Origin of the sequence: Chitinophaga filiformis (assembly GCF_021646545.1) — a bacterium.
In the GTDB taxonomy this organism is placed as follows: domain Bacteria; phylum Bacteroidota; class Bacteroidia; order Chitinophagales; family Chitinophagaceae; genus Chitinophaga; species Chitinophaga filiformis_A.
The window spans coordinates 115343-173013 of the sequence record NZ_JAKIRP010000008.1 but is presented as its reverse complement, the minus strand read 5'-3'; the positions used below and the strand labels follow the sequence as shown (position 1 = coordinate 173013).

Sequence of the window (57671 nt, the reverse complement as noted above, 5' to 3'; positions counted from 1 at the left end):
TAGTTATGACTCAAAAATGCAACAGCCAATTCCCATTCTCCCTTATCCGTTTCCCGTTCACGCGTTCCGGTTTCTGGATCTGACAGATAGGAGTCAATCAGGCCACGATTCGTTTTTGCCCAGGCATAGATGGGGACTTTTGTCAGCGGGGACCTGGAGTGCATTTTACGGCTGTCCCACCAGGAGGTCCAATCCTGATCAACTTCCGGGGCCACTGGTTTTTCGTTGAAGAATCGCTGGAGGTTTTCCCTTTTTGTTTTGATTTTTAGGTACAAAGAGCGAGGCTCAGACATATGGATTGTATTTAATTATCGCGTAATATATTAGGATATTTTTATATTTACAAGGTATTTTCTACCGTTCATCGTAATCTATCAACGTCGCTTCAAATGTCTCCACATTTCTTTGGGTCAAATTTACTTTTGAAATCAGATTGGCTTTGTGTCCCTGCTCAATGCGAATTATACCATTCAACAGTCCTGATACCGTTGGTATATCTTTGCGCACGAGGTCAACGTAAACAATTCTGTCTCCATTATCTCGCTGGTATCCGAAATACTGGCGGTAATACAAGGACAGGTCAACATCCGAATAGACTTTGCGAAGTTTCATGACCTGCTCAACGTGTACCTGCATGATCCGTTCTGCCAGTTCTATATCTTTACAACCAAGCTCAATATCGACAATGTCTCCATAGTCTACTGTATGGCCATAGGCTGCTTCCTTGTGGAATACAAATCCCTGATAATTTTTCCCCTCACAGAGAAATGAAGGAAGCTTTTCGTCCATGTGCTTATACATCCAAACAACATCCTGTGCTTTTGCCGTCAGATCACACATCAGCGCTTTATCGTTTGCTATCCTGAGCGGGATTAATGGATGGTCTAAAATATTCAGCTTGTGGTCAATATGTTGAGATTTCAGTACAATGCCGAGATTTTTATAGAATCCGTTTGCGGTCTGCGAAGGTACATACCCTTTTTGTTTGTCAAAGGCAAGCGGCGCAAACTCGACGTAGGTGTAAGTGAGGTATAGCCACCAGGATGCGGCAGCGATGCAAATGGCTAGTAATGAAGAAATGATAGAGATTTTAAGTGTTCTTTTTTTAGGCATAGGTAAGGGAATTGGGACTCAATATTAGGGAAAATTGTGGTACTTGTAGCCAGGCTGTATCTGACAGCCCCTGCAACTTAAGTGACCGGATCAAATTATCCATTAATTACGTTATCATCTAATCGCTGCGCCTCTATCGCTTTCATAAGTTGACCTACTGTTAATATCTTAATTTCGCTGGGCATAGATGATATAGATGGTTCTGGATGGAAATATTTCGTAAAATAGAAGTTGCTAATATCAATACTGTACCTATTGCTAAATTGAATTATAAAATCTTCGCCGTCATCTCCTGTTATACCAAGATCACCTTCTATGGAAGTTTCCATGGTAATCGGAATATCAAAAGCCCTTGATTGCTTGTATACAAAGGCTAGTAAATCAATAAATATTTCTTCTTTCATATTAAACCAGATAAACACCTGAAAAATTGGGGCTTTTACTTGCATACTAACAAACAGTTGTTTGTGCCTATACGATCTTACTCAAATCTAAACTATAAACCGCCCCAGCATCAAACTACAACTTCCAATAACAATCAGTAGTAGCATCAAAATATTGACAACAACCTGCCCAATTAAATCCTGAGTTTTGGTACAATTCGAGAATTGCCCTTGAATCTTAGTCACCCTTTTTATAAAATGTGGTTTAATCAGCTTCGGAATGTTAATAACAAAAAGTACCATAAAAGGAATCAGTGCAATATAATAGAGCCCCTTCAACAGTCTAACACAGCAGACCATTACTGTCGGAATTACCAGTATAAGGGCGACCGCCGTAAGCACTCTTACAGAACGACCAAATGGGTCGAAAGACTTTGTATAAGTCTTGTATAGATAATACGTTAAGTAATCTACCATTTTAATTGAATTTGATTCAACGCCTTACATTCCTTTAAAAATCAGGATTCTTAAAGTTGCCCCTATTGATATTTGCTCTAGTTAGCGCTTCCTTGAACGCTTCATGTGATTCGAATGATTGCTCTTACAAAGAGTCCGGAGTTATAACAAACCACGGTTCAAATGCTGATTAGCAGATTGGCTCAACCAGGGCGACATCCGGTGATCACGTCTTTTTGGATGGGAACAAGAATTCCTTCTTACATACCTTTTACCGCACACTTACGGCTTAGAGTTCCCAAAGAGAAAAATTCTGATGTTACTTTACCGGTATCACTCGCAGCAAAATGACTGATGATGACATCATCATAATTAACTCCCTCAGAAGATTTTACCAGATAGCTGCTTAAAGGAAGCGAAATATCAGCTTTCGGAATAGTCATTGTAAAATCTTCTTTAAGCCATTCATTTTCATTTGAGAAGAAATAATAGTCCACTTTGACCCCTCCATTATCCAGTCCCCAAACCACATAATTTCGAATAATGGCTGTTGCTCCCATACGGTTTGCCTCAACAATAAAGACCTCTCTATTCTTTTTCTTTGATAAAAACATTGCCAGGAACTTATATCTCACAGATGCAGTATCTATTAACTGCCTGGATTTACATTCATTATTGCTTTGAAATTCAGCCAAACGCTGGGCATACCTTGCTCTTTTCTTTTCATCACTGGCCGACTGATATTGATTGGTAAGTGATTTCAAAGTTGCCTTATTCCAGTCTATCAACATACGACGGACATCCTGCTGATATCCATGTTGATTCTGCCGATTTTCAGGCGTTATGCCCAACAAACATGTTAGTAAAAATATTCCAATCATTGTAAACGGATGTAAAACCTGGCAACGTTGGAAAATGCGGTTGCCTTCCCGCTTTTTATTTCAAATAATGCACGACAGGGGCTCTGAGTGCAATCACCTTGCGACAGCGCCCAGAGCCCTATTGTTAATTTAGCACGTTCAATGGAGCGCCTCCGACATCTGGCCTAATTTACTACTCCACGGGGCCGCTACTACATTCCCAATGACAAACCAAACTGGTGTCTTTTCTAAATACCTTGATATCTGCTGTCCCTAATTCTTTCCTTAATGTATCTCCAACTTCCACCATATCATATAAGTTCCAAAATCCCACCTCATCGAGAAGAGCCTTCTTTCCATCGAGGTCAAGCCCTTCAAAGGCCGTCTGCTTGTAATCGTGGATATATTTTTTTTGCACAATAATTATAAATTGCCTTTTCTTAAACTCTTTAGCATAATATCGACAATCGTTACAGCCAGCGGTTATCGCAAATATTGCAAAAATCAAAATAAATCTACTCATATCATTGAATTTGAAAATAGTACATATACGTATAGCCAATTTCCTGACCAAATCCAACCCCGGGCGTTGAAATCCCAATGCCAACAGTGTTATATCCATCTGAATAATCAAGACCTCCCGCAGTGTTTTTGACTCCACTCTGAGAGTAGAACAAACTTGTCCCTAAGGCATTAGCTGAAGATGTAAATGAATAAGCTCCAAAATCATACGGATTTGGTCGACCATTTCTGTGCTGTCCAGTATACTCAGAAGCAAAAACCGATGCATTCAAGCCCACATTAAAAGACCCACGCGTACGAGGACCACCTGCACCATATCCAAAAGACAAATAAGGCGCAAAACCATGATTATCTGCAAATAGACCTGCAGTAAGCGAGTAACTCATACCACCAATATTCACGCCTCCACCAACTTGAAAACCCATCGCACTCGGCACCCAGGGACCGTATTCTCCGGATGATTTTGGATTAGTAACAACTACAGTGCTTAGCCCTACTGCATTATACACGTTACCATCGGCCGCATAGTAGTATGTATTTCCATCACTACCCGCATGGATAGCCTGTTGTCCAACCCAGCCCACACCAGCGGCATCTGCCTCTGCCTTCGAATTTATCTTTGGATCCCAAACCGGAGCCTTACCTCCTTTTGGTGTTACCCAACCCTTCAAATCCTGAGGGCGGTTGAGGTCATTATCATAGCGCTGGTCCATTCTGCTTCCATTGTCATGTCTTCTATTCCAATACACAAGCTCTTGAGAAGTCTTCTCATCTTCCTCTTTTTCCACATACGCGGGATTATCTGGCCACATACCCAACGGGTCAATAAATTTCACAGGATTATTAAAACAGTAATGATATGGGCTAATTCCAGCCCCTACATCTGCCACAGGGTCCAGAGAATGCCACATTCCAAGTTGAGGATTATACATCCTCGCTCCATAGTTATACCACTCTAAACCGCTGCCATCTTTGAATTCACCACTTTGCAACTCCTTACCATTGTATTTCAATCTATTCTCAGGATAATTCGCACCCTTCAACGCATTTGTAGATATCCCCGCCATCGTCAACCCATACGGATAATAATGCGTCTCCTCCAGCAACGGCCCACTATTTACCGCCAATACTACGTTATCAAAGAACACATCCTGCTGACTCTCATTACTCGTATAAACATACAAAAATCCGCTTTCTTCTACCGCCATTTTCTCAACCCCTAACTCCTGCAGCTCATCCGGACTCTCCTTCACTTGCCTCACCCCACTATTATCCTCCACTAATTTAAAATCATCATCGAATAAAACAAAGTTCAAATAGGCTTTGGGGCGGTCTGATCGTCCATTATCATTATTCTTCTCCTTTAAACGTTGATAATTATTATTATAGAAATCCGCGTTAAAGGGTGTATTGTTGGAAGCCACTTGGGACGCATGTGATCCATTTTCGCCTGTAGAACCACCAAACGCCTGTACCAAGCCAGCAATCATATCCTCTACGGGAGCTTTGCCATTATTATCGGTTGGTCCCTGGGACTTATAAAATGCTTTTGCCTTGATTTGAACCGTATCCCCAGCCATCACCCGCAGCACAAGTGAGGGACCGATCTTCTTCCCTCCTGCCTTCGCATTCAACTTTGCAACAAACTTGTTCTTGTCAGTAGTTTGATCCTCAGGATATCCCGATGGCTTTTCCGTACGGGTTTCTTCCACATTACTGAATAACGCCACTTCCTGGGCTGCCACTTCGGTTTCCATCGTAGCTGCATACATCGTAAAATCAGTCTGATCAGTTAAAACTGTTCTCACATTGCCCAAATGGTCTTTTTCAAAGTAATCGTAGGCATAGGTAACAGGAACTCCCGTTTTATAAACCGGGCGAATACGCCCCTCTTCATGACTAATCAACTCAAGGCTGTCTTGCTTATATACAAATGGTCCTCCGTAGTCAGTCACAGTTGTTTTGGAAGGGTTGCCAGTATTATCGAGTACGGTCTTGCTCAGCTTATTCCCGGTAGCATCATACTGATAAGTAATGGTCCCTTTTCCCGCAATCGTAATTACAGACGGAAGGTTCAGATGATTATACACAATAGCACTTATGTGCTTATTAGAGTCTGCCACCATATTACCATTTCCATCATAGAAATAGTCATTACCTGCATTCGTGCCATCAATAAAATCTCCCAGTTTTGCAGATGCTGTCTTGGCTGGATTAGGATCAGCTACCGCTGCAAGCTTGTTGCTATTAGTCAAATAGGTATAACTTAATCGGTCGATGGTATCGATCTTTGTTCCTATCATGCCCTTCTGCCACATGGATTTGATATTTCCATTAGCGTCATAGGTCAAATTGCTAACTGTGAAGTCCTTTTTATCCTGTGCCCAGCTACCACCATTCTTCTGCGTAAAATATGCCCCGGTCAAACGATTAGCCTTATCGTAGTTATAACCATAAGCCCAGGCACTGTCCGCCCGTGTCTTCCACTTAACGCCAGAGATATTGCCATTATACTGACTGGAATCAAATCCATAGTCATAGCTCAATTCCTGACCAAACCAATTGGATGTGGCACTTCCGCTGTTTACAAAGTTCTTGTTAATGCCCTGCAACCAGCCGCGAATATTATAAGTATAGTTTAAACTATCAATCACACTTCCGGAGGTTGTCATACCCAGCCGTTTTAGTCTCAATTGCCCTAGTTCATCATAACTGTTAGCTGCAATCAACTTCTCCTGACTTACATCATCATTCAACCGCTTCCGCACAGTAAGTAACCTGCCACCATGATCATAAGTCATAGTTGTCAGTAACGTGCTTTGCGGCGTGACGCTCCTGGGATTCTGATGGCGAAGGTAAGTCGCCAGAACGGCTCCCTTGAAATTATACAAGGTGCTCAATACATCTTTACCGCCCAGGTTATTTTCACTTATCACCTGAACAACACGGCCTTTATCATTGTAATATGTAGTCGTTGTCAACCACTTGTTGGTTCCCAATACCCTCACTTTACCACCTGTCACCAGCCCTCCCGTCATATTGCTTACCGGCAGTTTCTCAGGATATAACGTATCAGCTGCCAACAATTTCCCTGTATCGGTACCAATAAAGGCTAACTTCCCGGAGTAATTATAATTATCGTAAAAAGTATATGTCAGCGGCGTTAAGGCAGATGCAGGTATACCAGGTAATGGATTCGTAGCAGTAATCACCGTCGTATCACCTGCGGTGGCTGGATCAACGATCGCTTCTGTTTCACCGCCAGTACCTGAATCAAATCCTTCCAGCATTGTAATGCTGTTGGTAGCGGTATATAGCGGACTTCCATCATGGCTGTACAACGCCAGGTCTGCCTTCGCCGGAGCCACGTAAGAAATAGATTGAGAAGCTACAGCCCTGTTCAACCTTGCCTGTAAAGTGTCCCGCGTCGCAGTTCCTTGATAAATAGCCGTCATGGTTGGGCGGTTCAACTCATCATAAAACGTCACCAGCCATTCCATAGTAGATTTAGTCCGCTGAATAGAGTCCTGCGTAAACACAAGCCTGTCGCGAACATCATATACCATAAAGACTCTACCGGCGCCGGGCACCTTTTTCACCACCATGCGTCGCCTTCCATCGTACTGGTATTGGAAACACAACTCATCGGCAATAGCTGTACTTATTGTCCATGAGCCCTTAATAGCATCCACAGCCAAAGGCGGTATAACAAACCGAAGATTTCCCAAATCGTCGTAGACGTAATAAGTACATAACCAGCCGATATGCCCTGTGCCAGGAGCCGCCGCTATCTGTACCTTTTTCAATACGACCTGTCCCTCTTTATCCTTAAATTCAACCACCTGGCTGCCTTGCTCGTCTACTGTCACGTTCTTTTGTAACTGCCCGGCGGCATAGTTACCCGTACTGGTCGGAATTCCGTTTCCTATATTCCATAATCTCACCGAGTCAGCAACCGAATTAACCAGGTAGCGCATTTCCACCGGACGGCTGGCCCAGCTATTACCTGCTGAGTAAGCCTTAAGGGGCCTGTTAAGTGGGGATGGCTCAAATTGCTGCTGACCATAGTAGATATTCTCGCCCACAACGCCCGGATTTAGCACCCCATTTTGATAAAATGCTTTCTGTGAGTTAAAAGGGTCTGTCTTAAACTTCCCATCGCTAAAGTTGCCGGATTGCTGTACATAGGGAAGATACTTGTACAGTTCTCTTCCAAATGCATCATATACAACCGGTGCCACCAGGTCTTTTCCGCCACTACTGGTTCCCTTAGAAACCGTTTGTACAGGGCGTCCAAGACCGTCGAAGTACTGCGTCGTCTGTTTCACCTCCCTCACTTTCCTGGTCGCAGATACAACAGCGTTTGTATCCGTCAATGGCATATCAGGTTCCCAGCTCCTGACATAGTTAACAGACGTATTAGTATATGCCGAGGGAACAGCCACTGCCGTAGCTGTACTGCGCGTTCCTCCCGGTTTGTTTTGGGCTGAAGAAATATTGGGGTACGTCATCCCAACGCAAAAAGCCACAGCAACTATTAAATGTCGCATAAATTTCATATAGGGATTTGATACTATTTTGTAATTGATGCCTGGAACTTGTAGTCAAACTGTTTTAATACCTTACCATCTATGTCCTTAACAACCTTTAGTCTGCCGAAATCATCATATTGATAATACATGATCTGGTTATTCTGATCGCACATTACGGTAATACCATATAAAGGTTGATAGGCGAAAGTGCTCATCAGCGCAGAAGATGGATACAAACGTAAATCATCGATAATCACACCTCCCTGCACAGTAACCGTTGTAGCACCTGCAGGTATGACGTGCTCAAAATAAGTCCACCCATTCCTGGTAGCACCTTTTAAGGCCGTGGTTCCGTTTACATTCGCTGCAGCTGTCTTACTCCAATAAGACACTTTATAGGATTTACCGGAAAACAGACCGCTCTTCGAAATCGCTCCTGCAGTAAGATTGTATACCTTCCCGCCAGACAGCGCAGCTGCATCTGTTAATGGGGCTCCGCTATAAGACCAGTTTCCTTTGCCATCTTCATCGAATCCGCTATATGCGATCTCGCTTGCAGCCGCGTTCTTTACTTCGGCAATAACATAATTACCGTTATAACCATATATATAAGCCTGTGGAAGATCATTTACCTTACTTTGTTCACTAAGCAGCCCTTTTGATGTATACTGGCTGAACGAAATAAGTTTCTTAAATAAAGTAGTGTCCCTGTTAAACAAAGCAGGATTGAAAGCGGCAACAGCTGTTGAAGGAACAATGTCAGCACTGTTAAATGCAGCTATTCCTGTGCTTCTCAAGCCTGAAGACAACTGCGCATACTGATTGACATATCCGCCGGCGAGATATTTTGTACTGCCTTTTGTTTTCCAATTTTCAACCGAAATCTCAGGGCTATACATATTCTGCAGCTTCATTGCTGTGCCAACTGTGTTACTGTACTCGTAGGGATAATAAGAAACCCTCTCTATTTTCTCACCCCTGCTATTCAAACTGGTAACTGTCTTGACATTGAATGCCGTATCATATGCGTAGCTCACATCAGACACCATGCCTTGACCATTGCTGTATTCCGTAGTCGTAGTCTTCACAAGGTCCTTTCTACCAGCACCGGGAGTGAACGTTTTTGAAGCATAGTATATTGGCTGAACTACCTGGTCCCAAGATTTGATCAATGCGGAGGGATTAGCTCTATATTCATAAACAACAGGAGTCAAGGCTATCGACGTAAAATTCAGCAATCTCTGAGTACTATTATAGTAGTTGTCTAAAGAAGTGTTGTACTCGTTCACCGTCACCTTTACAGAATCGTTATCTGCATTGTAAATCACCTCCTTTTCTAATTGTCCATAACTCCAGTCGAAATATGTAGGCGGCGTGAAGGGAAATGCATTATAGCCTACCAACCCGCCTGCCGTGTACGAAGTAAAATAGCACTCCTGTGCCGATAGTCTGACCGAGCCACATATGCAAATAGCAGCTATCAGGCCAAACAAATAAATCTTTCGTTCCATATCTTAAGTCTACAAATCCTAAATATTTTACTTAGTATCCTTCTTTTCGAGAATGGTTATTTTCTTCTCCAACTCTATCACATGCAAGGTCAGTTCCTCAATCTTCTTCAATAATATCTTATTCATCTCTGCTACATCTATCCCCTCTCTCTCCACCTCTTTCGCTGAAGGCACCTCCGGCAAGTGATTATTTTCCTTCACATACGCCTCCAGTTCCTGCAATGGCATCAGCTTGTAGCTCTCGCCAAAAACATAATCCGGCCAGTTAGCATACGCTTTTACCTGTATCCTTGTAAACATCGCATCTCCGTTAACTGCCAGCTTATACCCTTTGGTATCAGTAGTGCCAATCCCCACATTACCATTAGTAGCATTACGTGCACCAGCTAGTATCACATCTCCGTTTGCCTTGAAAAGCAGCGGAGCGTAATATCCTCCCACGACGCTTCTCAACGCATAAAACTCAAGCGTTGGCCCGGTCAGATCATTACTGAAGTAGCCATCCTTCCTCAAAGAAGTTACCCAGGACATTGGCTTACCGGATGCTATTCCTGTTGCTGTTTTTACATTGAACCTCAAGTCTGAATAAGCAGCAGCATCCCCATCGCTGAGTAAATTTATAATTCCCCTGGTTGCACCCATATCGATAGTTACTTTATCGGATGTGGGAGCGGTACCAATACCTACATTTCCGCCCGTCGTCAGCGTGCCTTTCATATTCAGGTTACCGTTAGCATCCAGGTACATGACCTGGTCGGTATCTGTAGTATAATCAATACTTCCATTGTCATGTGCTAACCAACGGAACTTAAACCCAACGGCCTTGGCACCAAACAATCCGTAGTTTATAGCGCCATTGGACTGGTAAATAAAGCCTGACCTGTTGTTTCCGGAATACAAGCCGGTAGTGATAGTATTTGTGTATACGTTATTGGGAAATTGTATAGTGGAAAAAGTGTCTGTTTGCGCGTTTACGTAAACAGATGATAATAACAATGCTGTCAAGCTTAAAAGAACCTTATTCATGGTATTGAGTTTATATTAGAATGTAAATTATGCCTGATGATAAGCCTCCATTAACTCGGAAGCGAATGAACGGCATTACCGGTATGTACTATTTCGCCTCCGGCGCTCCATGCTTCTTCAGTTGATCAATCTCCTTCTGCATTTCTATCACATGCAACGTCAACTCTTCAATCTTCTGCAACAAAATCTTATTCATCTCTCCCAGGTCCAATCCCTCTTTTGCTACCTCACTCGCAGAAGGCACATCTGGCAGATGTTTATTCTTCTTAATATAAGTTTCCAGATCCGTTAAAGAAGGCAACCGATAATCAGGCTCAAAAACAAAATCAGCCCAACCAGTCAAAGTAACCTTTACTCTGGTAGCTCCAATAGCGCCTTTTACTGCCAGCTTATAATCTGCTACTTCAGTAGTTCCAATAGCAACACTGCCATTTCCTTTGATTCTCATTGCCTCAGTCCACCCAAACCCTGATGTGCGCTGACCGAAAACCATATCCGGTGCCGGTGTGGCTCCTTTGTTAGCCATAATACCGATATAAGCTGCATTTCTATAGCCACTCGCATTCACCGCTGTCATTAAAAAGTGTGAGCCGGAGCTGTCCACAGGAGAATTATTATTAATCTGCACAATACCTCCGTATGGCAATGCTGCCGTACCGGTTGGACGGTAAATAATGGAAGATGTATCAGCAATATCCAATCGCTTTCCCGGAGCTTGTGCATTAATACCTATTAAACCGGTGGCCGTTATCCTCATTCGTTCAACCCAGCTGGTACCATCGTGTATCCACGTTGCAAGCCCTGGATTCGTTCCTCCGGTTAATTGTATATTTGCCCCCCGCGTTTCTGCTGTATTTAATAACTGGATGCCCAGAAGTGGTGCGTCGGTACCGTTTTTTGTCAAAATAAGACCATTGCCCAATTTGCCGGATCCGGTTATCCAGAAATTGGCTGTCTGTGCGCTTGTAATATCATTTTCAATATAACTCTGGGCAGTTGCAGAGAAAGATAAGCTTACTGCAAACCCTAACATGATGGCATTCTTCAAAACTGATTTCATTGGTATCGAGATTTACTTTTTAAAATATTGTTCCTAAGAGTTACATGTATCAACTCCTGCGACATACCTCGCAGGCAAAACAGCGGCTTTGCAAAACCGTCGTCCTGGTCTTACAATCTGACGTTTTACGACAATCATTAACATGACCTTGCAGGATTGTCATAAGCGACTTATAACAATTCTTCACTGGCTACACACTAAGATCTAAATTGACAATTATGAATATGCTCGAACAAAGTATAGGACACCTATGAAATGGGTACTGGGCAACATCTAATTTCAACTGGTTGCAAAGGTGATAAAATGATGCGATAAAATACATAACACATTAGTGGGATGCACGTTACATCACATCAATAACTCACTTTATTACAAAGAAAGGTTCCTGCTACGCACCGTATATGCGTTGTATCTTTTGCCCGATCATGCCCTTGTGTGAGTTATGCGCGCTGTTTCTCTGATAACAATATCGGAACAAACGGATGTAATCAAGCTGCCCTGTGTAAGGATGCTCTACTTGTCCCCCCGTTTGGGTATCATAAAAAGATGAGGTACCTGCTCTTATAAAAATTAATAAAAAGTATATTTGCACTTCAAAATTAGTTAGATATAGACGGAAATTGTAGGAATAATATCTGAAAACAATCTGTTTCAAGACTTTAATTCAAACGATCCTTCCCATAACTCATTAACAATAAACAATTTATAAAACAATACGCGGCACTCCAGTTCTTGTCAATCTGTTATTGGGTGCATCACATAATTTTCGGGAACTTATGCAGCAGTCAAAGGTTTATTTTAAGGGTCTTAATGGATTACGTTTTTTTGCGGCCTTTCTGGTGTTGATGCAACATGCTGAATCAAACCGGTCAGGGTTCTCCCTATTTAATCTGGCCAATTATACTCTTTTCTCATCCGGAGCTAGTGCCGTGGAATTTTTCTTTGTATTGAGCGGTTTTCTGATCACCTATTTGTTGCTGGAAGAAGAAGCTAACTCAGGTACGATTAATGTCAGAAACTTTTATATGAGGCGCGTGTTGAGGATATGGCCGCTTTACTATCTTGTACTAATCATCGGTCTGCTATTGATCCCTGCTGCGATTAAAATAGTGAATCACGGATATACACCTACATTTCCTTTAACTACGGCTGGCTTACTTTTTACTCTTTTTCTGCCTAATCTCGTTACGAGCATCTGGGAGGTCGGTTATCTTACCCCCTTGTGGTCAATTGGCGTTGAAGAACAATTTTACTTTTTTTGGGCGCCTCTGGTGAAATATTTCAAAAAATACGCCATTGCTATATTTGCTACGATTATTGTATTAAGAGGAATATTCTATGCGTATTCCGCGGTTAACCCTCCAACAGTACTGACTAAGTTTTTATTTACATTAAAGTTTGAAGCGATGAGTGTGGGTGGACTCGGAGCCTGGTTATTCTATCATTTCCGCGAACGGATGATGAACATGAAGATCTTCAATCGGGGATGTCAGATCCTGTTTTTATCGTTGATCGCTGTGAGACTTACCTGTCACAACTATTTGACCCAGGAAAATACGACCTGGATAGGTGTTGCCTATAGTGCAATATTCGGCCATTTTTACTCTTTTCTTGCTACAAACGCGCTTTTCCTTTGGCTGATCCTCAACACCTCGTCAAACCCGAAAACAATTCTCACTACAAATAATAAGATACTCAATTTCCTTGGAAATCTATCCTTTGGTATTTACATGTATCATAGCATTGTATTGCTATTTGTAGTCCTGATCCTGAAGAATATCTTGCGCACACTATCTCCATTAAGCGCAACAATTGCTTTATATGCAATTTCCAGCGTTCTTACTTTTATTACCGCTTATTTGTCATACCGTTTAGTTGAGTCAAGATTTTTATCGCTTAAGAAGGCGTTTGAACCTAAGAGTTCTACCGTAGCAGCAGAGAGAAATAAGGACCTGGAAAAGGCTGTAGGTGCGTAATAACCCGCGACCGTCTCTAACATATAAAAAAAACGGGGTCTTGACGATCCCGTTTTTTTTTATATGTTTTTGCATCCAGGGTATCTGCGCTTGGTCACTCCTTCCCCGAAGTGGTTTCCGACCCAAATAACATCCTCCCTCACCGTCATATCATCACAATTCGTGGAAAACAACAAATAATTCCCTACCTTCACGCCAGTTTTTGGTTTTCAACCGCTAATACCGGCTGAAATTAAAAGGGAATTTGGTGTGATTCCAAAACAGTTCCCGCTGCTGTAAGTTCCAAACCGGCTCTTAACCTATGCCACTGTCTAAGTCCAAACAAGGACGGGAAGGCGTTAAGAGTGGAACAAGTCAGAAGACCTGCCAACAACCATGTTTATCCAACGCTTCGGGAAGAAAGCACAGGAAAAGCAAGCGTCATGTCATGTGATACGCATTGCCCCACCTCGCTATTTCCCCCCTGAAGCTTTGTTTAATCATTAACGGGTAATTAATGTATTAAATTAAATGTAGGCAACAGTATGGCGATCAAAGACCTGACTAAAGTTCAGAAGATCCTTTTCATTTGCAATGGCGGCACCTGCAGCAAAAGCGGCGCCGACGAAAACACCAACCAGTTAAGAGCACATCTTACCGAGAACGACCTCAACGACGAAATTCACACCGTACGTACCAAATGCCTGGGGCAGTGCACCTGGGGACCAATGATCTTCATGCATCCCGAAGGACTCTGGTATAAAGGCGTTACGCCGGACACCACCCGCGACATCGTTACACAGCACCTCATGCAGAATGTTCTCCTGGAAGAACATGTACATTTTCCTGCAACTGAACTGATAGATTCCAAACCACTCATTCTTAGCGGACAACCGAACGAATAATGGACTTTCTACAACAGGACCTCACCGGGTTCATTGTCCTGTCGGTATTAGGCTTACGACATGGACTGGACCCTGATCATATTACTGTCATCGACGGTTATACGTACCGCCTGCACCTGAACAAAAGTATCTGGACCCGCTGGGTAGGTACCTTGTTCACCTTCGGACACGGTATCATGGTCACCGCTATAGCGCTGTTCCTTTGTATCCTGAAGAATAATTTTGAAATGCCGGCCATGCTGGATATCGTCGTGGAATGGCTCTCTTCTGTGATGCTGCTCTTTATGGGCATCTCGAACCTGATCTCCCTCACCCGTAAAGAGAGCGGACAACTGAGCGGGTTCAGGAAAAAGCTGTTGCCAAAATCGTTCAGCAATAGTCTAAATCCCTTCACAGTGATCCTGACAGGCATCATCTTCGGTTTCATCTTTGATACCTCTTCCCAGATCGCCGCCTTCGGGTATGCGGTTTCCGTCTCCAATCAATGGGTATATGCCATACTGGGCGGCGTGGTATTTTCATTAGGACTGATCGTCACAGGTACCTGTGACTCCCTCCTGCTGAGCAAGCTGCTGAAAACATTCGATCAGAAAAAGATCCGGCGTCATCGTTTTAAATTGAATGTGCTGATCACTATCATGTGTTTTGCCATTCCGCTCTATAAAATTGCAAGCGCCATGCAGCCGGCGCTGGAACTCGATGATTTCCAGAATAATATTGTCGGTCTGGTTTTTATCAGTATCATTATATCGTTATACGCAGAGCTGTACCTGCGACACAGGTACGCCAAAAGCGAAGCGGTATTTGAAAACACTGACCCTCGATAAGGACAATTGACTATGAAGAAACAAACACTGGAAAATACGATCAGCATTCTTGGTTGTGGCTGGCTGGGACTGCCCCTGGCAGCACACCTGGTACAGGAAGGATACACCGTTAAAGGTTCCGTTACCCAGCAGGACAGGTTTGAAGAGCTGACGAAAAAAGGGATCACGCCCTACCAGGTGGAGATCACTGATACAAGTATTACCAGTAATGACCTGGCAGGATTCCTGGAAAGTGAGATTCTCATTATCAACATTCCTCCTTCCCGCCGGGAAGATATCCTGTTCTATCATCAGGCGCAGATGAAACTGTTGCTCGAACAGGTGCTCAAAAGCCCTGCAAAGCATATCCTCTTTATCAGCTCCACTTCTGTGTACCCTGATCTCAACCAGGAAGTCACGGAACTGGAAAACACGCCGCCTTCAAAAGACAGCGGCAAGGCATTAGTGGCAGTGGAGAAGATGTTCCGGACAAACCCACACCTGATCACTACCGTTGTCAGATTTGCGGGACTGGTAGGCTATGACCGTCTGCCAGGACGATTCCTGGCCGGTAAAAAGAATGTAGAGAATGGCGATGCACCTATCAATGTCATCCACCAGGACGATTGTATTGCACTCATCACCGGGATCATACAGCAACAGGCATGGGGAGAGATCTTCAACGCCTGTGCAGATGAGCATCCGACACGGAGGGATTTCTATACACTGGCCGCAGCAAAAGCAGGTTTGGAACCGCCCACTTTTGCCCTGACGACAGATCCGCATTTTAAGATCATTAATTCTGAGAAGATCAAACAACGGCTGAACTATTCATTCAAATATCCGGATCCGCTCGGACTATTATAAAGTCATATCATGAAAGGGATATTAATATGTGGTCATGGTAGCCGCGACCCTGAAGGGGTTGAAGGCTTTAAGGCTTTGGTGGCAGCAATGCAAAGACGCTATCCAAACAGGATGGTGGATTATGGCTTCCTGGAATTCGCCCACCCGGTATACGCAGCCGCTGTAGAGCGTATGTACCTGGCGGGTGTAAGAGAGATCATTGCGGTACCTGCGATCCTCTTTGCCGGTGGCCATGCCAAGAATGATATGCCCTACGAAATGAATACACTGCAAAGCCAGTATAAAGACCTGAAAATCCGGCTGGGCAGACATATCGGTATCACGCCGCCCATGCTGCAGCTGGCAAAGCAACTCATACAACAAGCGGAAGCCACAGCGCCAGCACTCGACAGGAAAGACGCCTGTCTGCTGCTGGTAGGCCGGGGCACTTCGGATCCCGATGCTAATTCTGATGTAGCGAAGCTTACCCGCATGCTGGGAGAAGGACTAAGCTTTGGTTTCGCTACCACCGCCTTCATCGGCGTAACGCAACCACTGTTGAAAGACCTGTTACCTGTCATCGACCATCTGCCATATAAAAGAATTGTGGCATTGCCGGTGTTTCTCTTCACCGGCGTGTTACTCAAAAAGATCTATACGCAACTGGATGAATTCAGGGCAGTGTCTCATAAAGAGATCATCGCCACTGCTGCCTTCGGATGTGACGAACTGCTGCTGCAAACCATTGATGAGCGCATCCGTGAAGTGGAGGAAGGCCATCCCAATATGAACTGCCAGCTGTGTAAATACCGTACACAGATCATTGGCTGTGAGGAAGAAGTTGGCAGTCCGCAAGTGGGCCACCACCTGGCCGTGAAGGGCATCCTCTTCGAAGAAGAGGATAAGATCGGAGATAAAAAAACAGTGTTTAAGAAAGTAAAAAAGATCCTCGGCATCTGATACATGCATAAACAAGGAAAGATATATGGCGTTTCATTAGGGCCCGGCGATCCGCTGCTGATCACTGTAAAGGGTCTGCAGATACTGCAACAGGCGGATAAGATCTATTATCCGGGGTCGCTGTTGCCTGATGGGACAAGTTCCAGTTATTCGTTACAGATACTGCAACACTATCAGCTGGAAGAAAGCAAACTGCAGGGCATGTTCTTGCATATGTCTGACAACCGCGAGTCGGCCGAACAAACCTACGCTGCTACATTTCAGCAACTGCTGGCAGACTATCATAACGGTCTCAGGGTCGCCTTTGTCAGTGAAGGAGATATTTCCTTCTACAGCACATTTGCTTATCTCCTGAAACACATCCATGCACACCAACTGGACCTGGAGATCATTGCCGGCGTGCCTTCCTTTATACTGGGCGCCGCCGAACATCAGTCCTCCCTGGCTATTCTCAATGAGAAGATCGCTATCCTCCCGAGGATGAAAGACCGCGATACCCTCTCCCGCTACCTGGAAGAGTTTGAAACGGTAGTGCTGATCAAAGTACGTAGCGTGCTGCACGAGATCCGTATGCTTATCCAGCACACAAGCCTGCACATGGTGTATTGTGAACGATTGGGAACAGCACAGCAATACATTACAACAGATATAAACGATTTGGAAGAAAGGGAGATCCCCTATTTTTCTTTACTCATTTTAAAAAGGATATGAAGCTAAGCGTAGTTGGCATAGGACCCGGCGGTAAAGATTATATACTACCCGTAGCCCAGCAGGTATTGGCGACTGCTGATATTGTGATCGGGTACAGTTATTACTTCCAGTTCGCCGCACACCTCTTAAAACCGGAGTGTGAATGCATCGGGAAAGACCTGACGGAGGAAGAAGCCCGTGCCGTGCTGGCGGTGGACCGCTGTGAAGCCGGTAAACATGTGGTGGTGATCAGCTCAGGTGATGCCGGTATCTACGCGATGGCCTCCCTTGTTTATGAGTATGCCAGCACACGCAGCGACAAAGAGATTGAATTGCAGACCATTCCGGGCATCAGTGCATTCATTGCCGCTGCGGGCAAACTGGGTGCTCCGCTGGGACATGACTTCTGCTGCATCTCCCTCTCCGACCTGATGACGCCCTGGCCGCTTATCGAAAAGAGGATACTGGCAGCAGCTACGAGCGACTTTGTCACGTCGCTTTATAATCCGCGGAGCAAAAAACGCTTCTGGCAACTGGCCCGCTTTAAAGAACTATTCCTGCTACACCGGGAACCAGGTACCCCAGTCGCCATCATCCGGCAGGTAACAAGACCAGAGGAGGAGATTACCATTACCACACTGGCAGACCTTCGCATCGAAGATGTAGACATGTTCTCCCTCGTGATGATCGGCAACTCACAAACCTACCAGTTCAAAAACTTCCTCGTTACGCCACGCGGATATATGGCCAGAAAACCACAGAGCGGCCAGGAGATACAGGATGAAAGCTTCCGGCAGATAGCTTCCCAGCTAAAACGGGTGGACGTGAGCGATGCTGACAAGTGGGCTATTATGCGCTGTATCCATACTACGGCCGACTTTGAATATGAAGACCTCTATCTTTCTAACGGCAACGCCATTGCACAATGGCACAACTACCTGAAGAAAGGCGGTACCATCGTCACTGATGTGACTATGGTGCAATCTGGTATTACAAAAGAATTTCTGCAGAAATATAATGCCAGCGTATACTGTTATCTGAATGATGAGGCAGTACTGCCATTGGCAGAAAAAGAAGGACTGACCCGTAGTCAGGCAGGCATGCGCATCGCGATAGAGAAACATCCGGAAGCCCTGTTTGTAGTGGGGAACGCCCCTACCGCCCTGTTTGAACTCTGCGACCAGCTGCAGGACAACAGGTTCAGGCCTGCAGGTATTGTGGGAGCGCCTGTCGGCTTTGTGAATGTCATAGAGTCTAAACTGAAATTACAGGCCATAAAAAACGTGCCTTATGTTATCATACAAGGACGTAAGGGTGGTAGCAATGTGGCGGCCAGTATTATCAATGCAGCTTTCACCATCAATGATAAATAAGTAGTGGAATATATTGTGATCGGCATATCAAATGAACCTGACTACATCCTGCCGGATGCCGTCAGGCAATTGTTACCATCGCACAGCGTGTTCTCCGGTGGTAAGCGGCATTATGAACTGGTGAAAAAATACCTTCCCGCACATCACCAATGGATCGATATACAAGGCAATATGCCTGTTCTCTTTGAACAATTCCGCGATCACAAGGGACCGGTAGTGGTATTTGCTTCAGGCGATCCGCTGTTCTACGGATTTGCTGGTACTATACAAAAGTTTGACCCGACAGCTGAGATGAAGGTGTATCCTTATTTCAACAGCATACAGCTGCTTTGTCATGCAAACAATCTCTCTTACGCCAGTCTGGTGAATGTATCCGTGCACGGCCGGGCCTGGGATGAGTTGGATAATGCACTGATCACACAGGCGCCGATACTCGGCGTGCTGACAGACCAGCAGAAAACACCGGCAGCCATCGCACAACGTATGCTGGCATACAATTTCACCAATTACAGGATGATAGTGGGTGAAGATCTCGGCGGTCTTCATCACCGTTCTACCGTCTTCGAATTGAATGGGGCTGTCAACCATACCGCCCATCCGCTGAACTGTGTGATATTAATAAGAACATCCAGACAGGCATTCTCTCACGGCATTGCAGATCATCTTTTTGATGGACTGGAGAACCGGCCGAATATGATCACTAAAATGCCAGTCCGCCTCACAAGTCTTTCCTGTCTTGACCTTGCAGAAGGTCATGTACTCTGGGACATAGGCTTCTGTACCGGGTCGGTGTCTATCGAAGCAAGAAGATCATATCCACACCTGCGAATTGTTGCCTTTGAACAAAGGCCAGAATGCGAAGAGCTGTTAGACAGAAATATGCGCAGGCATTCTACTCCGGGTATTACAAAGGTAATGGGCGATTTCTTTGAGACAAACCTTCACCTGCACCCTGTTCCTGATGCTGTGTTTATCGGCGGACATGGAGGCAGGTTGGAAGCGTTGCTGCGGAAACTGGATACCATCCTACCCTCCCGCGGCAGAATAGTGCTGAATGCGGTAAAGGAAGAGAGCAAAGATCAGTTTATTAAGACTACGCAAACATTGGATTACAGATTATTTGAACCGATGGTGATACGGGTGGATGATCACAATCCCATCACCATACTAACGGCAGAAAAAAGATAACATGAGTAAGACAGTCATTATAGCCAGCACTGACAGTGGCGTTGCACTAGGCAACAGGATCGGGACGGAGTTCCCAAAGTCCCTGCTGGTCAGTACCCGTCATCATGAGCAGGCAACACATATAGATAGTATAGCCACCTTCCTGGAAGCCAATTTCAACAGCTTCGATACCTTGATATTTATCGGGGCGCTGGGCATCTGCGTGAGAAGTATTGCCCCTTATTTACAGGATAAAAAACAAGATCCTGCCGTTATCAATATGGACGACAGAGGTCTGTTTGTACAGTCGGTAGTATCAGGGCATATCGGCGGCGGCAATGACATCACCCGCAAACTGGCCGCCGCTATTGGCGCCCAGGCAGTAATTACTACCAGCAGTGACCTGCAGGATATCTGGTCGCTCGATACACTGGCAGAGCAGTTTAGCTGGAAGCCAGCCGCCAGCCAGGACATGAACAGTATTATTTCCTTATTCGTCAATAACCAACCGACAGCGCTACTGCTCGACATCAAAGACAGGGGCACGGTACATCTTCAAAAGACACTGCCGGCCTTTGTGGATGTCTACTACGATCTTGATCAGGCAGATCTGTCAAAGTATGCCCTGCTGATAGCGGTGACTTACAGAAAGTATCCGGTAACAATACCCGTGTTGTACTTCCATCCACCGGTATTGAATATAGGAATGGGCTGCTCCCGCGATATAGAACCAGACCTGCTGGAGAATTCTGTATATCAGCAGTTAGCACAACAAGGACTGGCGATCGAGTCTGTCAGGGCCATTGGTTCCATTGATGTAAAACATGATGAAACCGCCTTCATTGCATTAGCGAAGAAACTGCAGGTTCCCTTTGTTACTTACACAGCAGACGAACTGAATACACAGGTTGTGCTTAATCCGTCGGAAGTCGTACTATCAAAACTAGGCGTGCATAGCGTATCTGAAGCATCTGCCATGTTGCTCTCTGGTAATAAAGCGCTGTTGCTGGAAAAACAAAAGATCACGGTTAGTTCAGGTAAAAAACATACGATCGCTATTGCCCCCGACCGCCAGGTTACCAGGAAAGCAGTGATTGCCATCGTGGGCGCCGGACCCGGAGATGCGGAGCTGATCAGCCTCAAAGGCAAGCAATTAGTGGAAGAAGCCGATCTGATCTTATATGCCGGTAGCCTCATCCCGGAAGAGATCACGCACTATGCAAAAAAGGAAGCGATGGTGAGGAACTCCGCCAGTATGACCCTGGAAGAGCAGATCAGCTTAATGGAAGAGCATTATGCAAAAGGACATCTGATCGTCAGGCTGCAATCGGGCGACCCAAGTATTTACGGCGCAATACAGGAACAGATGACCATCTTCGACGAGAAAGACATGGACTACTTCATTGTGCCGGGTATCTCTTCTTTCCAGGCAGCAGCCGCCAGTCTCAAATCGGAGTTCACTATTCCGGAGGTGGTGCAGACCATCATCCTTACACGTGGCGCAGGTAAAACGCCGCTGCCCGAACATGAGCAACTGAATGAGATGGCCAAACATAAGGCCACCATGTGCATTTTCCTGAGTGCCACCATCGCCAGGTCGGTACAGGAGCAGCTGCTGGAGCACTATGATCCGGAAACGCCTGTGGCGGTGTTATACCGGGTAAGCTGGAAAGACGAAGAGATCTATACCGGTCAGCTGAAAGACCTGGCACAGATCGTACGCGATCATAAACTGACGCTGACCACACTGGTGATTGTAGGTGTAGCCATTGGCGCCAGAAAGAACCGTTCACATTTATACAATCCTGCCTGGAAGCATACTTTCAGAACAGGGAAAGCGATAAAAGCAAACTAAATGATCTTAGTCTTTGGCGGAACAACAGAAGGTAAAAAAGTGGCAGGCATCCTGGAAAAGGCGGCATGTTCCTATTACTATTCCACCAAAACCAATATTGACTTTCGGCCGGGGGTTTATGGTCAATACCGGCATGGCGCACTGACAGCAGCACAGTTACAGGCATTCTGTGAAGCGCATACTGTCAGGGCGATCGTTCATGCCAGTCACCCGTTTGCCACACTGCTGCATGCTACCATATATGAATGCGCAGCAGCCTTGTCCCTTCCCGTACTTCGTTTTGAACGCAATTATCCGGAGCGGACGCAACATCCGCTTGTGAAATACTGTGCTTCTTATGTAGAAGCAATGGCGTGGCTGGAACAGCGTCCGGTGAATCGACTGCTGGCATTAACGGGTGTGCAGACCATTGCACCATTGGCCAACTACTGGAAACAGCATGATACCATCTTCCGCATCCTGCCAAGAGAGAGCTCCCTGGCACTGGCAGAACAGGCAGGCTTTCCCAGGGAAAACCTGATACAGGAAATGCCCGGGGATGACCTGCAACAGGAACTGGCCATCATCCGGCAGTACGGTATCGGCTGCGTATTAACTAAAGAAAGCGGGGAATCGGGTTTCCTGGCTACCAAGATACAGGCAGCCCTGCAAAGTAATATACCCATCCTGATCATTGAACGTCCTGCCCTGCCGGACACGTTCATACCTGTCAGTGATGAAACATCGCTCATGGCAGGGCTCAACAGGGTATTGTCATGAGCCTGCAGCCGGTACCGGAAGGTCCCCTGCGACAAGGGTATACCACAGGCGCCTGTGCTACTGCCTGTACCAAGGCAGCGCTGTTGTCGCTCATTACACAGGAACCGGTGCACGACATAGAGATCACGCTGCCATTGGGAGAAAAAGTGAGGTTCCGGATCAGCGATTGTTCTTTCAATCATAAGCGCGCCACCTGCACCACGGTAAAGGATGCCGGCGATGATCCGGATGTAACTAACGGTGCCACTATCGGCTGTACGGTGTCTTTCAACGATACACTGGACGTAAAGTTCCTCCGCGGAGAAGGCGTTGGGATTGTCACGCTTCCGGGCCTGGCGATTGCGGTGGGAGAACCGGCAATTAATCCGGTACCCCGGAAAATGATGACGGATGCAGTCCATTTCCTGACACACCGTTATTCGCTCAATAAGGGGGTAAATATCGAGGTTTTCGTGGTGGATGGAGTCAGTATAGCTAAAAAGACTTTAAACAGCCGTATTGGCATTTTAGAGGGCATTTCCATACTGGGTACCACCGGCATTGTAAGACCCTTCAGTTCCTCCGCTTACATTGCCAGCATCACGCAGGGCATTGATGTGGCCCTGGCTAACGACTGCAGGGAGATTGTCATCAATTCCGGCGGTCGTTCAGAGAACCTCCTGCGAAAGCGCTTTCCACACCTGCCGGAGTTTGCTTTCATCCAGTACGGTAACTGGATCGGGGAAACGCTCGCAAAGATCCGTACAGTGCCCCTGCAAAAGGTGACCATGGGCATCATGCTGGGTAAAGCGGCCAAACTGGCCCAGGGCGAACTGGACACGCATAGCGGGAAGTCGACCTGGGACAAACAGTTCATCTATTCACTGGCCAGGGATTGCGGTTATAGCAAAGAGCAATGTGAGCCGATACTGGAACTGAACATGGCCCGGCGACTAACAGAACTGTTCCCGTTCAGTGAACAGGAACCTTTTTACCGGGAACTGGCAGCACGTTGTTATGCGGTATGTGCACCGCTTGTACCAGAGGTTCGGTTGCAACTTCTGCTGATTGACGCAAATGATACGATACTAACTTTTTAATATGATCGGATACTTATTTACAGACTCATTACTCCTGGGCATTCAGCACTCCTTCGAACCAGACCATATGGCCGCTGTATCTGTGCTGGCGTCTGAAAAGGCGAACAACAGGATCGGTCTTTCGAAACTGATCTGGCGCTCCTCTCAATGGGCATTGGGGCACTCTACCTCGCTGATCCTGTTCAGCTGTTTTGCTTTATTGCTGAAGTCTGCGCTTCCCCTGGATATTTCCTCCTATGCAGAAATAATAGTAGGTCCGGTGATGATCTGGCTGGGAATATCTGCCATCCGCCGCAATCATAAGCTGAAACAGATGATGGCTGCCCATAAGGCATTTGCAGAACATGAGCATATCAACAACGCCCTGCACATTCACGGTAAACAGGGACAGGAAATTGCCATGAACCCTCTAAGCCGCTCTTTCTGGGTGGGCATGCTACATGGGCTGGCGGGTACCGGCGGGGCATGCGCCGTGGCTCTGATCATGGCATCGAGCAGTACGACCATTGCCATCGGTATTATTGTGTTGCAAAGTGTTGGTATCGTGGTAGCCATGACCACCTACAGCTGCGTACTCGCCTTCTCTGTGTCCAGGTTTATAGAACGCAACCAGCTGGCGTTTAAATCGCTCAATGCTGTTGTAGGCCTCTTCTCCATTGGTGTAGGCTGCCTCTGGATCTATAACAGTTTCGCTTAACCATTAAACCGACCTTTCAATGAGATCATTTCCATTTACAGCGATATATGCTCAGGAGGACTTTAAGCTGGCGCTCATACTCTGTATGATAGAGCCAGGGCTGGGCGGCGTACTGGCGCTGGGCGATAAAGGTACGGGCAAGACCACCACCGTAAGAGGTCTCAGTCACCTGATGCAACATACCATAACAGACTTCCCTTTCATCAACCTCCCCATCGGTGCTACGGAAGACAGGGTGCTGGGAACCATCAAACTCGATATCCTCATTAACGAAAAAAGAACGGAAGTCCAGCAGGGTCTCCTGGCTGCCGCCAATCATGGCATCCTGTATATCGATGAAGTCAATCTCCTGAATGATTATCTCATGGATGTATTGCTGGACGCTGCAGCCAGCGGAGGCTATCACCTGGAAAGGGATACCGTTTCCCAATGGTTTGAAAGCAGGTTTTGCCTGGTGGGCACGATGAATCCGGAAGAAGGCGAACTGCGCCCGCAACTGCTGGACAGGTTTGGCCTGAGCGTGACAGTCAAGACGCCCATGGACAGGATAGACCGTATGGAGATCATCAACCGCCGCTTACAATTCGATACTGATATACCGGCCTTCATGGAGAAGTATGACACACAGGAACAACAACTGGCCCAGCAGATTATGTACGCCAGGGAGCAGGTGAAACAAGTGTCATACTCCGACTTCATACTGGCGGGCATTGCTGACGCTTGTATCCAATACCAGGCAGAAGGTCTTCGCGCCGATATCCTGCTCCTGAAAGCAGCACGGGCGCACGCAGCGTTCTATGGCAAAAAGGAAGTAACCAGCGACGATGTTCACAAGGTGATGCCGTTTATATTGTCGCACCGTTCGAAACATTATTCCTCCACGCAAAATTCTCAGCAGAAAAGGGAAAGTCAGTCCCCACGGGAAGAAAAGGAGGGTGACTCGATAAGTGTAAAAATGAGCTGAGTAACAGCAAAAAATATCTGCTACAGGCAGAAAAAACCGAACAATACGTACAGCTGAAAATACGGTCGGCCGATGCCAGGAAAGGGGTTACACTAAAAGTCTCTCTTCCCCGGCAAGGCTTTAAACAAAAGATAGCAACGCCATCGGCACAGATAGATATACTGGAAACAGTGAAGCACTATCTGACACATGATAAAGTAGAGATCCGGCATAAACGTCACCGGTCGAAAGCGGCCATGTATGTTTTCTTCCTGATAGATTCCAGCGGGTCTATGGTGAAAGACAGGCAAATTGCATACATCAAAGGGCTTATTGAGCAAACCATTGCCCGCTATAAATCAAAGCGGATCAAATATGCGGCGGTAGCTCTCAACAATGGCGACGCTGAATTATTATCAGCGCCTACATTATGCGCAGAAGAAATAATCAATTCACTGGCACAACTGACCACCGGAGGTAAGACGAATATGAGAGCAGGCTTTGGTATGATCAATCAATTGCTGAAAAGCAATATAAAAGAGCATGCCAGTCTGTACATATTTACGGATGGCAAAGTCAATGCAGGTAATACCGATGATCCATTTGGCGAAGCGGTATTATTCTACAAACAATATCTGACGGGTATTAAACAAACAACGATCATCGATAATGAGAGCGGTTTTGTAAAACTCGGAATGGCCGAAAAACTGGCAACATCAATCGGCGCCAGCTACCAGCACATCCAACAAACTCCCCTCTCCCCGATGATCGGCTCCGTAGGTGCCGTGTGTTTGTAGCGCGGGGTTTCAACCCCGGGTAACAGGGGTTTCAACCCCGGGTAACAGGGGTTTCAACCCCGGGTAACGGGCGTTTCAACCCCGGGTTGGTATGTGGTTACGACCGGGAATGAATGGGGAATTTGAAACACACGATTCCCGATTCGTGGGCACAAACCGGGGATTAGATCCAGGTTTCGGATAACAAAAAACAATAAAAATCATCATCAAATGATTCATTACATATCAGGCGGTCAACGCTCCGGCAAAACAAACTACGCGGTCCAGCAGGCACTCCACCTGTCAGACAAGCCGGTATACCTTGCCACGTCACGCATCTGGGATGATGACCATAACGCACGCATTACTTTACACAAAAGGAGCCGTGACACACGCTGGGAAAACATTGAAGAAGAAAAGGAGATCAGCAGACTGCAGCTCAGCAACAAAACAGTGGTACTGGACTGTGTCACATTATGGCTCACCAACTTCTTCGTCGACAATAACTACGATGTAGACAAAGCATTGGCGGAAGCAAAGAAAGAGTTTGATGCTTTTATACAACAGGACTTCAATCTGATCATCATCTCCAACGAAATAGGCATGGGTGTACACGCCTCTACAGAAGGAGGCCGCAAGTTCGCCGACCTACAGGGATGGATGAACCAATACATCGCCCAAAAGGCGGATAAGGCAACACTAATGGTATCGGGACTGCCCCTGACATTGAAATAAGCAATAACCAGACACTGCATATGGCAACATTCAATATTCCACCGGTCGATAAAGACATCGCAGCAGCGCTGCAACATAAAATAGACAACAAGACCAAACCACTGGGATCGTTAGGACAGCTGGAAAAGATCGCCTTACAGGTGGGGGCTATACAACAGACACTCACACCGGCATTGCACCAGCCTGCTATAGTGGTCTTTGCCGGCGATCATGGTATAGCAAAAGAAGGCGTTAGTCCCTTTCCCCAGGAAGTAACCTACCAGATGGTGTTTAACTTCCTGCAGGGCGGCGCGGGCATCAATGTATTTACCCGGCAGAATGACATGCAGATACGGGTGGTGGATGCAGGCGTCAACTTCGATTTCAACCAGCATCCCGGACTGATACATGCGAAGGTAGGAATGGGTACGAAGAGCTATCTGCAGGAACCAGCCATGACCATGATCCAGTGCCAGGAGGCGATTGAAAAAGGCGCTGCTATTGTCAGGGAAATACACCAGGAAGGTTGTAACGTGATCGGATTTGGTGAGATGGGTATCAGCAATACCTCCTCCGCTGCAATTATTATGAGCCTGCTTTGTAATATTCCGCTGGAGCAGTGTATTGGCAGAGGGACGGGGTTAGATGACGAAGGACTGGCCAGGAAGAAAGCGATACTGTCTGAAGCGATAGCCCGTCATAAGGGCATTGAAAAGACGCCGTTGCATGTATTAAGTACCTTCGGTGGCTTCGAGATCGCCATGATGTGTGGCGCTATGCTACAGGCTGCGGCAGCGGGCATGATCATTCTGGTGGATGGGTTCATTTCCACAGCTGCCCTGCTGGTGGCATCTAAGATAAATGAGCATATCCTGGAGTACTGCATCTTCACGCACCAGTCCAATGAACAGGGGCATCAACTTATGCTGAGCCACCTGAAAGCTGTACCTTTGTTGAGCCTGGGCATGCGTTTGGGAGAAGGCACGGGAGCCGCGGTTGCTTACCCGCTTATCCGCTCGGCAGTGACCTTCCTGAACGAAATGGCCAGCTTTGAATCTGCAGGTGTATCCAACAAAGCATAGCGTATGAAAAAGGAGGTCCGCATATTCCTGACAGCGCTGCAATTCTTTACCCGCATACCGGTATCCGCAGGTATTGATCACAATACAGCTGACCTGAACAGGTCCAGCCGCTACCTCCCCATGGTGGGCATCCTGGTGGGTATCATAGGCGCTGTCTGCTTTGCTGCCGCTCACAGTCTTTTCAAGGATATCTTCACAGCCGTGATACTCTCCCTCATTGCCACCTTGCTCATTACAGGCGCATTCCATGAAGACGGACTCGCAGACGTAGCCGACGGCTTTGGTGGCGGTTGGACGAAACAACGCATCCTGGAGATCATGAAAGACTCGCGCACCGGCGCCTTCGGCGTTATCGCCCTCATTGTGATCTTACTCCTGAAGATATGCCTGCTGGCAAAACTGGCCTTGCTGATGATCAATACGCACCTGCTTCCGTTCTGCCTGCTGTATGTGGCTGCACATGCATTCAGTCGCACGATGCCGGTATTCCTGTTACAGTACATGCCTTATGCGCGGGAAGACGATGCCACGTCCAAAAGCAAACCTGTGGCCACGAAGATCGGCTGGCCGGGATTGTTTCTGGCAGTGATCACCGGACTGGTACCCTTGCTGCTGATGATATATACCCTTCACTATACGTACCTCCTGTTGCTGGTCATCATCCCATGCGGATTACTGACCTTATACCTGGCCCGTTTCTTCCGTAAATGGATCAACGGATATACGGGCGATTGCCTCGGGGCTGTACAACAACTGAATGAGATCACCTTTTACATGGGCATACTGGCAATATGGAATTATATCTAGTAAGGCATATCAAACCGGACTTTCCTGAAGAAACCAACTACGGACAGACAGATGTTCCTCTGCCTGCAGATCATCATGCTTTGCATGATGCGATCATCAACCTACTGCCCCGGCAATATGACGCAGTGTATAGCAGTCCGCTAACCAGATGCAAACTGCTGGCACAGGCTATCACTGCCGATCACATTACCGACGTTCGCCTGATGGAATTACACTTTGGCGATTGGGAAGGCAGAAGGTGGGATGATATAGAACGCAATGAACTGGATACCTGGATGGCAGATTATATCAACCTGGCCCCTCCCGGGGGAGAATCATTACAGATGTTAGTGGCCCGCTTCGCTGCGTGTATCAGAGATCTGCAGGCAACACAGCACCAACGGATAGTCATCGTCACACATGCAGGCATTATCCGCAGTGCCATACATCTCTTTAATGATATTCCGCTCAACCAGGTTATGATGGAAAAAGTAGAATACGGCGGCATTTATACATTCAACGTGAAATAAGTACACATGAAAATATATACCAGGAAAGGAGATAAAGGCACAACAGCGCTCTTCGGCGGCAGCCGGGTAGACAAAGACGATGTACGGGTAAACTGTTATGGTACCCTGGATGAGGTCAACTCAACCATCGGACTCTTACGCGCTAAACTGGGCAGCGACCATGAATGGCAGGCTAATCTGCATAAGATCCAGAAAGACATGATGGATATGATGTCTCACCTGGCGCGCCCTTCAGACTGTAAAAAGGAAAACCCCAACCCGAAACCGGAAGATGGTCCGGCGTTCTGTGAACAGTGGATTGACGAGCTGGAAGCCGGTATGACAACAAAATCAGACTACTTCCTCTTACCCGGAGGTAATGAAATATCTGCACTATGCCATGTGGTAAGAACACAGATGCGCAGAGGAGAAAGACTGCTCGTCTCTCTGATGAAAGTGGATACGGTGGATGATTATATCCTATCGTACATCAACCGGCTGTCCGATCTCTTCTTCATCCTGAGCCGGGCGGAGATGGACAAAGCCGGTGTGGCAGAAGAAAAATGGCAGTTGTTCCTGTATAAGAGAAAGAAAACCGTGGAATAATCTGCAAACACGACAACAATAAAATTATACATTCCTTAAAAGATACCCAATGGCTACAAAAATTCCTGTTACTATCATCACAGGCTTTCTTGGATCAGGCAAAACGACGCTGATCCGCAACCTTATTCAGAACGCCAACGGCCGCAGACTGGCTGTTATTGTCAATGAGTTTGGCGAAATGGGCATAGATGGAGAGATCCTGAAATCGTGCTGCTCCAATGAAGAAGACGTACTTGAATTGAACAACGGTTGTCTTTGTTGCACCGTACAGGAAGAGTTCCTGCCGGTGATGCTGCAGCTGATGGAACGGAAGGATACCATCGATCACATCATCATTGAAACCTCAGGACTTGCATTACCGAAGCCCTTGCTGCATGCCTTTAACTGGCCGGAACTGAAACCACAGATCACGGTGGATGCAGTGGTAACGGTAGTAGATGTAGTCGGACAGGCAACTGGTGAGATCTGCGACAGGGAACGGGTACAGGCGCAAAGACTGGCAGATGATTCCCTTGATCATGAAACACCGATCGAAGAACTGTTTGAAGACCAGCTGTCCTGTGCCGACCTGGTAGTGATGACAAAGAAAGACCTGGTGGATGAAACGCAATACGAAGAAGTAAGAGCGATCATCGCAGGCAAAGTACGTCCCGACGTGAAGATGGTGGCAGCAGCCAACGGTGTATTGTCGGCAGAGATCCTTTTAGGCGTGAACGCCGCTGCTGAAGATGACCTGGATAGCCGGCACTCCCACCATGAAGAAGATCATGCTAATGGACTCGAACATGAGCATGACGACGACATTGATTCCGTAGTGGTAGATATTCATGCGCCGCATACACCGGAAACACTGATAGAAGCGTTGAAAGAGCTGATCGGCGAATATGAGATCTACCGGATAAAAGGATTCATTGATGTTCCCGGCAAACCTATGCGCATGGTATTACAAGGCGTATCCAACCGTTTCGACCACTATTTCGACCGTAAGTGGAAAGATGGCGAGACACGTAAAACAAGCCTGGTGATCATCGGAGATGAATTACACAACAAGGACCTGGGCACTATTATCAATGAAAGACTGAGTGTAGTCAGCTAATATTTTGCATGCATCTTATTCCAACTATTCCGGGAGGATGGAACCCCAATGGTGAAGGGGTCTTCCATATACAACAGCAGGCTGGCGACATCGTGTTCCTGTCGGCAGCTGACACAGAAATACATTCCCTCAACAATGCGTACAAGGAACTGTATCAACAGGCATCACCCACGTCATCGACAGCAGGGAGTACTTCCCTGCCCTCACTGCGCATCGCTAATCTTGTGTACCTGAAACAGGAGCTCACGATCGATAAGTATGTAGAGGAAGTGATCGGGGAAGCGAAACTGGTCATATGCCGGTTCCTGGGTGGTAAGAACTATTACCCTTACCTGTTCGAAGCTGTCAGCATCACCTGTGAGCTAAAGAAGACCCCTGTACTATTCCTCCCGGGATATGATGTACCTGATATTGAGTTACTCAACAGTTCTACCGTTGATATTCATATTGCAGATACGGTCTGGAAATACCTTTGTGCAGGCGGCAGGCGGAATCACCTGCAATGCCTGCAATATATCTTCCATACTTTCTTTCAGCTACCTTATAGGTTTGAAGCGCCGCAACGCTTACCGGACTTGTTCCTTTTTGATACGCAAAGAGGGATTGTTCCCGCAGGAGAAGAACACACGATCATCCCACAACATTCCACCTCAGGAAATGCAGTGATACTGGTATATCAAACCCATTACCTGGCAGATAATCTTGAGCCGGTACATTACCTGGCCAAGGCACTTGAGCAACAGGGTATCAATCCCATCATTGCCTTCGCCAGTAATCTACGTGACCAGGCCACCTGCGATGAACTATATAACCTCCTCCATAAGGTGGGGGCCAGCATTGATGTGATCATCAACACCACCAGCTTCTCCATTAAATCATTAGTCGACAGCAACGACGATCATTTCATTTTCGGGAAAATGAATGTGCCGGTTATACAGGCCATCTTTGCATCCTGCACAAAAGAGATCTGGCAGGAGAACCTGTTTGGTCTGACACCTACAGATGTAGCGATGAACATTGCACTGCCGGAAATAGACGGAAGGATCATTACGACTGCCGTTTCATTTAAATCATCTTTGGGAAGGGATGCACTGACAGATTCAGATATCCTTAAATATACCACTCATGAAGAGGGCTGCGACTTTGTAGTGGCGTTTGCCAAGCGCTGGATAGCTATCAGGAACAAAGAGAATAAAGAGAAGCGTATTGCTCTTATCATGCCGAACTACCCGAACAAGGATAGTCGTTTGGCGAATGGTGTAGGCCTGGATACACCCGCCAGTATGGTGGAGATATTACATGCACTGAAGACGCACAATTATCATCTGGGAGAATTTGTACCGGCAGATAGCGCGGAGCTGATAGAACTGATCACACATTACATCACCAACGACCTGGACACGGCCTTATACCGACCCTACCAGGTGAGTTTAAACATCTCTGCATTCAACCGGTATTACAATGCGCTATCGCCAGTCCTGCGGCAAAAAATCGAACAGCAATGGGGACGTCCGGAGGATTCACCTAACTACAATGCAGATGAATTTATTATCCCCGGCTTCCTGCTGGGCAATACCTTTGTGAGTATTCAGCCTGCGCGTGGCTACAACCAGGACATTAAGGCTATCTATCATTCTCCCGATCTGCCACCTACTTATGCTTACCTGGCCTATTATTGCTGGGTGAACCATGTCTTCAACGCTGATGCGGTGGTGCATGTTGGTAAACACGGTAACCTTGAATGGCTGCCGGGTAAGAGTGTTGCACTGAGCCGGGAGACTTGTTTCCCCGCAGTATTATTAAATCCCATCCCCCATTTTTATCCTTTTATTATCAATGATCCCGGCGAGGGAACACAGGCTAAGAGAAGGAATCATGCCATTATTATCGATCACCTGATACCGCCCATGACGAGAGCGGAAAGTTATGGTGTGCTGACAAAACTGGAACACCTGATCGATGAGTATTACGATGCGTATAGCATAGACCCCAAGCGTACTGCCGTGATCAAAACACAGATCACGCAACTGGTACGCGAAGCCAACCTGGAAGCTGACCTGCAATCGTCAGTAAAAGACATTGACGAATTGCTGGTAAAACTGGATGGCTATCTCTGTGAATTGAAAGAAGCACAGATCAGGGATGGGCTGCACATTCTGGGTAAGGCCCCGGAAGGAGAGCAACTCACTGATCTGCTCGTGGCTTTACACCGCGTGCCGGTGGCGGGAAGAATGGGCATTACACAAGTGCTGGCAGCAGACCTGGGCCTCTCATTAGATCCTTTGAATTGTGATTATCAGGCAGCTTTCGAAACGAATAGCCAGCATACAGTATTCGCGGCATGCCGGATCAACGGGGATGTAATAGGAGTACTGGAAGCGTTGGCTAAAAGGCTGATCCATGAAATACTAAACGAACCACACAACCAGAACAGTGAACAATATCCCCTCAGCAGCGAATACTGCCGCTTTATTCTTGACAACACCATACCGAAGATACAAGCCACCAGTGAGGAGATCGCCAATCTCCTGCAAGGACTGAATGGCCGCTATGTACCTTCCGGTAGCTCAGGCGCTCCTACACGTGGAAGGTTGGATGTACTGCCTACAGGACGTAATTTCTATTCTGTGGATGTTCGTGCCATTCCTACACAAACAGCTTATAACCTGGGCCTAAAAAGTGCCAACCTGATCATCGACAGGTATTTACAGGAACATGGAGATTATCCGGAGTCAATAGGTCTGTCTGTATGGGGCACCTCTACCATGCGTACCGGTGGCGATGACATTGCCCAGGCGCTGGCATTGATGGGCGTAAAGCCTGTATGGCAGGCAGCGAACAGGCGGGTGAGTGATTTTGAGATCATTCCCCTGATCACCCTGCGACGTCCACGGGTAGATGTAATGTTGCGTATCTCCGGCTTCTTCAGGGACGCTTTTCCGGATGTGATATCGTTGTTCAATGCTGCTGTCGAAAAGGTAGCACAGCTGGACGAACCACTTGAAAAGAACCCTATCAAAAAGCGTTTTCTGGAGGAAAAACAGGAATGGCAATCCAAAGGACTGAATGAGGAGAAAGCACATAAGCGCGCCTTATTCAGGGTGTTCGGCTCCAAGCCTGGTGCATACGGAGCAGGCCTGCAGGCGGTGATTGATGAAAAGAACTGGCAATCGCGGGATGACCTGGCAAAAGTGTATATCAACTGGAGCGGCTATGCTTACGGCGCTGACCGCATCGGTGAATCAGCACATGAAGTATTTGAAAAACGCCTGTCTGATATACAGGTGGTCATGCATAACCAGGATAACCGGGAACATGACATACTGGATTCCGATGATTATTACCAGTTCCAGGGAGGATTGGCCAATGCTGTACAGACTATCAAAGGTGAACAACCTTCCATCTATTTCGGAGATCATGCCCGTCCGGAAAACCCGCAGGTGAAAACGCTAAAGCAGGAGCTGTTAAAAGTATACCGCTCGCGCGTGATCAACCCTAAATGGATCGCGGGGGTGAAACGGCATGGATACAAAGGCGCTTTTGAAATGGCAGCAACGATGGATTACCTGTTTGCTTATGACGCGACTACTGACCTGGTAGACGACTTCATGTATGAGGGCATTACACAGGCATATCTCTTCGACGATGAGAACAGACAGTTTATAGAACAGGTGAATCCATGGGCGCTGAAAGACATGACCGAACGTATGCTGGAAGCTATACAGCGGGGTATGTGGAAGCGCCCGGAGAAGGAAACATTGGAGCGTTTACAGCAGTTGTTTGTAGATCAGGAATGAGGGTTTAGCGTTTGGGAGTGAACAGCATTGTTCCAGGCAATACCGCCACATTCCTGTGGCAGAAACATGCTATGCCACTAAAACCGTCCATTTCCGGACGCACCCCATGCTGAAAGCGAACAATTAAACGACCCAATTAACATACAATTCCTTGACTATAAGACCCTTGAAAGGTGGCACCGGCTTTGTACCTCATCCGCACATCCACCCGTTAAACGTAACCTTATATGTTCAGGAACTATTTTATCATAGCCCTCCGGCACCTGAAACGCAATCTTAACTATGCCACATTGAATATCATTGGGCTCACGTTAAGCATTGCCGCCTGTCTGATCATCTTTCTGATCACTAAGAATGAACTGACCTTCGACACTTATCACCGTAAGGCTGACAGGACGTACAGGGTTACGATGAATGCCCTGGACTTCAACCCAAGTGTGTCTCTTGCTATTGCTCCCGCTATGCGCAGCGCCTTTCCTGAACTGGAGAAAGTCTCCCAGTACTGGCACCGTTGGGATGGTCTCGTGAAAGTGGACAATACGCGCTACATGCAGAACGAATATGCATTTGCCGATGGTTCATTTACGGACATATTTGATTATGAGTGGTTGTCCGGTAATCCGCACACTGCACTGTCAGCGCCCAATACGGTCGTTCTGACCGAAAGTGTGGCCCGCAGGTACTTCGGCAGTGAGGCTGCACTGGGCAAGACCTTTCAGCTTGATAATAGCTACCAGCTGACGGTAACCGGTGTTATCAAAGACCTTCCTCCCAATACCGGCATGACCTTCGGATTCCTCGCATCCTTTGCTACTGTTGAAAAAGAGATGAAAGACGCCATGGGCGAGTTCTATGCCATTGTTGGCGGCAATACATTTATCGTTGTTCCACCTCATTACGATATTAAAAAGATCGAAAGCCGCATGCCCGGTTTTATCAAACAGAACTGGGGCGCCGATATTGCGGCAGAAGCCAAACTGTTGCTGCAGCCGCTGAAGGAGGTCCACTTCGACCAACGCTATATTCAGAGCACCACTACCTCCCGCAATACCTACCGGGCGCTGATCGCTATTGCGATCTTTATTATTGTGACGGCCTGTATCAACTTCATTAACCTGGCTACTGCACAGGCCATGAAACGTGCGAGGGAAACCAGCGTCAGAAAAGTGCTGGGCGCTAACCGTTTTCAGCTGATACGGCAGTTCCTGGGAGAAACCAGCATACTCGTGCTCCTCACCGTGGTACTCGGCCTTGCTATCGCCTACCTGGCATTACCTCAGGTAGCATCCTGGCTGGATACAGGCATCGGCACAAAGCAGTTAAATCAGCCGCTGATTTATGTATTACTGGCTACCCTGACCCTTATTATCATTTTACTGGCAGGACTGTATCCTGCTTTCGTGCAATCGTCCTTTCAGCCTGCCATCAGTCTGAAAAGCACAACCGGTCAATCATCCCGTGGCTTAACCCTGCGCAAATCGCTGGTCTTCGTCCAATTCCTGGTATCACAGGTGCTGATCATCGGCACCCTGGTGGTGGCCAAACAAATGGACTTTTTCAAGAACCAGGATCTGGGCTTTAATAAGGAAGCAGTCATTTCTTTTGTTATCCCGAACGGGGCAAAACGGGAAGTACTGGCCCAACAATTAAAGGATAATACCGGTATCAAAGAGATGTCTTTCTCCACCGGTGCGCCATCCTATAATCAGAATTTTGGGCCCTTCTCCTGCCCGGAAAGAGGCATTACCAAAGACGATGTCATGGAGTTGAAATTTGTTGATGAGCACTTCATGAAGATGTTTGACATGAAGATGCTGGCAGGTGAAGGCATCACACCTGCAACGAAAAAAGACTCCATCCCGCGGGTGGTCGTTAACGAGGCACTGATCCGGAAACTGGGAGTTGAGCGCCCGGAAGATGCCCTTGGCCTTAACATCACGGTGGGCCGCGGAAAACTGGTGATCAAAGGAGTAGTGCAGGACTTCCAGAGCGAGTCCAAACACAAGGAAAAAAGACCCTGCATTCTGTTTAACGATCCAAAAGCCTATAATACAGTCAGCGTAAGGCTGCATCCGCAGCATATGCCTGCCACCATCGCCCGGATAGAAAAAGACTGGTCAGCGTTGTTCCCGGATGATCTCTTTGCATATGAATTCCTGGACGACCACATTGCAGCTATGTACAAACAGGAACAAAAACTCTATACTGCATACAGGTTGTTCTCCGGACTGGCCATTATCATTGGCTGCCTGGGATTATATGGACTGGTAGCTTTTGCAGCAGTTCAACGCAACAAGGAAATAGGGATCCGGAAAGTATTGGGTGCTTCCATTCCTGATATTGTTTTACTGTTTGGCAAGGAATTCATGTTGCTGATAGCACTTGCATTTCTCGTGGCAACGCCATTGTCTTATTACCTGATGTACAACTGGCTGGGCAACTTTGCTTATCATATTTCGCTGAGTGCGGGCATCTTTATTGCAGCAATTGCTTGCTCAGTGCTCATAGCAGCGGTAACGATCGCACATCAATCTATCAAGGCGGCAATATCCAGTCCGCTAAAGAGTCTGAAAACAGAGTAAAAAAATATTGTAAATAGAAAAAAGGAGGGCGTTTCAAACTAAGAAACGCTCTCCTTTTTTCTATAGCAATGCCACAGGTATATCGTCACTTAGGTTGTCTGATTTGATATACTATCGACATAAACGGCCGCTATATCTGTTCAGACACGCTGGTTGTGCTATCAGAATCGGAGATCCTTTTCACCCATCTTTCTGATCTTCACATTCAGTTCTTTCAGGTGACGCTGGGTTTCTTTATCCAGACGGGGATCTGCCTGGTACCTGGCTATCAGCTGCTGTTCTTTTGCAAGGGCTGCTTTCAGCACATCGCTTACGTCCGTCTGGTAATAGGTATACATCTGATTGAGGGACGAGAACATCTGGTCCATATCATCATTTGGATACACCATATCCAGCAGCTTATTGATATAGATCTTCTGGAGATTACGCCTGTAGAAGCTTACACTCTTTCCCGCATAAAGTTCCTTAAAGATGATCTTGTCCATGTCCTGCAGTAACTCTTCTACAGTGTAAGGATGCACCACTTTATCATCATACTGTGCGGCCAGCATAGAGGTTAAACGCATGCGGTTCAGTATACCGTTCATAGCGCTACGGTACATATCCGTCAGGTCAATACCGAATTTGTCTGGTATCCGGTCCATCAGGGGCTTTTCATTCAGCCATTCAGGAATAGTAAAGAACTCTTTATCCAGGAAAGCCATCGCCTCTTTCTGGCGTTTATATTCAACAGCTTCGTACGCAGGTCCCGGCTGACTGCCGATCTTTTCGTAATGATATTGTCCGCCGATGAGCTTCATTACGTGCCCTACATAGGTGGCATACTGATTGAACAAGGTGGACAGCATCTCCCGCATATTCGTTGCATCTTTTTCCGGCTCATTCGTCCATTCACCGAGGTGTTTAATGATCCTTTTCAGGTTCATGATACCATAAGTACTAGCCTTCACGGCATCATCGCCCAGGTCTTCATTCTGACTGCGGGGGTCCAGGGGCTCCATTTCATTACCAAACCAGAGTCTTTTGTTCTTCAGACTGTCTGTTACAATGGCGGTCAGCACTTTTTGTTCTTCCCACTCGTCTTTGATATCGGGACGCCATTTGTAGCCCCATTCAATCGCCCACTTATCATAGTCATTGATACGGGGAAATAAACCCGCCCGGCTGATATTATCTTCCGGCTGTGCTACATAATTGAATCGTGCGTAGTCCATGATGGAAGGCGTATGCCCGTACTTTTCCACCCAGGCTTTGTTACGCAGGTTCTCTACGGGCACCGTGGAGCTGGAACCGAAATTGTGCGCCAGGCCTAATGCATGCCCTACTTCATGAGATGACACAAAGCGGATCAGTTCTCCCATCAGCTTATCGTCCAGCACCAGTTTTCTCGCGCCGGTATCTACCGCCGCACACTGTACAAAATACCATTTCTGTAACAGGGACATCACGTTATGATACCAGAACACATGGCTTTCCAGGATCTCACCCGAACGCGGATCGGTTACGCTGGGTCCCATTGCATTCGCAATAATGGAAGGACGATACACAATAGCAGAGTGCCTCGCATCTTCCAGGCTCCAGGTGCTATCTTCTTCACGGGATGGTGCTTCCCTGGCATAAATAGCATTTTTGAACCCAGCTTTTTCAAAGGCTGCTTTCCAGTCATTAACGCCCTGTATCAGGTATGGTACCCATTTCTTAGGCGTTACAGGATCAATGTAAAATACGATCGGCTTCACTGGTTCTACCAACTCGCCTCTCTTATACTTTTCAACGTCCTCAGGCTTAGGTTCCAGTCGCCAGCGGATCGCGTAAGTGGCGTTAGTTACCCCCTGTGGATGCGCATCGAAGTCCCGGTGCGAAACAGAGAAGAACCCTACGCGTTTATCTGTTAAACGGGGACGCGCAGGCGTTTCCGGCAATAACACCATAGAAGAGTTCAGCTCCACACTGTAGTTGGAGGAAGTAGGGTTCCTGCCTGCGCTGTAAGTCTTAAAGGCACGCACTTCCAGGTTGGTAGCGTATGGATGCACATACTTGATATAACTGCGGTCATTCTGTTGCGCGCCCATACCAGCACGGTCTTTAAATGCCTGTTTGGAGAAATACAGGATGTCGTTATCGCTCTCCAGGAATTCTTTCATATTCAGCACGGCCCCTGTCGAATCAGCGTTATAGGCAACGATAGGAAAAACAGCTGCGATAGCCTGCAGGTTATTCTTCTGCACACTTGCATACATTGGCTTGGTACTGTCGCCGGTATATTCTGTAAAAGAAATCCTGCGCAGGAACAGTTTATTACCCCTGCCCTTTTCAAAGCGATATACGCCTTGTCCTATGTCATCGCCCACCAGGCCCCATATGCCATTACGCATATCCACAGATGCCTCGGCAACGCGGTTCACGATGAGGATGTCTTTACCCATCAGGGAAAACGGCACTTCAAAGTAATACTCATCTTCTTTGGCATGCACCGTGATGAAGCCTTTGGAAGTGACCATATCTTTCGTGATCACTTCACTGTACTTCTTCAGTTTAGGTGGCTCCGGCTTCTTTGCCGTCGTATCCGTTTTTACTTCGGTGGATGGAGCTGCTTTGTCCTTCCTGTCTTTCTTCTTTTGAGCTGTTGCGTGTACAGACGCGGCCAGCATGGCGCATGACAAGAGCCATGCACCCGGGCTAAGTTTTAGTTTAAACATATGTCGTTAATAAGTTTTTTACCTTGGATTTTGTGTGATCTCCGGATTGAATTGAATATAAGTTGTGGCTATAGGAAATACGTATCGGTTACTGTTAGGTTCCAGCGTAAAGGTCTTGCCCATGTAGGTGCGCGTCACCGTTATTGCAAAAGCTGGTTCAAGGTTCAGCCGCTTCTGATCAAACCAGCGGAGGCCAGTGCCCATCAGCTCACGACGGCGTTCTTCCAGCACCAGGCGCAGCGCATCTTCCGGTGTTGCAGCGGTCAGGTCGGTATAGTCCTGCGCAGTAATGCGTGTCACGCGTAATGCATTCAGGAGGGACAAGGCTTCTGCTGTCTTGCCATTGCGCGCATCACATTCTGCCCTGATCAGCATCATCTCAGCTACACCGGGACCTGTCCAGGCGCCTGTATTAGTAAGCATCGGACGCCAGAAGCCCCTGCCGCTAAAAGGCGCCCAGGCATAATTTGATCCGTCAGCAGTGAATATTGTATAACGAAGATCTCCAGCAGTAAAGAGCTGTACCAATGAAGGGTTCAGTGCGTATACCTGGGTCATGCCACGTACCTCCTTTGCCAGCATCACCTCCGGGTCCTGGTACAACAGGGGTAAGGTGATCACATTGTCAGCATACTTCCGCAGGTCAAGCAGGGTTGACTGACGTGCCAGCGCACTATCTGCATATCTTGCCGCATTCGTATAATCAGCCATGTAAAGAGACGCACGTGCCAATAAGCCATACGCTGCCGTGGCAGAAGGTACCATATTGATAATAGCATGATCGGGCAGTGCAGGTATCGCCGTTTCCAGATCAGCCTTCACCTGGTCATACACAGCCTGTACGGATGCCCTGTTCAGGGGTGCATACAGGTCGGGTTGCAGTAACACCGGTACACCGGGATCAGTGGCTGCAGTCGTTTTGTTATAATGCTTAGCATAGCTGTTCACCAGTATCAGGTAAGCATAGGCGCGATGTACCAACGCTTCCGCTCGTATGCGGTCCTTCTGTGCCATTGTACCACCTACGCTTCCTGGCACGCCTTCAATGATCTGATTGCAGACATAGATCTGCTTGTACAACCTGGACCAATCCTGGTCGTCCGATTCCCCTACAAACGTGACCGCCCAGCTATATACAGCCCCTAAGGTATTGTTCATATTCGCCTCAAAGTTGGCGTCGCTGATGCCATAATCATCGGCCGTATAAGCGGGGAATGAACTGGAAGGCTGAAAGTCGTTGGCACTATATAAGAGCTGCTGATAATCGCCCGTATTTACGAGCGCCCGTTTCCCAATGGGAGTAACCTCCACATAGTCCCTGCATCCCGTACCCCAGCACAGCCATACACCACCCAGTGCGAAATATATTAACCTGTTTATGATAGACATGATCTGAATGATTAAAATGAAACATTGAAATTGAAGGTATAGGTAGGCGATGGCCGCAGGCTACCGAAGTTGTATTCCAGCACATACATCGGATCGATACCTTCCTTATTCTTACGCCATATGACGCCCAGATTACTCACCGTTGCTCCCATATTCATGGTCTTGATGAAAGGCCATTTTTTTAAGATCCGCGAGCCTGCCATATAGTTCAGAGACAATTGTTCGAGGCGCGCATGAGAAGCGCTGATCACATTGATGTCGGCATCTCTATAACGGGCAAGGCTGGTGAAATTGGAATGGATAATGCCGGGGATATTGGTCACAGCTTCATCGCCCGGCTTCCGCCAGCGGCGCACCAATCCCTTTGAGGTGCCTGCAAATCCGGGTGCATTACCGCTCTCCGGATAAAGACCAGGCACTACGTCCTGCTTCATCATATTATGCCCCATATAGAAAACCATCCTGGCAGAGAAACTCAGTTGCCTGAACCGGATCAGATGCATAAAACCTCCAAATACCGGCGGATTTGAACGCCCTTTAAACACCCTGTCTTCAGGTTTCACTATTTCCCCGTCAGTAGATGTCAGTATTTTACCGGCACTGTTATAGATCAGCGATTGTCCTTCCTGGTCCAGCCCCGCCCATCTTAGGGCCGTAAGGTAATCGACCGGATGACCAGCTACCGGCGCTCCATTTTCCAGTGTGCCGGCAGTCACATTAAACCTTGTATCAGTCACCTTATTAGTATTGTAGGCCAGGTTGAAGTTTGCGCTATATCCCCAATCCTTCGTACGTATGATATTCGCACTGAGACCTAATTCAAGACCATGGCTCTTCATAGAGGCGGTGTTGTACAACAGTGTACTCCATCCGTAAGTGGCATTGAAAGGTAATGCGGACAGTATTCCTGATGACTTTTTGCGGTAAATGTCAAATGTGATACCCAGTAAACCATGCAGGATGTCTGCGTCAATACCTCCATTCAGCGTAGCAGTTGTTTCCCAACCCAGGTTCTGGTTACCCGGAGAGCCGATACCGGAGTATGTCAGCCCAGTCATAGGGTCGGCTGGCATCACGTTTACCACCGGGAAATTGGTACCACCGTTAGGAGCAGTACCGGCAGTACCATAGGTCAATCGCAGGGCCAGTGCTGTCAGCCATTTCTTAGCCGGCATGAAATGTTCCTTCCTGATATCCCATTTCAGGCCTGTCGACCATAAAGGGATAGCCCTGTTACGGCGCGCTATACCCAGCATGCTGAAATCGTCAAAACGTACGCTACCGGATACGAAGTACTTATCATACAGCGCATAGTTGGCATTGGAAAAATAAGAGAGGAAACGTTGTATGTCCGACATCAGCGCACCGTCGGCATATCCCAGCGTACGCGTTCCAAAGAAGAATGTTCTGTAAGGCACCGTCGGATTCCACGCCTGTGCGGAACCTGTATTAGGATCGTATCCATAGTGCGTTTGCCGGTAGCCTTTGGACTTCGTTTCACGGATATCTGTGCCGGCGAGGAAGTTAATATGATGGACCAGCTTCCATTGCTTGTCTATGTTCAATTGCGCCCTGGCGCCATAGTCGGTCGACCAGGTATTGGTGTGCCGCATAACGGCGCCGATCGGGATACCATATACCAGTTTGCCATTCTGAATAGATGTAGCGGTATTCAGCAGGTCCCTGGTATTATAACTGTTCAGTTCATCTATCAGCTCGATCTCCTGTGAACTGCGCTGGTACATACCTGACAACTGCAGATCGGCCCAGGGTGTCAGTCGTGTGGTCAGTGATGTCTGTACACGGGTGGTTTGCTTGAGATAGCGGGTATTGGAATAGTTCAGCTGATCAACCGGGTTGTAAGTCCAGGGTAACAGACCTAAGCCCTGCAGACTATCCCCCACCTCCGGTTTGAACAGGACGATGTAATTCTTTGACTGCCCATGTTCATCTACCAGCAGGTCATAAGGACGCAGACCGAAGGTGCCCGGGTTCAATGCAGTCAGTGCAGCTGTATTCACCACACTGTTTGAATAATTGTGGTTGATCCCCGTAGACAATTTTACTTTTCCATCCAGCAGGTCGGTGTTGAAATTACTATTCACAAAATAGGAGCTCGTCTTGTTCCCTTTGGATACCGGCAGATTCCTGGAATAGTTACCCGACACATAATAGCTGGTATTCTTTCCGCCACCGGTAACAGACAGATTATACTGCTGTGTTACCGCCCGCCGTAACAGGAACTCTCTTATCTGTGACTGGTTGTTGGTGTTAGCCAGTCTTTCCAGGGCTTCATCCCGCTGCTGTGCTGTAATATCGCCACGTTTGCCGAGGAACATATATTTCACGGCCTCACTGGGATTGGTATAACGCCAGTGTGTAAAAGGGTCCTGATAAAAGTTCGCATCAAACATCTCCTGTTCAAAATCGATATACTCACGGCTGTTCATAGCATTCATGTTCTTCATGTTTGCAGGCGCCGCAATACTGAGCGTAGCTCCCAGGTTAAGCGTTGTCATCTCGCCTTTCCTTCCCTTCTTTGTTTCTACCACGATCACACCGTTTGCCGCACTGGAACCCCAGATGGAAGTGGCCGCAGCATCTTTCAGGAAAGTGATGCTTTCAATATCTGCAGGGTTAAACGCATTTAACACATCGTAGCTGGTTCCCGCCTGATCGCCCAGTAGCGGTGTATACCCCGGCCGTGTGGCCAGGTTCTGATCGATGGCAGGGAAGCCATCGATGATGATCAACGGGGCACTCGTACCGAAGTTGTTCACTCCTCTTATCTGGATACGGTTATTACGGACATCGAAACGAACACCAGGCACCTTTCCTTCCAGCCGCTTCATAATATTGATATCGGGCGTCTCTTCCAGTTCTCTTGCTGTAATTAATGAATATGAGCCTGTTGTAGCTGCTTTTTCTATCTTCTGAAAACCTGTACTGATCACTACTCCTTTCAATTCCCGCTGCTGCGGCGTCAGGGAGATAGTTACTTTCACATCTTTATCAGCCACCACGATCTTCTTCTGAGCCTGCAGGAAACTCAGGTGTCTTACTTCCAGTGTATAGTTACCTGGAGGCACTGCCGCCATGATAAAGGAGCCATCTTCTTCAGTGAGCGTACCTCTGTCCTCGGTAGGCAGCAGGCGAACAACGGCTCTTGCCACCGGCCTTCCTTTTTCATCTGTTACAACACCCGATACCAGGGGAATTTTCAATGGCAGTATATAGGGCACCTTATCGGGCACTGTCTTCCTGGATATGATGATCGTTTTATTTTCAATAGAATAATCCAGTGGCTGGTCGTCCAGCGCTTTCCTGAGAAAAGATTCCAGCTCCAGGTTTTTGACGGTCAGGGTAACACGTTTGGTCTTGACCAGCAGATCCTGGTCGTAAAATACCACATACCCCGTTTGCTGTTTAATGACTTTAAATACCTGCTCAAGCGGAGCGTCCTTACAGGTATAGGTGATACTTTGCGAATGGCTGATCTTTGCGCTTGCCTGCAGGATGCAGAGCAGCAGGATAATGGTTGATAATCGCATAACACGTAGCGTTTGGATCAATAACCGGTAGTCCTTCCGGACGGGCATAGGCTTCCCCTGCCGGTTACAAGAAGCTTGAAAAATCATACTTTTGTACTGGTTGTGGTTGATTAAATAAATAAGCGTCTGACGAAGACTGTTTGTTTGCCGGCCATGGCCGTTGTCGTTCTACGGGGGTAGGACGACTTTTTATTTTGGCTGATATTCTCCTGCTACATTACTATTAGTCTGTTACCGTTTTCAATCCTGCATTTTACATCCATCCTTTCCAATATGCGCAGCACCTGCTGAAGAGACAGGTCACGCTGCATTTCCCCGCCGAATTTCCGGGTAGGTATCTTTCCTTCATATACAATCTCCACATCGTACCACCTTGCCAACTGCCGCAATACGGAAGGCAGGTCCATACCTTCGAAGTTGAACATGCCATTTTTCCAGGCCATTACCTGGTCAATGTTCACCTGTTTACTGAGCAGTAATTGCTCTTTATCTGCTACTGCCTGCTGACCTGGATTCAGCACAACGCGCCGGAGTAATGCATCACTTTTAGTCATGACTACTTTACCTTCCAGCAACGTTGTACTGACCTGGTTTTCATCGGAATAGGCATGGATATTAAAGTGTGTGCCGAGCACCTCCACCGCTGTGCGTTCATCTATCTGCACACGGAAAGGTTTGGCATTTTTAGCTACTTCGAAGTACGCTTCTCCACGTAGCGTCACGACCCTTTCATTGCCATCAAAGGCGGTTGGATAACGCAGGGAAGTGGCGGCATTCAACCACACAGCTGTACCATCCGGCAATACCACACGAAATTGTCCGCCACGCGGAGTACTCAGCGTATTGAAACCTACAGCGTGCGCGCCGGCGCTGTATCTTAACAGACCACCCTGTTGCCGGATGCTCGTATTTCCCTGCACAACCTGTCCTTTACCAATGCTGTCCAGTGCTACAATTCTCCCATCCGCCAATGTGAGCAAGGCTTTGTCGGTGCCCGGGGCCTTGTCATAAACAATAGCTACAGCACTTTCCTGTCGCTGAGAACGGCTCATCAAAAACCAGGTACCCGATGCCAGTAATAAGAAAATAGCGGCAGCTGCCCACCAATAGCGGGAGATAGAAAATATTCCACGGGAACCCTGCTGTTGCGGCAGCTCATCTGTCAGGAAAGACAGATTGCTGAATACCTTATCAACAGGTTGCTGATGCAAGGCATACAGTTCCCCCGCAGTTCCTTCCACCTCCACCCCTTCCAGCAATTCCTCCCACACAGGCCGCAGCTGGTCTATCCCAGCATAAGCCATCAGCTTTCTTATTTCTCCTTCCGAACAGTCTCTTTGCAGGAATTTACCGAACAGGCGACGCAGTTCCTCCTCATGAAATATATCTTCCATAATAGCTATTACGAACAAGCATGAATAAATAACTACTCCGAGGGAAAAAATTATTTAAATAAAAAATAGAGCAGGAGCATTCCCGTGATATCGGGGCGGTTGGCCAGGTATTCCCGCAGGAATTGTGTAGCCTTAACTACATGATTATTAACGGTAGATGGCGAAATACCTAATAAACGGCTTACTTCATCATGACTCTTGCCCTCCAGTTTACAGAGGGTAAATACCAGTTTACGTTGCGGGGGTAAGGCATCAATGGCTGTCTGGAGCAGGAATGCATTCTCTTTTTGCTCCAGTCTCTCTTCCGTATGTGTATAATGGTCAATGCTGACCTCCAGCAGGCGGTTGATCAGCTGCGCGCTGCGGTTGGCCTTCCTGAAAAGGTCTATGGCCAGGTTGTCGGCTATTTTGAACAGATAGGAACGGAAGGAACGCGCGGGATCTACCAGGGCATGTTTTTGCCAGACGGTAATAAACACCTCCTGCAGCAGTTCTGTAGCCAGATCTTCGGAATGTAACAATTTCAGCAACTTGCCGTATATCCTTGGCGCATAATGGTAATAGATCACCTGAAAGGCATCCTTATCACCCTTCGCCATTCTTTCAAGTAATGCTATTTCATTATCCAGGACCTCCGGCATGCTACCTACATTCCTCTCTTTTTTTGGTTGAATTCGGAGGCTAAAGTAATAAAAAAAGGCAGGTTGTTATAACACAACAAAAAAGCCGCTCCCCTCGGGAAAGAGGAACGGCTTTCTATAATATCATCGTCCGGATGAGGACTAATTCACTTCTGACAGCTCTTTCACTTTTTCCAATGCTTTAGGCCAGGTCTTGGTAAAATAGTCTTTGTATTCTTCCACGACATCCATGTCAACCACCAGCTCTGTCTGACCATTTACACTTTTCAGTGTATAGTTCTCATGAGCGCCGGCCCATTTTTTTACTTCTTCACTATGCCTGTCTTCAACGCCATTTTTTACATACCCCAGATGTTCTATCGACATGTACTCATTCGGAATATTCTCTTCCACCCTGGATATCATGCCGTCGTTCTTATCATCCAGGAACTGGATCTCACTGCCCTTCTTCCAGTCAGTTTTAGCCCATGAACCGGGAGCAAATACTGCTGTCCATTCACGATAGGAAGCGTCATCCCAGAGTACCCGCCATACTTTTTCACGGGGGCCGTTGATAGTGATTTTGAATTCATGTTTTTCCATAACATGTGTTTTAAGTGTTTTTAAACGTATGAGTAATGGAAAGCTTTGTTCGCTCAACAAAGATGAAATTCTTTTCACTTATACAGGCGGTGCAATTACGACATTTTCGAGGGGCAAACCAGTCTCCTGAATTGCTTCAGTCCGCAACCGGTAACAGGCTGTTCCTTATTTTCCCGTTGTCTGTACCACTTTGCGGATGGTGCCGTCTTCATTATAGAAGAGCTTATCTACACAGATCGATCTCAGCCAGTCATGATGCGATAAGGCACTATTGTGGTAGAAAGCATACCATTGCCCTTTGTACTCAACAATAGAGCCGTGGTTGGTATAGCTGTCGGTAGGCTCCATATAGATGCCTTTGTATGTCCAGGGCCCCAGCGGACTATCGCTGGTGGCATAACGCAGCTGGTTGTGCTTACCGTCCTTGTCGTTATTATCAGAATACGACAGATAATAGACACCGTCTTTCTTATGCACCCAGGTAGCTTCATGAAAGTCCACCAGTCCTTCCATAGGCTGCATGGTACCATCTATTTCCATCATGTTGTCCATCAGCTTACCGCCTTTGCAAACGCCGCCACCACCGTAATAAAAATAAGCAAGACCATCCTCGTCAATGAATACACAAGGGTCGATCATCGGTTCGAGATCAGGCAGATATCCCTGCACTTGGAACCCACTTGCCGGACTATTGCTGGTGGCCACGCCTATCTTCCAGGTTTTATTCCATTCGTCGCCACTGGGGTGAGGGAAGTAAAGATAATAGGTCCCTTTCCTGAACACACAATCTGGCGCCCACATAAAACCACCGTCTTTTCTGCCCCAGGGCACCTGGCTGGCGCGCAGTATCTCACCATGGTCTTTCCAGTTGATCATGTCGTCAGTAGAAAACACATGATACTGGTCCATGAGGTCACAGCCCTTTGGTGGTGCAATATCATGGGATGCGTAAACATATAAACGTCCGTCATTCCATACATGTGCTGACGGGTCAGCTGTATATATTTCTGTAATAAATGGGTTCTTCTGTGCCGTGGATGAAAAGGCCGACATTAACATTAATAAAACTAAACCTGCACGCATGCTGTTGATCTTTTGCATATTCCTGATACTTTGTAACTTATATTATGGTACTTTAACTTCAATTATCTGCGAATAATTAAACTGTTTGAAACTGTCATCCACTCTTACACCCACCCTCGCATAGAAGGTCCTGGCAGCCTTCAGATTGGGCACTCTTATTTCGTAGGCCGTTGCAGCAATATCGGCAGACCAGCTACTGTTGATATCGATCTTGTTAGGATCAGTATACTGGCTGATGGTAGACCCGCTGCCTACGTACTCACTTGTATTCACGAAAGGCTTAACGTCCAATATCCTGGGCAGGCCTGTTTCCACCGGTGCTGACAGCTTAAACCGCATGATCAGCGTGGTCCCTTCCAGCTCGTGAGTGAACTGGGTGATACGCAGGTAAGGCGTCAGCGTAAAATCGTGCGCAGTGGTGCCATTGATATCCAACTCAACACCCTGTACCGGCCAGAAGGCGCCGTTGACAGGCGTAACGCGATAATGTCCGCTGAACAGCTTTGTATCCTCAAAGGTGCCATCTATTTTGGATGGTATATACTGCGGCGTAGGTGTTGCACTCCAGCTCAGTTCTTCCAGCTTGATCTGCACACCGCCGGTTTCCGTCAGGAAATTCTCTTTCGAGTCATTGTCAAGCAATCTTCCTTTAAAAGCGGCATCAGGGCCATCGAAATTATCTTCCTTGGTACAGGAAGACACTGCCACGGCAGTGAGTAAGATAAACAATCCTTTTATGATCTGTTGCATGGTAGTCGTTTTAATTTAGTGGTTAGGGTTATTAGGATACAGGTTCGGGTTCTTGCCCAGTTCTCCGCCGGGAATAGGCTCGTAGTAAAACTTCTTTTCGAAGTTGTAGGAACGTTGGAAGGGTTCAAACTCCCGGAGGAAGATATACCGCTGTTCATCGGCCACGTAGTATGGCATGAGCGCATGATATTTTGTGTTGTCCAGCAGCCGGTCTGCAATACGCCATCTTCTGATATCCCACCAGTATTGCTTTTCGAAGGCCAGTTCCTTACAACGCTCGTTACGCACCGTGTCTATTGTAAATTCACCTGTTAAGAGCGGAGCGCCTGCACGGTCTCTGATATCGTTGATCACATTCCGGGCGTCCGCCATGTTATTCAGTTCAACGGCAGCTTCTGCCCTGTTCAGCAACACTTCTGCATAACGCATGTCTATCCAGCTCTGGGTGCTCATATATAGGCCGCATTGGGATTGCGCGCGATTATAATCCACGTATTTGCGCACATAAAGACCGCTGCGGGTAAGGTCGTCGTTGTCCGTACTGATACCCGTAAAGCCGATAATGCGCATGCCGTTGAATAAGGTTTCTGTTTTACCGGCCAGGTGTCTGTATTGCCTGTTAGGCGGGTTCTGCCCCAGTTCATCAGCAGCGGTACCGGCAAAGTGTTCATAGATGCCCCGCTGCATATCAAATTGTCTGCCTCTCAGCGTAGCACCAGGGAAATATATCGTTGCCAGCAGGCGGGGCTCCAGGCCCTGCGACAGCTGACCGGTATTATCAAAACGACGGGGCGTGCCATCAGGGTTCACGATCGGCAGCTGCCCTGTAAAACGCTCCACGAGCTCCAGGGTGGGATAAGCACGGGAAAGGCCATCTGCAGTCATGAAACGGCAGGTCATGGTAGCATCCCAGCTGTGAGCTGTACCGGTCGTCAGGGAATAATCCCTCACCAGGATGTTCTCTGTGCTTTCCCTGTCCAGGAAGAGGTCTACATAATTCAGTTCCTTATCTGTCTTTTTACGGTATAAACTATAACGCCCTTCCAGCAGTTTGGCGGCATCCCAGGCCTTCTGAAAGAAGCCTGCAGCAGCTGATGCCGGGATACCTGCAAACCCTTGTTCACGGGCATCGCCCGCTACAAAGTTCTCTGAACCATACTTCGCTATGCTGCCTGCATACAGCATAGCCCTCGATTTCAGAGCCGCGGCCACATACCGGTTAGCACGTCCCCGCTCGCTGGTAGCCGGCATCTTATTGTAAGCGCTGTCCAGGTCATCGCCAATGAAGTTCCATACATCCACTTCCTTGTCCCTGTGCACCTGCAGCTCTTCCAGGCTTTGCTCAGGATAGTGCTGTACTTTCCTGATAATGGGGATACCGCCATAACGTTTAGCCAGCGCAAAGTAGAAGTACGCCCTGCAGAAGTAAGCCTCCCCCAACCAGGCTTCAATCTGATCGGGTGAAAAACCTGTTGCATAAACGGGCAGGTTCTCAATAAAATAATTGACAGTCCGGATATCGCCATATGGCCAGTAGCCAAAGCCTCCGGCGCCGTCGTAAGTACTGCCATAAGGGCCTACCATTTCTCCGCACAGTGCACCGGGATGATAGAAATGTTCCCATTGGCGGTTAAAGCCGGAACCCTCCTGGCGGTAGTAAAAATCTTCTATTGGCAGGGCCCTGTATATCGTAGCCAGATAGCCCTTAACTCCTGCTTCTGTGGCAAAAACGTCCTTGTCCTGTATCACATTCAGCGGATCAATATTCAGGTCCTTACAGGAAGGCTGTAACAATATTGCCAGCAGGGTGATGATGCTTATGTATATCTTGTTCTTCATGTTGTTTTCAGTTTAAAAAGTAACACTGGCTCCCACACTGAATGTCCTGTTCATAGGATATTTATATCCGCCCTGGGAATAGTTCCAGTCCGCGCCATTGGCCACGCTACCCGGATGCTCCGGATCGCTGTTCTTCAATCCCGTAAAAGTGGCCAGGTTATAACTGTTGACGTAAGCCCTGAAATTGCTGATGCCTATATGGCTGAGTAGTTTCCGGGGAATGGTATATCCTATTTCCAGGCTTTTGATCCTCAGGTAGGTGGCGTCCTGCACCGCTTTGGTACCTTCCGCTACAGGTGAGCCCATAGCCGGATATTTACCGGGCACCCACACGGTATTCGGATCGAATACATCTGCATTGGGGTCAGCGGTATGCCACCTGTCGAGAAACTGAGTCAGTGCGCTACGACCATACATCAGCGGCTCTGCCATCTGCTCAGCATACTGCACATAGAAATCGGTAGCGCCCTGCAGCAGCATATTAAAGTCAAAGCCCTTCCAGGCCGCGCCGAGCGTCATCCCGAAATTGATCAGCGGGAGGTCTCTTACAGCGATCGGAGATTCGTCCTTACCATCTATTACCCCGTCATTATTCCAGTCCTGGTAATAGTAATCGCCCGGCACAATGTTCTGGTTACCGCCGCCGGTATTGACATTGTGATGGTATATCTGATCGTAGGAGCTAAATTGTCCGCCGTATTGTTTTCCCCACCAGATGTTCGTGTAGCGGTTCTGCTGCGAGTTCTTCCAGTTCTCATAAGAGTTACCCGCGCGGGTCTGCTGTACTTCGCGCAGCATGGTGCGTGTAGAAGATACGTTACCACTGATGTTATAGCTGAAATCACCGATGGTATTGCGATGGGTCAGCACCACTTCAATCCCCCTGGTACGGTCGCTGTTCAGGTTCTCCTGTGGCAGGTTGGTACCTACAGTGCCTGGCAGTGTGGTCGTTCTGGTAGCCAGCAGACCGTCCCTGTTCCTGATGAAATAGTCTACAGAGCCGCCTATCATGCCTTTCAACAGGTCGAAGTCGATACCCATATTGAGTGTTTTAGCCGTGTACCAGGTTAGGTCCGGATTGACCACACCGCGGGAAGCCATCCCGTTCACATAGTTGCCACCGAAGAAATAACCGGGGGAAGGATAGTTATAACCGGATATGTACTGGAAGCCCGTAGCGCCGTCGTCGCCGGTTTTACCATAGGAAGCACGTAGCTTCAGGTTGCTCAGGATATTGGGCGACACCAGGCCCTGGAAGAAATGCTCCTCTGTCAAACGCCAGCCGGCCGATACAGCCGGGAAGAAGCCCCATTGCGCCCCTGGTTTGAACTTACTGGACCCATCATACCGGAAACTGAAATCAAGCAGGTATTTGCCTTTAAAATCATAATTCACTTTACCAACGATACCCTTGTTCACGGTCTCCCATAAACCATTGCCATCCATACTACCCAGCTGGTTGTTGGCATCGCCGGCAAAGAGGTAAGGAAGACCCAGGGAGAATTCACGTTGTGCGTAGAAGTTGTCGGCCGTAGCATGGCTTTCTTCATACAATACCAGGCCGGTCACATTATGCCTGCCGCCGAATTTCCTTGTATAGTTCAGTGATAACTGGTATAGCGTAGAAGTATTGTTACCATATGTACGGTTGACGGTGGATGGCGCATTGACCAATGTTCCGATATATTTATCATTCTGCCGGTCGTATTCAAAAAGTGTATAAGACTTCTTCACCATGGTATTGTCCACGATATTGAAGCCGTAGTTGTACATTCCCCTGGCCATCAGTCCTTCAATGGCAGGTATATCATATTCGAGGGCCAGTTGTCCCTGGAAGTTCTTATTCTTAAAAGCCTGCTTCCCGACATAGTCCGCATCCGTCATGATCACCGGGTTGGCATTGTCCGGCATCAGATGAGGGTACTGGGGATTATTGTTCGCATAGATCTGGTCAGTCGGCAGTTGGTTCCAGGTATATTTGAACATCTCCCATACGCCTCTGCCGCCAGGCTGGTTCTTGGTATCGGTATAACCCGACAGCAGCAATTGCGCCCTTAGTCTGTCTGTGATCTTAGCGTTGATATTGGACCGGAAATTCCAGCGGTCATAGTTCATGTCTCCGCTACGGAACAAACCGTCCTGGTTGAAATAGCCCAGGTTAAAAAAGTAATTGGCCTTGTCATTGCCACCGTTCACGTTCAGGGTATGTTGTATTTCCGGCGAAAATTCTTTCATGGTAGCGCCTACCCAGTCGGACGATTTCAAGGTGCCGTTCCTGTACAGTTCCATATCGGCATCAGAAAAAGAAGGCGGCATCTGGTTATAGAAATTATTACCGAAGTCGCGTTTCTGTTTCTCATTCTTCAGCATCATATATTGCAGTGCATCTACGCCCTGAGGTACATTCAGGAATTGCTGCCAGCTCTGGTTCACCGCATAGGTGATATCGAACTTGCCCGTCTGGCTGCGGGTACCTTTTTTACTCGTTACCAGTATCACGCCATTGGCCGCACGCACACCGTAAACAGCGGCAGAAGCATCCTTCAGGATAGAGATACTCTCTATCTCATTGGGGTCCATCCTGGAAAGGTCGCCACCACTCCGGGGTACCCCATCTATGACCACCAGCGGATTGCCCATCCCGCGGATGTCGAATACATTGTCATAGGCTCCCGGCTCACTGCTTTTCTGCACCACACGCAGGCCCGGCAGCTTACCCGTCATCATATTGATAACGTTTTCATTTTTGGTCACCACCAGTTCACTGGCCCTGATCACCGAAACAGCCCCGGTTACCGTCGCCTTTCGCTGGGTACCATAACCCGTTACGATCACCTGGTTGAGGCCAGCAGTAGTAGATGGCAGTCGTACCAGTACATTCCCGGAACCGCTGTAAGGGATTCTCAGTTCGCGGTATCCCACCAGGCGGACGTACAGGGATACCGGCTTGCCATCCGGCACCCGGACCGTAAAGCGGCCTTCCCTGTCGGAAATGGCGCCCAACTGGGTACCGGCAATACCGATAGTCACCCCTTCCAGCACGTTCCCGTTGGCAGAATCGACGACCTGCCCGGTAATAGCCATCGACGAGGCCGGGCCCGCACTATCCCTCTTTTGTGCGGCGCTCTTGTCTACCCGGGATAAAATGATGGCCCCGATAAACAGTAATTGAAACAACAGGGACTTTCCGTCCGTGTTCTTCATAACATGGACGCATGCGTCATACGTGGATCTTTTCATATTTGCAAGCTTTGCTTTTAACAAGGAGGTCTGTAGATCTCTGATTTCATAACAGGAATAAATTCTTTATGCTATTCAAATACTTTTAATGCTGATCCAGGAAGAAAGGCATGACATAGATTAATAAAGTTCCCCTCCGTGAGAACTGATAATCAGATCCTAAACAACTGAGTGTAATAAACTATCCCGGGGATTAAAAAAGGCTTAACAAAAGGGTTAATGCGGGGATTAACTATGAAATTTTTCTAAAAAACATCTATTATCAAGCACCATTGCCATCCGACGCGGAGGCGTGTTCAAAACCCGCTGCCGGTTTGAGCCAGGGAATCCGGAATGACAAACATCTCATTTTTCTAACCACGCCACCATTAAACGGGATTAAGCAAACGCCGATACCACCCCGTTAGAAGTTGTGTGTTTGAGCCCCGGGTGCCGCCGGAATCCGGTATCTATTCGGTGAGGATCCTATACCTATTCGGTGGAGTCTATAGCCTATAGGCTCTCTACTATAGCGTTATAGCCACTATTCTATAGCCAGGGCTATAGAATAGCAGGCGTAACGCAGGACTATAGCGCCTATAGATAGACATCGGTACTATAGTGGTAGCGAAGTCGCACCCTATTGGTACTACTGACAGTTCGCCATAACACTAATCATCCATGTTTAGATAAGGCATATTATTTAATATAAAATACTCTCTTTTTTAGTACTTTAGCCTAATATTTACCAATTTTTCCCTTACTATGAAGCTTCAGGTGCTAATCTGTTCCCATGCCAGACGGCTTGCCCGTCTGAGTATTTGGCTGTTCCTATACTGTCCCCTTGCTGTACACGCCCAGAAAGACGACGATAACATCGAACTGGCCAGGGTAGACGAAACGTATGAATTTCAATACGATACCCGCCAGAAACAGGTCATTGTCAAACAAACCCTTTACAAGGATTTTATATGCAATGGCTTCCGTTCGTCTATTCCCTTCTCGGAAAGCTATAACGGCCAGGAGGAAATTAAAGATGTGACCATTGTGGTAGATGGTAAAAAGGCAAGATATATACAACCTGGCTACGATTACCTGAACATTGACGAATACTTCTATTCAGATCTGAAACTGTGTCACTTTACCCTGCCCTTTACACGTCAGGGATCTCACAGCGAAGTGACCATAGAAAAGGAGATCAAAGATCCCCGTTATCTGACCACCGTTTATCTGACCGAAGACTACCCGGAACAGCAAAAGAAGGTCACCGTTATTGTTCCCCGCTGGATGGACGTTGAAATTCATACTTTCCATTTCCAGGGGCAACATGTCAGAACGGAAAAAACGTACGATGAAGATAAAGACGCCGACGTCTATACTTATACCGCCACTAAGCTCCCGGCCATGAAATCGGCAAGTATGAGCCCCGGCCCAACCTGGATATACCCGCATATCCTCGTGCGCAGCAAGGCGGCTAATTATAACGGACAAAAAACCACCTATTTCAACACGACGGACGATCTTTACCAGTGGTGCCATAATCTGGCTACCCAGCTCCGCCCGGACACTGCTGCTCTGGGCGCCAAAGCCCGTGAGATCACTGCCGGCATTACAGATCCGTTTGCGCAGCTGAAAGCTGTCTTTTACTGGGTAGAAGAGAACGTTCGCTACATTGCTTTTGAAGACGGCCTTGCCGGCTTTAAACCCGATGAAGCCCATGAGGTATTGCGAAAAAAATATGGTGACTGTAAAGGCATGGCCAACCTCACCAAGGAACTATTGCTGCGCTGCGGCCTGGATGCCCGCCTGTGCTGGATAGGAACCAATCGCATCATGTACGATCACAGCATACCTTCACTCAGTGCTGACAATCATATGATCTGCGCGGTGAAGTACAACAACAAATGGTGGTACCTCGACGCCACAGAGAAGTACATGCAGCCGGGCATCTATGCGGAACGCATAGAAAGTCGCCAGGTGATGATAGAAAATGGAGACAACTGCGTACTGGCGAATGTGCCTGCGGTGACGCCGGACCAGAACACGCGCATCTTCAGGGAATCCCTGACCATAGATGGCAACAATATGAACGGTAAGATAAAATACCAGTATAACGGGGAAAGTAAAACAGATCTGCTCTATAATGTCAACCTCACCAAAAAAGACCGGGTGCAGACAGCGCTGGAAAATTATATCACCAATAGTAACCGCCACTATAAGATTTCCAACGTAACCACCTCTCCGCTGGACCAGCGGGATGGCAGCCTCGAAGTAAATTTCGACCTCGTGTACCAGGATGCCGTGTCTTCCTTCGGTAAAGAAATGTACATCGATATTGATTACAATAAAGAGTTCAACAACGCTGTGATCGATACAGTGAAGCGGACCACAGATCTGCGCTTTAGTACAAAATCTAACTTCATCACCGAAACAGAACTTATCATTCCCAACGGCTATAAAATAACTACGCTGCCGGAAGATCTGCACATCACATCTCCCAATTTCAGCTTTGATATTACTTATAAAACCGCTGGCAACAAGATCAGCTATCGCAAACAACTGAAAATAAACAATACCTATCTGGCGAAAGCCGGCTTCCGTGAATGGAACAACGCTGTTGCTGCGCTATCAAAGAAATACCTGGAGCAGATCCAGGTTTCCCAACAATAAATTCTATTACCTATGTATAAATACAAATTTGTACTCCTTTCCACCCTTCTGCTTAGTACAAGCTACCAGGTTTGGGCCCAGTCAAAACAAGAAAGAGAGTACCAGGAAGAAGCCGCACAGGTGAAACAGGAAATATGGGACGCTAAAGACCCTGCTTTCGCCAGAACGGATATCCCCGAAAAATACAGCAATGAATCGGCTGTCATCATTGCTATGAATTTCACGTTAGGCGCAGACCATAGCCGTCGCCAGGATCATATTGCCATGACGCTGCACGAGCGTATCAAGATCCAGGACAAAGCCGCGCTGGAAAACTACTCTGAGTTCAACCTCCAGAAACTGAGTCGTGGCGGATGGTCCAGTGGCTACAAACTCACCTCTTTTATGGGCATTCGCGTGATTAAACCC

At 47.4% G+C, this 57671-nt stretch carries 43 protein-coding genes and 1 riboswitch (2 of these 44 running past the window's edge); of the genes, 24 read left to right on the top strand and 19 right to left on the bottom strand.

Annotated features, from left to right (window positions below; all coding sequences use genetic code 11):
• From L3C95_RS19925 to L3C95_RS19885, 9 genes are all read right to left on the bottom strand, one after another.
• Nucleotides 1-293 carry the 5' portion of a hypothetical protein gene (locus L3C95_RS19925; RefSeq protein WP_236390323.1) on the bottom strand. The gene continues 241 nt to the left of window position 1, outside the view, so only the first 293 of its 534 coding nucleotides appear in the window; its start codon is at nt 291-293; its stop codon lies off the left edge, out of view.
• 61 nt (nt 294-354) lie between these two features.
• Entirely contained in the window at nt 355-1113 is a 759-nt protein-coding gene (locus tag L3C95_RS19920) for a hypothetical protein (protein ID WP_236390322.1), read from the bottom strand.
• A gap of 95 nt (nt 1114-1208) precedes the next feature.
• Entirely contained in the window at nt 1209-1562 is a 354-nt protein-coding gene (locus tag L3C95_RS19915) for a DUF1493 family protein (RefSeq protein ID WP_236390321.1), read from the bottom strand.
• 650 nt (nt 1563-2212) lie between these two features.
• Nucleotides 2213-2833 carry a hypothetical protein gene (locus L3C95_RS19910; protein ID WP_236390320.1) on the bottom strand — a complete coding sequence of 207 codons (621 nt, stop codon included), beginning with the start codon at nt 2831-2833 and terminating at the stop codon, nt 2213-2215.
• A gap of 172 nt (nt 2834-3005) precedes the next feature.
• A complete protein-coding gene (locus tag L3C95_RS19905; RefSeq protein ID WP_236390319.1) occupies nt 3006-3335 on the bottom strand; it encodes a hypothetical protein in 330 nt (109 codons plus the stop codon).
• A gap of 1 nt (nt 3336) precedes the next feature.
• Nucleotides 3337-7884 carry a DUF6443 domain-containing protein gene (locus L3C95_RS19900; RefSeq protein ID WP_236390317.1) on the bottom strand — a complete coding sequence of 1516 codons (4548 nt, stop codon included), beginning with the start codon at nt 7882-7884 and terminating at the stop codon, nt 3337-3339.
• Between the two features lie 23 nt (nt 7885-7907).
• On the bottom strand, nt 7908-9377 hold the full coding sequence (locus L3C95_RS19895) for a hypothetical protein (RefSeq protein ID WP_236390316.1): 1470 nt from the start codon (nt 9375-9377) through the stop codon (nt 7908-7910).
• Between the two features lie 27 nt (nt 9378-9404).
• Nucleotides 9405-10403 carry a hypothetical protein gene (locus L3C95_RS19890; RefSeq protein WP_236390315.1) on the bottom strand — a complete coding sequence of 333 codons (999 nt, stop codon included), beginning with the start codon at nt 10401-10403 and terminating at the stop codon, nt 9405-9407.
• Nucleotides 10404-10491: 88 nt separating this feature from the next.
• Nucleotides 10492-11463: a hypothetical protein gene (locus L3C95_RS19885; RefSeq protein WP_236390314.1), complete on the bottom strand. Its 972-nt coding sequence runs from the start codon at nt 11461-11463 to the stop codon at nt 10492-10494.
• A gap of 776 nt (nt 11464-12239) precedes the next feature.
• On the opposite strand from L3C95_RS19885, the gene L3C95_RS19880 reads away from it, so the two are divergent.
• From L3C95_RS19880 to L3C95_RS19775, 22 genes are all read left to right on the top strand, one after another.
• Nucleotides 12240-13439, top strand: a complete 1200-nt coding sequence (locus tag L3C95_RS19880; protein WP_236390313.1) for an acyltransferase family protein — start codon at nt 12240-12242, stop codon at nt 13437-13439.
• 186 nt (nt 13440-13625) lie between these two features.
• Nucleotides 13626-13825: riboswitch (cobalamin riboswitch) on the top strand.
• Nucleotides 13826-13963: 138 nt separating this feature from the next.
• Nucleotides 13964-14323 (top strand): (2Fe-2S) ferredoxin domain-containing protein, encoded by a 360-nt coding sequence (locus L3C95_RS19875; RefSeq protein ID WP_236390312.1) that lies wholly within the window; start codon nt 13964-13966, stop codon nt 14321-14323.
• Nucleotides 14323-15150 carry an NAD+ synthetase gene (locus tag L3C95_RS19870; protein ID WP_236390311.1) on the top strand — a complete coding sequence of 276 codons (828 nt, stop codon included), beginning with the start codon at nt 14323-14325 and terminating at the stop codon, nt 15148-15150. The genes L3C95_RS19875 and L3C95_RS19870 overlap by 1 nt, the downstream gene beginning before the upstream one ends.
• 12 nt (nt 15151-15162) lie before the next feature.
• Nucleotides 15163-15996 (top strand): SDR family oxidoreductase, encoded by an 834-nt coding sequence (locus L3C95_RS19865; RefSeq protein WP_236390309.1) that lies wholly within the window; start codon nt 15163-15165, stop codon nt 15994-15996.
• 9 nt (nt 15997-16005) lie between these two features.
• A complete protein-coding gene (locus tag L3C95_RS19860; protein WP_236390308.1) occupies nt 16006-16935 on the top strand; it encodes a sirohydrochlorin chelatase in 930 nt (309 codons plus the stop codon).
• A 3-nt stretch (nt 16936-16938) separates the two neighbouring features.
• Nucleotides 16939-17646, top strand: coding sequence for a precorrin-2 C(20)-methyltransferase (cobI, locus tag L3C95_RS19855; RefSeq protein WP_236390307.1), 708 nt, complete (start codon nt 16939-16941; stop codon nt 17644-17646).
• Nucleotides 17643-18998: a precorrin-3B C(17)-methyltransferase gene (gene cobJ, locus L3C95_RS19850; protein ID WP_236390306.1), complete on the top strand. Its 1356-nt coding sequence runs from the start codon at nt 17643-17645 to the stop codon at nt 18996-18998. Before cobI ends, cobJ begins: the two co-directional genes overlap by 4 nt.
• Before the next feature lie 15 nt (nt 18999-19013).
• On the top strand, nt 19014-20186 hold the full coding sequence (cbiE, locus tag L3C95_RS35135; RefSeq protein ID WP_236390305.1) for a precorrin-6y C5,15-methyltransferase (decarboxylating) subunit CbiE: 1173 nt from the start codon (nt 19014-19016) through the stop codon (nt 20184-20186).
• 1 nt (nt 20187) lies between these two features.
• Nucleotides 20188-22020, top strand: coding sequence for a precorrin-4 C(11)-methyltransferase (cobM, locus tag L3C95_RS19840; RefSeq protein WP_236390304.1), 1833 nt, complete (start codon nt 20188-20190; stop codon nt 22018-22020).
• Complete coding sequence (locus tag L3C95_RS19835) at nt 22021-22779, top strand: precorrin-6A/cobalt-precorrin-6A reductase (RefSeq protein WP_236390303.1); 759 nt, start codon at nt 22021-22023, stop codon at nt 22777-22779.
• Complete coding sequence (locus tag L3C95_RS19830; RefSeq protein ID WP_236390302.1) at nt 22776-23858, top strand: cobalt-precorrin-5B (C(1))-methyltransferase; 1083 nt, start codon at nt 22776-22778, stop codon at nt 23856-23858. Before L3C95_RS19835 ends, L3C95_RS19830 begins: the two co-directional genes overlap by 4 nt.
• Nucleotide 23859: 1 nt before the next feature.
• Nucleotides 23860-24555: a hypothetical protein gene (locus L3C95_RS19825; protein WP_236390301.1), complete on the top strand. Its 696-nt coding sequence runs from the start codon at nt 23860-23862 to the stop codon at nt 24553-24555.
• A 19-nt stretch (nt 24556-24574) separates the two neighbouring features.
• Nucleotides 24575-25519 carry an ATP-binding protein gene (locus tag L3C95_RS19820; protein ID WP_236390300.1) on the top strand — a complete coding sequence of 315 codons (945 nt, stop codon included), beginning with the start codon at nt 24575-24577 and terminating at the stop codon, nt 25517-25519.
• Nucleotides 25520-25689: 170 nt separating this feature from the next.
• Nucleotides 25690-26295 carry a vWA domain-containing protein gene (locus L3C95_RS19815; protein WP_236390299.1) on the top strand — a complete coding sequence of 202 codons (606 nt, stop codon included), beginning with the start codon at nt 25690-25692 and terminating at the stop codon, nt 26293-26295.
• A 210-nt stretch (nt 26296-26505) separates the two neighbouring features.
• On the top strand, nt 26506-27009 hold the full coding sequence (locus L3C95_RS19810) for a bifunctional adenosylcobinamide kinase/adenosylcobinamide-phosphate guanylyltransferase (RefSeq protein ID WP_236390298.1): 504 nt from the start codon (nt 26506-26508) through the stop codon (nt 27007-27009).
• A gap of 20 nt (nt 27010-27029) precedes the next feature.
• Entirely contained in the window at nt 27030-28070 is a 1041-nt protein-coding gene (gene cobT / locus L3C95_RS19805) for a nicotinate-nucleotide--dimethylbenzimidazole phosphoribosyltransferase (RefSeq protein ID WP_236390297.1), read from the top strand.
• Nucleotides 28071-28073: 3 nt separating this feature from the next.
• Nucleotides 28074-28877, top strand: a complete 804-nt coding sequence (locus L3C95_RS19800) for an adenosylcobinamide-GDP ribazoletransferase (protein ID WP_236390296.1) — start codon at nt 28074-28076, stop codon at nt 28875-28877.
• Nucleotides 28862-29386, top strand: coding sequence for an alpha-ribazole phosphatase family protein (gene cobC / locus L3C95_RS19795; protein WP_236390295.1), 525 nt, complete (start codon nt 28862-28864; stop codon nt 29384-29386). The genes L3C95_RS19800 and cobC overlap by 16 nt, the downstream gene beginning before the upstream one ends.
• 6 nt (nt 29387-29392) lie before the next feature.
• On the top strand, nt 29393-29971 hold the full coding sequence (locus L3C95_RS19790) for a cob(I)yrinic acid a,c-diamide adenosyltransferase (protein ID WP_236390294.1): 579 nt from the start codon (nt 29393-29395) through the stop codon (nt 29969-29971).
• Nucleotides 29972-30020: 49 nt separating this feature from the next.
• Nucleotides 30021-31067, top strand: coding sequence for a cobalamin biosynthesis protein CobW (gene cobW, locus L3C95_RS19785; protein WP_236390293.1), 1047 nt, complete (start codon nt 30021-30023; stop codon nt 31065-31067).
• An 8-nt stretch (nt 31068-31075) separates the two neighbouring features.
• Complete coding sequence (cobN, locus tag L3C95_RS19780; protein ID WP_236390292.1) at nt 31076-34864, top strand: cobaltochelatase subunit CobN; 3789 nt, start codon at nt 31076-31078, stop codon at nt 34862-34864.
• Between the two features lie 227 nt (nt 34865-35091).
• A complete protein-coding gene (locus L3C95_RS19775) occupies nt 35092-37446 on the top strand; it encodes an ABC transporter permease (RefSeq protein ID WP_236390291.1) in 2355 nt (784 codons plus the stop codon).
• 161 nt (nt 37447-37607) lie between these two features.
• Here L3C95_RS19775 and L3C95_RS19770 read toward each other — a convergent pair whose 3' ends face one another.
• From L3C95_RS19770 to L3C95_RS19725, 10 genes are all read right to left on the bottom strand, one after another.
• A complete protein-coding gene (locus L3C95_RS19770) occupies nt 37608-40145 on the bottom strand; it encodes a zinc-dependent metalloprotease (RefSeq protein ID WP_236390290.1) in 2538 nt (845 codons plus the stop codon).
• A gap of 18 nt (nt 40146-40163) precedes the next feature.
• Nucleotides 40164-41534, bottom strand: coding sequence for a RagB/SusD family nutrient uptake outer membrane protein (locus tag L3C95_RS19765; protein WP_236390289.1), 1371 nt, complete (start codon nt 41532-41534; stop codon nt 40164-40166).
• An 11-nt stretch (nt 41535-41545) separates the two neighbouring features.
• The gene (locus L3C95_RS19760; RefSeq protein ID WP_236390288.1) at nt 41546-45085 is read right to left on the bottom strand and encodes a SusC/RagA family TonB-linked outer membrane protein; all 3540 of its coding nucleotides are present in this window, start codon (nt 45083-45085) and stop codon (nt 41546-41548) included.
• 212 nt (nt 45086-45297) lie between these two features.
• Nucleotides 45298-46479 carry a FecR family protein gene (locus L3C95_RS19755; protein ID WP_236390287.1) on the bottom strand — a complete coding sequence of 394 codons (1182 nt, stop codon included), beginning with the start codon at nt 46477-46479 and terminating at the stop codon, nt 45298-45300.
• A gap of 50 nt (nt 46480-46529) precedes the next feature.
• Complete coding sequence (locus tag L3C95_RS19750) at nt 46530-47120, bottom strand: RNA polymerase sigma factor (RefSeq protein ID WP_236390286.1); 591 nt, start codon at nt 47118-47120, stop codon at nt 46530-46532.
• 141 nt (nt 47121-47261) lie between these two features.
• Nucleotides 47262-47702, bottom strand: coding sequence for an SRPBCC family protein (locus L3C95_RS19745; protein WP_236390285.1), 441 nt, complete (start codon nt 47700-47702; stop codon nt 47262-47264).
• 165 nt (nt 47703-47867) lie between these two features.
• The gene (locus L3C95_RS19740) at nt 47868-48803 is read right to left on the bottom strand and encodes a family 43 glycosylhydrolase (protein WP_236390284.1); all 936 of its coding nucleotides are present in this window, start codon (nt 48801-48803) and stop codon (nt 47868-47870) included.
• Between the two features lie 24 nt (nt 48804-48827).
• Nucleotides 48828-49535, bottom strand: coding sequence for a DUF3823 domain-containing protein (locus L3C95_RS19735; RefSeq protein ID WP_236390283.1), 708 nt, complete (start codon nt 49533-49535; stop codon nt 48828-48830).
• A 15-nt stretch (nt 49536-49550) separates the two neighbouring features.
• Nucleotides 49551-51374, bottom strand: coding sequence for a RagB/SusD family nutrient uptake outer membrane protein (locus L3C95_RS19730; RefSeq protein ID WP_236390281.1), 1824 nt, complete (start codon nt 51372-51374; stop codon nt 49551-49553).
• 12 nt (nt 51375-51386) lie between these two features.
• Nucleotides 51387-54614: a SusC/RagA family TonB-linked outer membrane protein gene (locus tag L3C95_RS19725; RefSeq protein ID WP_236390280.1), complete on the bottom strand. Its 3228-nt coding sequence runs from the start codon at nt 54612-54614 to the stop codon at nt 51387-51389.
• A 744-nt stretch (nt 54615-55358) separates the two neighbouring features.
• Between L3C95_RS19725 and L3C95_RS19720 the strand changes: the two genes are divergently transcribed.
• Both L3C95_RS19720 and L3C95_RS19715 read left to right on the top strand, forming a co-directional pair.
• Nucleotides 55359-57263, top strand: coding sequence for a transglutaminase domain-containing protein (locus L3C95_RS19720; protein ID WP_236390278.1), 1905 nt, complete (start codon nt 55359-55361; stop codon nt 57261-57263).
• A 12-nt stretch (nt 57264-57275) separates the two neighbouring features.
• Nucleotides 57276-57671, top strand: the start of a protein-coding gene (locus L3C95_RS19715) for a DUF3857 domain-containing protein (RefSeq protein WP_236390276.1). It continues 1791 nt past the right edge of the window; only the first 396 of its 2187 coding nucleotides appear in the window; the start codon lies at nt 57276-57278; its stop codon lies beyond the right edge, outside the window.

Bases quoted from the DNA above. Each gene is read 5' to 3' on its own strand.
- L3C95_RS19905 (WP_236390319.1), bottom strand. From the start codon at position 3,335: ATGAGTAGATTTATTTTGATTTTTGCAATATTTGCGATAACCGCTGGC.
- L3C95_RS19900 (WP_236390317.1), bottom strand. From the start codon at position 7,884: ATGCGACATTTAATAGTTGCTGTGGCTTTTTGCGTTGGGATGACGTAC.
- L3C95_RS19895 (WP_236390316.1), bottom strand. From the start codon at position 9,377: ATGGAACGAAAGATTTATTTGTTTGGCCTGATAGCTGCTATTTGCATA.
- L3C95_RS19835 (WP_236390303.1), top strand. From the start codon at position 22,021: ATGATCTTAGTCTTTGGCGGAACAACAGAAGGTAAAAAAGTGGCAGGC.
- cobT (WP_236390297.1), top strand. From the start codon at position 27,030: ATGGCAACATTCAATATTCCACCGGTCGATAAAGACATCGCAGCAGCG.
- L3C95_RS19825 (WP_236390301.1), top strand. From the start codon at position 23,860: ATGATCGGATACTTATTTACAGACTCATTACTCCTGGGCATTCAGCAC.
- L3C95_RS19725 (WP_236390280.1), bottom strand. From the start codon at position 54,614: ATGAAAAGATCCACGTATGACGCATGCGTCCATGTTATGAAGAACACG.
- L3C95_RS19730 (WP_236390281.1), bottom strand. From the start codon at position 51,374: ATGAAGAACAAGATATACATAAGCATCATCACCCTGCTGGCAATATTG.
- cobJ (WP_236390306.1), top strand. From the start codon at position 17,643: ATGAAGCTAAGCGTAGTTGGCATAGGACCCGGCGGTAAAGATTATATA.
- L3C95_RS19775 (WP_236390291.1), top strand. From the start codon at position 35,092: ATGTTCAGGAACTATTTTATCATAGCCCTCCGGCACCTGAAACGCAAT.
- cobM (WP_236390304.1), top strand. From the start codon at position 20,188: ATGAGTAAGACAGTCATTATAGCCAGCACTGACAGTGGCGTTGCACTA.
- L3C95_RS19870 (WP_236390311.1), top strand. From the start codon at position 14,323: ATGGACTTTCTACAACAGGACCTCACCGGGTTCATTGTCCTGTCGGTA.
- cobI (WP_236390307.1), top strand. From the start codon at position 16,939: ATGCATAAACAAGGAAAGATATATGGCGTTTCATTAGGGCCCGGCGAT.
- L3C95_RS19800 (WP_236390296.1), top strand. From the start codon at position 28,074: ATGAAAAAGGAGGTCCGCATATTCCTGACAGCGCTGCAATTCTTTACC.
- L3C95_RS19790 (WP_236390294.1), top strand. From the start codon at position 29,393: ATGAAAATATATACCAGGAAAGGAGATAAAGGCACAACAGCGCTCTTC.
- L3C95_RS19720 (WP_236390278.1), top strand. From the start codon at position 55,359: ATGAAGCTTCAGGTGCTAATCTGTTCCCATGCCAGACGGCTTGCCCGT.
- L3C95_RS19735 (WP_236390283.1), bottom strand. From the start codon at position 49,535: ATGCAACAGATCATAAAAGGATTGTTTATCTTACTCACTGCCGTGGCA.
- L3C95_RS19910 (WP_236390320.1), bottom strand. From the start codon at position 2,833: ATGATTGGAATATTTTTACTAACATGTTTGTTGGGCATAACGCCTGAA.
- cobW (WP_236390293.1), top strand. From the start codon at position 30,021: ATGGCTACAAAAATTCCTGTTACTATCATCACAGGCTTTCTTGGATCA.
- L3C95_RS19810 (WP_236390298.1), top strand. From the start codon at position 26,506: ATGATTCATTACATATCAGGCGGTCAACGCTCCGGCAAAACAAACTAC.
- cobC (WP_236390295.1), top strand. From the start codon at position 28,862: ATGGAATTATATCTAGTAAGGCATATCAAACCGGACTTTCCTGAAGAA.
- L3C95_RS19830 (WP_236390302.1), top strand. From the start codon at position 22,776: ATGAGCCTGCAGCCGGTACCGGAAGGTCCCCTGCGACAAGGGTATACC.
- L3C95_RS19755 (WP_236390287.1), bottom strand. From the start codon at position 46,479: ATGGAAGATATATTTCATGAGGAGGAACTGCGTCGCCTGTTCGGTAAA.
- L3C95_RS19745 (WP_236390285.1), bottom strand. From the start codon at position 47,702: ATGGAAAAACATGAATTCAAAATCACTATCAACGGCCCCCGTGAAAAA.
- L3C95_RS19820 (WP_236390300.1), top strand. From the start codon at position 24,575: ATGAGATCATTTCCATTTACAGCGATATATGCTCAGGAGGACTTTAAG.
- L3C95_RS19920 (WP_236390322.1), bottom strand. From the start codon at position 1,113: ATGCCTAAAAAAAGAACACTTAAAATCTCTATCATTTCTTCATTACTA.
- L3C95_RS19760 (WP_236390288.1), bottom strand. From the start codon at position 45,085: ATGCGATTATCAACCATTATCCTGCTGCTCTGCATCCTGCAGGCAAGC.
- L3C95_RS19915 (WP_236390321.1), bottom strand. From the start codon at position 1,562: ATGCAAGTAAAAGCCCCAATTTTTCAGGTGTTTATCTGGTTTAATATG.
- L3C95_RS19740 (WP_236390284.1), bottom strand. From the start codon at position 48,803: ATGCAAAAGATCAACAGCATGCGTGCAGGTTTAGTTTTATTAATGTTA.
- cobN (WP_236390292.1), top strand. From the start codon at position 31,076: ATGCATCTTATTCCAACTATTCCGGGAGGATGGAACCCCAATGGTGAA.
- L3C95_RS19880 (WP_236390313.1), top strand. From the start codon at position 12,240: ATGCAGCAGTCAAAGGTTTATTTTAAGGGTCTTAATGGATTACGTTTT.
- L3C95_RS19765 (WP_236390289.1), bottom strand. From the start codon at position 41,534: ATGTCTATCATAAACAGGTTAATATATTTCGCACTGGGTGGTGTATGG.
- L3C95_RS19890 (WP_236390315.1), bottom strand. From the start codon at position 10,403: ATGAATAAGGTTCTTTTAAGCTTGACAGCATTGTTATTATCATCTGTT.
- L3C95_RS19865 (WP_236390309.1), top strand. From the start codon at position 15,163: ATGAAGAAACAAACACTGGAAAATACGATCAGCATTCTTGGTTGTGGC.
- L3C95_RS19875 (WP_236390312.1), top strand. From the start codon at position 13,964: ATGGCGATCAAAGACCTGACTAAAGTTCAGAAGATCCTTTTCATTTGC.
- L3C95_RS19770 (WP_236390290.1), bottom strand. From the start codon at position 40,145: ATGTTTAAACTAAAACTTAGCCCGGGTGCATGGCTCTTGTCATGCGCC.
- L3C95_RS19860 (WP_236390308.1), top strand. From the start codon at position 16,006: ATGAAAGGGATATTAATATGTGGTCATGGTAGCCGCGACCCTGAAGGG.
- L3C95_RS19885 (WP_236390314.1), bottom strand. From the start codon at position 11,463: ATGAAATCAGTTTTGAAGAATGCCATCATGTTAGGGTTTGCAGTAAGC.
- L3C95_RS19750 (WP_236390286.1), bottom strand. From the start codon at position 47,120: ATGCCGGAGGTCCTGGATAATGAAATAGCATTACTTGAAAGAATGGCG.